The sequence below is a fragment of the Enterobacter sp. MGH 38 genome (assembly GCF_000492855.1).
GTDB classification, from domain to species: Bacteria; Pseudomonadota; Gammaproteobacteria; order Enterobacterales; family Enterobacteriaceae; genus Enterobacter; species Enterobacter hormaechei_C.
This window is the reverse complement of record NZ_KI535607.1, coordinates 1,744,355-1,801,187: the sequence shown is the minus strand read 5'-3', so window position 1 is coordinate 1,801,187 and position 56,833 is coordinate 1,744,355. Positions and strand designations below refer to the sequence as shown.

Below are 56,833 nucleotides of genomic sequence, written 5' to 3'. Positions count from 1 at the left end.
CCAGATGCTGGCGGCTGTGGCCCTGGTGCTGGGTACCGTTGTCCTGGTGAAGATGAAACGCACCAAATACATCTGGGTCACCGTGGTGCCTGCGCTGTGGCTGCTGCTCTGCACTACCTGGGCGCTGGGTCTGAAACTGTTCAGCACCAACCCGCAGCTGGAAGGCTTCTTCTTCATGGCTAACCAGTACAAAGAGAAGATTGCCGCAGGCGGCGCGGATCTGACCGCGCAGCAGATTGCCAACATGAACCATATCGTGGTGAACAACTACACCAACGCGGGTCTGAGCATTCTGTTCCTGGTGGTGGTGTACAGCATTATCTTCTACGGCATCAAAACCTGGATGAAAGTGCGTAACGTTGAGGGCCGTACGGATAAAGAAACCCCGTACGTGCCGGTGCCGGAAGGCGGCGTGAAGACCTCCTCACACCATTAATTAAGCATGATACTGTAGGCCCGGATCGCTGCGCGCCTCCGGGCTTCTTCTATCTGGAACCCTCAATGTTTGGTAACTTAGGCGAAGCAAAAAAATACCTCGGTCAGGCGGCGAAAATGCTGATTGGCATTCCGGACTATGACAACTACGTTGAGCATATGAAGACCAACCATCCGGATAAGCCGTACATGACCTACACTGAATTCTTCCGCGAGCGTCAGGAAGCGCGCTACGGCGGAAGTGGAGAAGGCGGCGTCCGCTGCTGCTAAAGGAGAAACCATGACCCCGATTGCCGTTACCCTGCTGACCGGTTTTCTCGGCGCCGGTAAAACCACCCTGCTGCGCCACATTCTGAACGAGCAGCACGGCTTCAAAATCGCCGTCATCGAAAACGAATTTGGCGAAGTCTCCGTTGACGATCAGCTGATTGGCGACCGCGCCACCCAGATCAAAACCCTGACCAACGGCTGCATCTGCTGCACCCGCTCTAACGAATTAGAAGACGCCCTGCTGGACCTGCTCGACAGCCGCGATCGCGGTGACATCGTCTTCGACCGTCTGGTGATCGAGTGCACCGGCATGGCCGACCCCGGCCCGATTATTCAGACCTTTTTCTCCCACGAGATCATCTGCCAGCGCTACCTGCTGGACGGCGTCATCGCTCTGGTGGATGCGGTCCATGCCGACGAGCAGATGAACCAGTTCACCATCGCCCAGTCTCAGGTGGGCTACGCCGACCGCATCCTGCTGACCAAAACCGACGTGGCAGGTGAAAGCGAAAAACTGCGCGAGCGCCTGACGCGCATTAACTCGCGTGCGCCCATTTATACGGTGACGCATGGCGATATCGATCTCGCTCAGCTGTTCAACACCAACGGCTTTATGCTGGAAGAGAACGTTACCGCGAAACCGCGCTTTCACTTTATGTCCGACAAGCAAAACGACGTGGCGTCGATTGTGGTGGAGCTGGACTACCCGGTAGACATCAGCGAGGTCTCCCGCGTGATGGAAAACCTGCTGCTGTCGTTTGCCGACAAGCTGCTGCGCTATAAAGGGATGCTGTGGATCGACGGCGAGCCGAACCGCCTGCTGTTCCAGGGGGTGCAGCGCCTGTACAGCGCCGACTGGGATCGCCCGTGGGGCGATGAAACGCCGCACAGCGTGATGGTGTTTATTGGAATACAGCTGCCGGAAGAAGAAATTCGGGCAGCGTTTGCGGGGCTGAAAAAGTAAATCGCACCGATCATCCCCTCTCCCCCGCGGGGAGAGGGTTAGGGTGAGGGGGAAACTTATTTCAACGCCTCCGGCAGCGTCACAATCCACAGCTCGCTGTCGGACTCCGGCTTCTTCAGCGGCTTCACGCTGAGCGTGGTTTCCACCGGTTTATCATCCAGCGTCAGCTTGCCTTCCGCGTTCACCCGGTAATCCTTAAGCTTCTTGCCCTCGACCGGGTTTTGCATCGCTACCTTCACGCCAAAATCGTTATCGTTCGCTACCGCCAGCGTTTTGCTGTCAATCAGCGCCAGCCCTTCGGCCTTTTCCTGCTGCCAGCCCAGCGCACGCAGATCGACCACCTGCGTTTTTTCCGCAAGGGTGATGCCGCGCTGCGCCAGCGTTTTCTCATCATCAAACTCCGGGTATTCGCCCGGCTTGTCGAAGGCGGCCAGCTCGCTCGCCTTGCTCAGATCCACCCTGTAGATGAGGTTACGCATTGCGTCATTTTTATCCTCACCCTGTTCAATCAGCAGGATGGTGTGGTTATCCAGCGCCACTATGTCGCCGATTTTGGCGTCGCTGTTTTTGCTGTAGGCCATGCTGTCGACAGGGTAGCCGTACATCGCGGTTTTCCCGGTCGCCGGATCGAAGCTCACCAGACGGGTAAACAGCGCCTGTTTTTTGCTCTTCCCGTCGATATCCAGTGTGCTTTGCACGGCGGCAATAATCCGTCCGTCCGGCATGCGGGTCAGGCCTTCAAAGCCCCGGTTTGCCTGACGCCATTTGATAACGTTTGGCAGACCGCCCGCGATGGACTTCTCCCCTTGCGTCGCCTGCGGACCGTGGATCGCGAGGATTTTCCCTTTACTGTCGACGTTAATCAGGAACGGGCCATACTCATCGCACAGCCAGTAGCCGCCCTTCCCGTCCGACGTGATGCCTTCCGTATCCAGCCCGCGGTTATCGCCTTTCAGTACTTTTAAGGTGTCGCTTAGCGCGACTTCATTGGTGGAACCAATCACACCGCTTTGCAGTGGCAGGCCGTTGATCTCGCCTTTATCGTCATGCAGCGGTCGCGCGTCCACGGCCTCCGCTTTACCGTTTTGCACGCGGATCGTCATCAGCAGCGGAGCGAAATCCGGGGTAACAAATATTTTGGCATCGTTTTTCCCCATTTTTGGCGAATCCGCGTTAGGACCGCGATCGGTCACGGTCGCAAACGTCAGCGCATCGCCCTGCTTGCCCGTAAACAGCAGACCAGAACCCATCCCCACCGGGAGCCCGTTCGGGAACGCATCGGCAAACGCGCCGCTGTATTTCACATGGGAGCCGTCAGGGAAGCTGACGATATAGCGCTCAGCGGTAGGCTGCGCAGCCAGGCCAGAGAAAGAGAGCGCACAACCGATAAGCACAGGAATAATTTTTCTTTTCATATTGTTAGCATCCAGTAAGTGAAGCCAACAACGTAATGAAGAAACGTGTCAGAAAAATGACATGAAAAGACAGCGGATCGGCAAAGAAATACGTATAGCAATCACCAGAAATGTAAAGCTCTGTCTTGATCTGTGACAGCCGAAATACTTTTGGAAATTATTAGAAACTTAATTAATTCACCTCAAACGGCTTTCTTCGCCTCGTTCATTAAACGTTTAGCCAAAAATATAAACTTTCCCTAAACACGAATGGATTGAGGATTGACGATCTGCCATAAAAACATCTCATCAACATTTAAGATTAAAAAAACCAACAAAAACAGCATAAAACTGCGATACCCATCACATTTGCAGTCATAAACATCCCTTGTTAAGGTGCCCTCAGATTAATTTGATGACGAGGAAACACGCATGAAAAAGCTTAACGTTCTCATCCTTTCTGCTCTCACCGCCGTATCGGGCTCCGCACTGGCAATGGGCGGCAGCATTGAGCAGGGTAAAAACTTTACCAATCTGAATGTGGAAATGGGCAAATCAACCTCCGGTCTTTACACCGAAGGTAATTGGCTGAAAAACACCGACGACGGCACCACGACCGGTGGCGTGGGCGCAGGCTACAATTTCGAAGTCGGCCCGGTAATGCTGAACGCAGGCGCTAAGGCCCTCTACGTTGGCCCGAAGAAAGGCGATAACGGCGTGGCGTTCCCGGTCGGCGGCGGTGTGAACGTTGCCCTGACCGACAGCATCAGGGTATTCGGTGAAGGCTACGTTGCGCCAGACGGACTGAACAACAGCGTGAAGAACTACGTTGAAGCTAACGGCGGCGTAAGCTGGACCCCGGTCAAACCGGTTACGCTGAAAGTGGGCTACCGCCACGTGAGCGTTGATGGCAAAGACGGTCGTCCAAACCACACGCTGGTAGACGGCGCTTACTTCGGCGGCGGCGTGAGCTTCTAAGCCACCTGATAGATAAAAAAACCTGCCCTTCGGCAGGTTTTTTATTACTACGTCACTTACGCACCACCACCAGCTTCTGGTTCACAAACTCTTTGATCCCCAGATCCGACAGCTCGCGTCCGTAACCCGAACGTTTTACGCCGCCGAACGGCAGTTCTGCCGCCGTATCGGTGAGCCAGTTGATGTACACCATCCCGGTCTCAATGCGCGACGCCATTTTCTTCGCGCGCTCGATGTTCTGGCTGAACACCGCTCCGCCCAGACCGTAGTGGGAGTCGTTCGCCAGGGCAACCGCCTCGTCGTCGTTTTTCACCACATAAATCTGCGCTACCGGACCAAAGAACTCTTCGAAATACGCCGGGTTATCGCGCGAGATATTGGTCAGGATGGTCGGCTCAAAGAAGCTCCCGTCACGCTGCACCGGCTTGCCGCCATGGTGCAGCTTCGCGCCGTTTTTCACCGCCTCGTTAACCTGCTTAGTTAGCGTCTCCAGCGCGTCTTTGGATGACAAAGGCCCCAGCGTGGTACTTTCGTCCAGCGGATCGCCAATCTTCACCTGCTTAAACGCCTCGGTGAATTTGTTCAGGAAGGCGTCTGCAATCTTTTCATGCAGGATAAAGCGCTTCGCCGCGGTACAGACCTGCCCGGCGTTATTAAGCCGCGCGTTAACGCCGATCTTCACGGCTTTCTCCAGATCCGCATCGTCCAGCACCACGAAGACGTCGTTCCCGCCCAGTTCAAGGGTCGATTTTTTGATGTGTTTCGCAGCCTGTGCCGCAACCACGCTACCCGCTTTTTCTGAACCGGTCAGCGCCGCCCCCTGTACGCGATCGTCGGCGATGATGTTCGCCACCTGTTCGGACGAGATAAACAGGTTGGTCCACGCCCCTTCCGGCGCGCCCGCTTCACGTACCAGCTGTGCAAAGGTTTCTGCACAGTGCGGCACGATACTGGCATGCTTGGCGATCACCGGGTTGCCCGCTGCCAGGTTTGGCGCCAGAACGCGCATCAGCTGATAGTATGGGAAGTTCCATGGTTCGACGGCCATCAGCACGCCGATGGGGTGATGTTCAACCCATGCTTCCCCGAGTTCAGAGTCATACTTCACCGGGGCCAGGAACTGCTTCGCGTTGTCAGCATAGTAGCGGGCGATTTGCGCGCATAGCTTCACTTCACCGCGGCTTTGTTCGATGAGCTTACCCATCTCCTGACTGGCGATTTTCGCCAGATCCTCCACGCGTTCGTCGATCAGGTCCGCCAGCTTATGCAGCACCGGCAGGCGCTGGCTTATGTCACCTTTCGCCCAGTCGGAGTGATAGAGCGCATCGGCTGCCTTCAGCGCCGCTTCAACGTCTGCGTCAGTGTGAGAGGGATATTCTTTGATGAGCTGGTTCGTGGCAGGATTTACTGTCTGGTAAGCCATATCGAATCTCCTTGTTTTACCGCTTAGGGTATTAAGGGTAGTCAATCTGTCTGACTATGAAGGTAAAGTTGGGTATATACGGAGGGTTCTTATACGTTTTCCCCCTTTCGTTTACCGACAGGAGGAACTGTGATTTTAATTATTTCACCCAATGAGGGATATTTTCTGTCGATACATTTTTTACAGTATATCCTTTCCCCTCTTGCGAGTTTTTAACACAAGTTATCTCATCGAACCCCCACTTTCCGTTACGATTGAAAAAGTAAGCTGTGTACTTATCGGTATTATAACCGAAATATCTCTCGTTAGGGCGTGATATTTTTTCATTCTCACATGTAAAATCACTCCGCCATTCACTGCCAGTAGAATATTTTAAAACATAATATGCTACTACATCCGGCCTGCTTGAGACAAATAATACGATTAAACTCGTTAGAATCAAAGCACCAAAAATAGTAAAAAGTCTATATCCTTTTGCATGATCAGCAGTCACGATGAATATTACGTAAGTAGTCAACTGCAATATAAAAAATATCAATACAAAAAATGAACTGAGCTTCCATGTAAACTCCAACCATGGACTGGATGATAAATCCATATTACTCAACTGAAGAAATAAACTTGCCGAGAACGCACTAGATAAAACATAACAGATTGATATAAATGAAAATAACATAACCCGTATATTTTTTACTTTCTCATGGCCATCTTTCTCGAGAACAAAGATTGTTAAAACGCTGCTAATAACAATAAAAATGGAGAACATCACCAACAGTACTTTTGCAAGAAAACCAAACTGTATATTTATTGCAAAAGGAAAAAGAAGAAACGCACCCCAGGCAAGGAGCGACGCCCATCCGGCCAACTTATTTACAACACCGCCACTTTCGAACCGAATAAAATGAATAATAATTTCCCGGGCACGCTGCCTTTTTAAATACAGCATGACTAAAAGGCCAATAAATAATGCATATGACAAATAAACCCGAACTGGATCTTTTATTTTCAACAAAACAAAACAACCTACAAAGAAAAGGAACAAATATAAATCCAAGGATTTATTTTTTATTCCATTTATAAAACGATACAGTAAATTCATTTTATATACCCCAGAAAATAGATTATTATTAGCTATGAGAAACGAATACTCCGAACCAGAAAGAGAATGCAACAAATCTTCTGATCTGTCAGTTAAAAGAGGAATTTTAATTCTTCACCAGATAGCACATTTTGCATTTTACCTCCATCACCCTCTATCCTTAACCCATGGAAAAGCATACCGAACTCAAACGCGCCAAGCTTCTCGCGCTGTCGCTGCTGCTGATTGCCGTCGCAGCGTTTATCACCACCCTGTTCCTGCCGCAAACCTTCTGGGTGCGCGGCGTAAAGGCCATTGCCGAGGCGGCGATGGTTGGCGCGCTGGCGGACTGGTTTGCCGTTGTCGCGCTGTTCCGCCGGGTGCCCATTCCCTTTATCTCGCGCCATACGGCGATTATCCCGCGCAATAAAGACCGCATTGGCGACAATCTCGGCCAGTTCGTGCAGGAAAAGTTTCTCGATACGCAATCCCTTGTCGATCTTATCCGTCGCTACGAGCCCGCACAGATGATTGGGACCTGGTTCAGCCAGCCCGATAACGCCCGGCGCGTGGGGCATCATCTGGTGCAGGTGATGGGCGGTTTTCTGGAACTTACCGACGATGGGCGCATCCAGCGCCTGCTCAAACGCGCGGTGCATAAGGCTATCGACAAGGTCGATTTAACCGAGACCAGCGCCGTCATGCTGGAAAGCATGACCAAAAACAACCGTCACCAGGTGCTGCTGGACGCCATCATAAACCGCCTGATTACCCTGATTCAGCGGGAAAGCACGCGGGAATTTATTGCTGACCAGATCGTTCACTGGCTTAAGACCGAGCATCCGCGCAAGGCCATGGTGCTGCCCACCGAGTGGCTGGGCGATCAAAGCGCGGAGATGGTGTCGAACGCGGTGAACACGCTGCTGGACGATATCAGCCACGACCGTACGCACCAGATCCGTCAGGCGTTTGACCGCGCCACGATCAAGTTCATCGACAATCTGAAAAACGATCCGGAGATGACGGCGAAAGCCGAGAATATCAAACACTACCTCAAGAATGATGAGGCCTTTAACCGCTATCTGGGGGAAATGTGGGCTGACCTGCGCCAGTGGCTGAAAAATGACATGCAGAGCGATGATTCCCGCGTGAAGCAGCGTATCGCCAACGCCGGGCTGTGGTTTGGCGAAACGCTGACCAACGACGCCAGCCTGCGGGCGTCGCTGAATGAGCATCTGGAGCAGGCCGCGCACCGCGTGGCGCCGGATTTCGCCGCGTTCCTGACGCGCCATATCAGCGACACGGTGAAAAGCTGGGATGCCAAAGACATGTCACGCCAGATAGAACTCAATATCGGTAAAGATCTTCAGTTCATTCGCGTTAACGGTACCCTGGTGGGCGGTACGATTGGCCTGATCCTGTTTCTGCTCTCGCAGCTACCCGCCGTGCTGGGGCATTAATCCGCTTTTGGCGGCGCGATAACGTAGCGCGTCGCCTCGAAGCGATTCAGGATCAGGTGCACCAGAAAGACCATCGTCAGCGTGACCACCAGCGCGAAGGTAACGGAGGTGATGCGGTATAGATCGCTGAACACCAGGTCGCTGTCCGGGTGCATGTTCTGCCCGAACATAATGCCGATGGTGGTGATACTGGCGAAGCCTACCCCGGCGCCGACCTTCTCCATTACGTGCAGACGCGCGCCAAACGCCAGACCAAGGCCAATCAGCGGCATCATCAGCAGCATATGGCTGCTGTGATCGTAGAGGATAAGCTGGACGACAAGGATATAGAGGCACCCCAGCACCACGCCAACCACGCGCCAGATGGAGCTGATAACCGAGCCGCGATAGTGCATCGGGAACAGGATCAAAATCCCCGCCATCAGCGCCGAAAGCGAGTCGCTTAAGTCGCTAATCTGGAACACGACGAAAATCAGCGTCGCCACGGTGCCGGATAGCAGCGACTCGTGGCGCACGCGGGCATCGTCTTTCTCAATCAGCGGCGGCGGCTTACGCGGCTCCACGTCCGGCAGCAGGTAGTTCATCAGCGCGCTCAGGCACACCGCCATCACGCTCGCTTCGATGTTAGAGAATAAAAGCGTGTGCCAGTTGGTGGTGGGGTAGCTCATAAAGTTGAGCATCACGCTCTGGCAAACCACGCCCATCGAGCCGAACAGGAACAGCGGCCCCTTACTCATAAAGCGAAAACGCATCACGTACAGGGCAAACACCACCAGCGTCATGATGACCGGCCACTGCGACAGATAGCCGATAATCAACACCATTTCGACGCAGTTCAGCGAGGCGCTGAAGATAAACTGCTTCGCCACGTGGCGATTAAACACCGGTACCAGCGAGAGAAGCATGATCGGGTAGACCACAAAAAACACGCCGTAGCTGGTGTTGTAGAAACTCGAAATACTGAGCGCAATCATCCCGGCAAAGACGATACGCAGGGTCTGGCGAAAGTCGTTTGCCGTATAGACGATGTTGCCGTGCGGGGTAAATACCCGTGCCAGGGTGCTAATAGACATAGTGAAGCAGGCTCACCAGATGGATTTGCATCCCGGAGAAGAATCGCGCAAACGGCCCTTCGCTGTTGTAGAGCTGCACGGTGGCGCGCGCGCCGGTCGGCAGCGGCTTCGGTAAGGCTTCGTCCAGCGCTACGTGAATGCGCATACGCTGGGCATCACGCACCCAGCGGTTGGAGGTTTCCGGTTCAGAAAGTTGACCGTTTACGGCCTCCTGTCCGGCGAGGATCCCCGCGTCGCTGCTGGTAACGTGGGCACGGAAAACGTGCCCCGGGAAGGCGTCAAACACCACGGCAGCGTCGGTCCCCTGATGGGTATGACGCAGGCTCTTCTCGCGGAAATCCGCCACGATATCGATCCGGGTGTTCACCAGCGCCAGCGCAGCCGAACCGGATGAGGCGTAAAAACCGGGGCTTAATTGCAGGTTACTGACCGTGCCGTCCGCCTCGGCGTAGACCTTCGTCCAGCCAAGATTCAGCTCCGCTTCATCCAGCGCGTTACGGTATTTTTGCAGCGTCACGTTACGGTGCTCATCCCGCTCGCCGCGCTGAATGCGCAGGTTATGAATATTCGCCTGGATCGAGCTGACGGACTGCTCGCTGCTCTGCCAGGTGGTACGGACCTTATCCAGATCCGCCTGCGATACGTTCTGCAAGGTGCTCAGTTTCTGGTAGCGGTCGAATGTCACTTTGTCGTTACGCGCGGTCAGCACGGCGGTTTTCAGGCTGGCCTGCGCTGCGGCAATCTGCGCATCCAGCTGATCGTTAGACAGACGCGCCTGTTCCAGCGCGATCTGCGCCGCCTCGACCTTATTGCGAAACGGCGTGGCGTCGAGCTCAAACAGCAGATCGCCTTTCTTAACCTGGCTATTGTTATGGACATGTACCGCCGCCACATACCCGGAGACGCGGGCAGACACCGGGGTCACCACGCGCATCACGGTGGAGTCCGGCGTCAGCGGGATCCAGATATCCGCGACGATAAAGTAAACAAACATCAGCAGGAAAGAGGCAATACTCACCCTTACCCAACGGGCAAACTTTTGTTCAGGAGTCATTATTTTTCGGTCTTATTATCTTCTTCGCGGATTGTCCGCAAATTGCAGGCGATTTGATTGAGAGTAGCGCTGAAAATATCGATATGTTCCGGCGCGATGTTTTGCGATACGCGCGCCTGGAACGTCTCAATCACCTGAGAGAGCCTTTCAAGAATGGCTTTTCCCTCAGGCGTCAGCGTCAGCAGCCGGATACGCTTGTCATACGGCGAGACGGTGCGCAGCAGGTAGCCCTGCTTTTCCAGCTGTGTCAGCGTGCGCATTAGGGGAGGCAGTTCAATGCCCTGCACTTCCGCCAGCTCGCTGACCGAGACGTTATCCCCGAGTTGATGAAGCTGCATCATCACCGTCCAGCTCGACTGGGTTAACCCGGTGTCGAGAATGGCGTCGTCGATGACTGCGCGCCACTGACGCACGATCATCGCCATCCGCATGCCCATCGGCCTGCGGCTAAACAGATCTTCTTCACTCATGGGGAGCCCTCTCGTAGTACGCCATCACGATAATAGTTATCAGGATAAGTATCAAGAAACGAGAAGTTAAAGCGCAGGAATTGCGAAACGATGTTCTCCCTCTCCCTGTGGGAGAGGGTCGGGGTGAGGGCATCAGCCCGCAGCGGCGTTTAGCGGCTAAAATGCTTCCTGACGGCACTTTTCCCCGAAGCCGTCACCACCACCTCCCGATAACCCGCCACCCGCTGGATCCAGCCTTTGCTTTCCATGTGGATAAGCAGCGCAGCGCCCGCCTCACCGCCAAGATGAAACCGCCGCTCGCTCCAGTCCAGGCAGGCGCAGCAGGCCTTCCGACGCGGATGAGCGCTTAACGGAATACCGAGCGCCAGGAACTGCTCCCGACCATACAGGGTCAATGCGGAACCGTCAGCCTCCAGCCAGCCTTCCGCCTGCATGAAATCATAGATCTGCACCGCCACCGCGCCTGCGAGATGGTCGTAGCAGGTCCGGGCTTCACGCATGGCTTTCGGCGCGCTGGTTTCCGGCGGGGTAATGCGGCTCCACGAAAGCCCCATCATCTGTTCCACCAGCGCCGCCACGTCGTGCCCGGCAAGACGATAATAACGATGCCGCCCTTGCGACAGGCAGGTAATTAGCTGCCCTTCAACCAGCCGGGCAAGATGCCCGCTGGCGGTCGACGGCGCAACGTCTGCCGCCGCACTCAGTTCAGTGGCCGTCCACGCACGCCCGTCCATTAGCGCACAAAGCATCTTCACGCGCGACGGATCGGCCATTGCAGCCGCCACCGCGGCAATCGCCTTTTCCAGCATCGCGCTGTTATCAGAGGGTAAGCTCGTCTTTAACATTCGTCGCCCAGGGTGTGGTGATCTCAGCGGCCAGCTTATCATCATCCGTCAGCAGAATAAGGTGATTCGCATGGTCACTGTACTGAGTCAGGATAGACACGCCGCGTGCCGCCAGCGCCGCCGCTATCTCGCCCAGCTCGCCAGGACGCTCCTGCTTAAGCTTTCTGAGCACCGGCTTTCGCAGCGCCTGCACGGTAAACCCGGCGTCGAGCAGCACACGGCGGGCTTTTTCCCCGTCCTCCACCAGGAAATGGGCATCGGTACCGAATACGCCGCCACCCTCAAGCCCCACGCCGTTGCGCCCCAACAGCTGTCCAAAGCGCGCCAGCTCGCCGGGCCCGTCGCGGAAAATCACGTGAACGTCATACATCCGCGTGCCCTCCGGTTTCGGAACTGTATTCCCGCACCAGCTGCGCCACGCGAATACGGTAGAAAGAGAAAATCGACGCCCGTCCTTCGGCCTGCGCCGCCTGATGAAAGACGTTCAGCTTCCAGCGGCGGACGGCCTCTTCATCCCGCCACCAGGAAAGGGAGAGGATTTTGCCGTCGGTCGTCAGGCTCTGGAACCGTTCGATATCGATAAAGCCGTCGATGTCGGCCAGCAAAGGCTTAAGCTCTGCGGCAAGTTGGAGGTAGCGCGCCTGATGGGCAGGCGCGGCTTTGGCTTCGAAAAGGACTGCGATCATGATGGTCTCTCCGCTGTGATGTTGAGGAGAGAATGCAGGATGGAAAAGCACAATGCTTCGGTAAAGAGCGAAGCTTTAGCCCAGAACCGACCTCGGCTCCATAAACGCGCGGATCCCCCACTCGCCCATCTCGCGCCCCACGCCGGAGTGCTTAAACCCGCCAAACGGCGCTTTCGGTTCATGAGCCAGGGTGTTCACCAGCACGCGACCGGAAACAATCTGCTGTGCCACGCGTCGCGCGCGGTCCACATCGCCGCCCAGCACCATCGCGCTCAGGCCGTACTCGGTATCGTTGGCAATGGCAATCGCCTCCGCCTCGTCCTGATAAGGGATTACGCACAGCACCGGGCCGAAAATCTCGTCGCGGGCAATGGTCATCCGATTGTTCACGCCGGCAAACAGCGTCGGACGCACAAACCAGCCGTCCCGCGTGCCTTCCGGTCGCCCTTCGCCGCCCGCCAGCAGGCGCGCCCCTTCTTCGATTCCTTTGCGGATATAGCCCTGCACCCGCAGCCACTGCTTTTCGCTGACCATCGGGCCGACGTCTGTCGTGCTGTTGCGCGGGTCGCCGGATTTCACCGCCGCCACGGCCTGCGCCAGCGCGGTTTCGATCTCCGCCTTGCGCGAGTAAGGCACCAGAATGCGCGTCCCGGCCACGCACGCCTGCCCGCTGTTCATAAACCCGGCCTGGATCACCAGCGGGATCGCCTGCTCGAGATCCACATCATCCAGCAGGATCGTCGGCGATTTACCGCCCAACTCCAGCGTTACGCGCTTAAAGCTTTCCGCCGCGTTGCGCAGGATCGCCTTGCCGGTATTCGTGGAACCGGTGAACGAGATTTTCGCGACGTCCGGATGGCGGCTGAGGGTTTCGCCCACCGTCTCGCCGCGTCCGGTGACGATGTTAAACACGCCCGGCGGTAGCGCGGCGTCGCGCAGCGCTTCGGTGACAATCTGCGTTTGCAGGGCGCTCATTTCGCTCGGCTTGATGACCGCCGTGCAGCCCGCCGCCAGCGCGGCCGCCAGTTTGCCGCAGATAAACCCCGCATCGCTGTTCCACGGCGTAATCAGCCCGGCCACGCCGAGCGGCGTCATCTGCACCGTTGCGGCACCTGCGGAGGTGACAAACTCAAATGCCTCCAGCGCCTCGATGGCCTGAGCAATCACCTCTGCCGGATAGCTTGCCATCCACGCCGAGCGCGAGGCGGGCGCGCCGTACTCTTCAATGACCGCTTCCAGCAGAGCGTCGTGACGAGCGGCCACGGCGGCGTGCATGCGCTTCAGCGCGGCGATGCGTTCCTGCTTTGTGGTCTGCGACCACGCCGGAAACGCCGCTTTCGCCGCCGCGATAGCGCGTTCAGCGTCAACCTCATCCGCCAGGCGAACCTGGCCGATGACCTGCGCCGTCGCCGGATTGTACAAATCAAACCGTTCGGTACCGTGCGGGGTAACAAACTCGCCGTTAATAAAGATCTGTTCGATGGTGTGCATATAAACCTCCTCAGGCTGTGTGAGCCCAGTCTGTCACGGCTTCTCCGTTGCGATAATCCACGCTATGCTGCAAGGGTTGTTTCGATTTTCAGGATAATCTATGCATCGTTCAGGTCTGACAGAGCTGGAAGTGGTGATGGCGGTGGTGCGGCGCGGCAGCTTTCGCGGCGCGGCGCAGGAACTGGGGATGTCCGCCACGGCGGTCAGCAACGCCATCGCCGGGCTGGAGAGCCGCCTTGAGACGCGGCTTTTCAACCGCACCACCCGCAGCGTGGCGCTCACCGACGCCGGACAGCGCTACGTGGCGCGTATCGGCCCGGCGCTACAGGAGATCCGCCTCGCCGGGGAGGAGATCCACAGCGACACCGGGGAACCCGCCGGAACGCTGCGCCTCAACGTGCCGAACCATATCGGCACCCTGTTTCTGGACCAGCTGCTGATCGACTTCATGATCCGCTACCCGAAAATGCGCGTGGAAACGGTGAGCGAAGCGAGGATGATCGACATCGTCGCCGAAGGCTATGACGCGGGGATCCGCCTCGAAGAGTCCGTTCCGCAGGACATGATCGCCGTGCCGCTGACCGGTGAGATCCGCCAGCTGGTGACCGCCACGCCGGACTATTTCGCCCGTCACGGCATACCCGAGACGCCGGACGATCTGCTTTCACATCAGGGGATCGGCATGCGCATGGCCCACGGCGGGATCTACCGCTGGGAGCTGGCGCGTCGGGGGGAAACGTACGCCCTTGCCGTACCACCGCGCTTTGCGACGTCCGATCTTTTTGCCTCGATCCGCGCCGTAAAGGCGGGATTAGGGGTAGGATTTTTGCCGGAACTGTATATTCAGGACGAGCTGAAAAGCGGGGAGCTGGTGAGCGTCTTAAACGACTGGGCGCAGCCGTTTGCCGGGCTGCGCCTGTACTACCCCGGCCATCGCCACGTCCCGCCGGGGTTGCGGGCGCTGGTGGCGATGATCCGCGAGCGCGGGATTATTCCAGGTTAGCCTTGTTCAGCCCGTACGCCGCATCCAGCGAGCCCGGCTCCATGCGGGAGGTAATGCCCAGGCGGTTCCAGGCGTTGATCGCCACGATGGCGAAGTTCAGCTCTGAAATCTCCACGTCCGAGAAGTGCTCCGCCACGCTGCGGTACAGCGCATCGCTCACGCCGTGAACGCCGATTTGGGTCAGCGCTTCGGTGAAGGCCAGCGCCGCTTTTTCACGGGCGCTGAACAGCGGGGACTCGCGCCAGGCCGCTAGATGGTACAGGCGCAGCTCGCGCTCGCCGGCGATTTTCGCCTCTTTTGAGTGCATATCGAGACAGAACGTACAGCCGTTCAGCTGCGACACGCGAATGTCGATCAGGTGCTTCAGCGCCGGATCAATAGAGGTTTTCGCCACTTCCATGCTCAGGGCGGAAAGCGCGTTGGTGAGTGCAGGTGTGGCTTTGTGGTGGTTTACGCGAGTGCTCATTGTCTTTCCTCTTTTTTGTGCGGCATGTGTCATGCGATGAAGCAAATCTACGCCGTTCATGACATAGTAAAAAGATACAAAAAGCGTGAAATGAGGTAGGACATGAAGCCGGGCTATCACGAGATTTATTCCCGCTATCGCGACAACATCATGCGCGGCGTGCTGAAGCCGGGCGACAGGGTACCTGCCATCCGCCTGCTGGCGGAAGAGCTGAAGGTGGCGCGCAAAACCGTCGAGACGGCGTATGCCATTCTGACGGGCGAAGGGTATCTGGTGAGCCAGGGCGCGCGCGGGACGCGGGTGAATCCGGATCTTCTGCTGCCCGCGCAAAACGCCCCCACAGAACAAGCGACCGGCACGCTGCCGGCGTCGTTGATTAGCCAACGCGAACGAGCCGGTTTTCTGCGCCCCGGCATTCCCGCGCTCGACAGCTTCCCCTATAAAAAATGGCTGCTGCTGGCGGGCCAGGCGACGCGCGCCATGCGTCAGGATGAAATGCTCAACCCGCCCGTTCTGGGCTGGTATCCGCTGCGCGAGGCGATAGCCCGCTATCTCAATATCTCGCGCGGGTTATCCTGCACTGCGGAACAGGTAATGATCACCAGCGGCTACAGCGGCAGCCTGCGCCTGATCCTCGACACGCTCGCCAGCCGCAGCGATAAGGTGGTATTTGAGGATCCAGGCTACTTTATGGGCCAGCAGTTGCTCAAGCGCATTGTGCCCCGCCTGCACACCGTGCCGGTCGATCGCGCAGGGATGGATACGGACTACCTGCTGCGTAATCACCACGATGCCCGCTTCGCCATCGTTACTCCGTCGCACCAGAGCCCGCTGGCGGTGACGCTCTCCCTGCCGCGCAAGCAGCAGTTGCTCGACTGGGCGTCACAAAACGAGGCGTGGATTATCGAAGATGATTATGACGGCGAATTTCACTACACCCGCAAAGTGCTGCCGTCGCTGAAAAGCCTCGACCAGCATGACAGGGTGATCTTTATGGGCACCTTCAGCAAAACCATCATGCCATCGCTGCGCATGGGGTACGTGGTGATGCCCGCCAGCACCGTCGGCGCGTTTACCGACAGCGCGGACATCCTCACCAGCGGCCAGCCGGTGCTGACGCAAAAGATCCTCACCGCGTTTCTCAACGAAGGGCATTTTTTCCGTCATCTGAAAAAGATGCGCGCGCTCTATCAGACCCGCCGCGACTGGATGATTGCCGCCCTGCGTGAGGTCTATGGCGATCTGTTTTTCACCGAGCAAAACGACGGCGGGATGCATATTGTCGCGTTCCTCGCAAAGGGAAGCGCTGACCGGGAGATCGCCCGCTGCTGGCAGGAACAGCAATTGCAGGTCAATGCGCTTTCGGCGTGGTATCACGGATCAGGAAAACGCTACGGGCTGGTGATGGGCTATAACAACGTGCGGTCGTATCAGGAGGCGCTGGATTTGCTGGAAAGGCCGAAACGGCAGACGCTAGAACTGTTGAGCTGAAAACCACCGGGTGGCGGCTGCGCCTTCCCCGGCCTACGGTCTCCTGTAGGCCCGGTAAGCGTAGCGCCACCAGGCAACCCTATGCTCACACATCATATCGCGATAACCCGACGTCCTTGAGCTGCTCGTCGCTCATCTGGCTCAGAATACGGCGGGTACGGTTGATGCGATACCAGTTACGCAGCGTTTTCGCTACCCAGACAAACGCGATAAACGGACGTTTTGAACGATTCTCGTAGAATTCCATGATGCTCTCCTCGCTGTGCCAGTGGGGTTATCATCCTGGAAATCGACCTGCGCAATACAGATGCAAAAACAACTTTTTTTTAACATACAGATCCGCTAAAACGGTATCTGCATGCCGTTTTTTGCGGCAATCTGTACTGGTTTAATAATCTGTATGGTGAAAATAAAGGATACAGCATGACGCGCTATCAACATCTGGCCAACCTCCTGGCGGAACGCATTGAACAAGGGCTGTATCGCAGCGGCGAACGTCTGCCGTCGGTACGCACGCTGAGCCAGGAGCACGGCGTGAGCATCAGCACCATACAGCAGGCCTACCAGATCCTCGAAAACCTCCAGCTGATCACGCCTCAGCCGCGCTCCGGCTATTTCGTCTCGAAACGCAAAGCCCAGCCGCCCGTACCGGCAATGACCCGCCCGGTGCAGCGCCCGGTGGACGTTACCCAGTGGGATGAGGTGATGATGCTGCTGGACGCCCGCGCCGACAAAGAGATGATCTCCTTTGGCGGCGGCTCGCCGGACATTAACCAGGCGAGCCTGAAGCCCCTGTGGCGCGAGATGAGCCGCATTGCGCAGCATAATCCGGGCGAAATGCTGAGCTATGACGTGCTCGACGGGCGCCTGGAGCTACGCGAGCAAATCGCCCGTCTGATGCTGGATGGCGGCTCCACCGTGGCGGCAAACGAGATTGTCATCACCAACGGCTGCCACGGCGCGCTGTCGATCGCCCTGCTCTCGGTGTGCAAACCGGGGGATATCGTGGCGGTGGAATCGCCGTCGTTTCACGGCACCATGCAGATGCTGCGCGGCTTTGACATCAAGGCCATTGAAATTCCCACCGATCCTGAAACCGGGATCAGCATCGAAGCGTTGGAGCTGGCGCTGGAGCAGTGGCCGATCAAGGCGGTGATCCTGGTGCCAAACTGCAATAACCCGCTCGGGTTTATCATGCCGGAGGCGCGGAAGAAGCAGGTCTTAGCCCTGGCACAGCGGCACGATATCGTGATTGTTGAGGATGATATCTACGGCGAGCTGGCGGCGGAGTATCCGCGTCCGCGCACCATTCATTCTATGGATATTGATGGTCGCGTGCTGTTATGCAGTTCGTTTACCAAGACCGTGGCGCCGGGCCTGCGCGTCGGCTGGATTGTGCCGGGGCGCTATTACGATCGAGTGATGCACATGAAGTACGCCGCGGGCGGGTTTAACGTGCCGGGCACGCAGATGGCGGTGGCGGCGTTTATCCGCGACGGCCATTACCATCGCCACGTGCGGCGTATGCGCCAGATTTATCAGCAGAATATGGAGACCTACACCTGCTGGGTGCGGCAGTATTTTCCGGCAGAGATATGCGTCACCCGCCCGCAGGGCAGCTTCCTGCTGTGGGTTGAGCTGCCGGAGACGGTCGATATGGTGTGCGTCAGCAAGCAGCTGTGCCGGCTGAAGATCCAGGCCGCGGCCGGGTCGCTGTTTTCCGCCTCCGGGAAGTACCGCAACTGCCTGCGGATCAACGTAGCGCTGCCGCCGACAGACAAAAATCGCGAGGCATTGAAAAAGATGGGTGAAGCGATTGTGATTGCGATGGAGGAGTAGTGCGGCATTTTGCCCTCACCCCGCCCCTCTCCCACAGGGAGAGGGAGAAAACCGCTCCCGCCCCCCGGCAAAATCAACAACTCAGAACTTCCACGAAACGCTGCCCACAATGCTGCGTTCTGCACCGAAGTAGCAGTAAGAGAGAGAGTTACAGGCCGCGACGTAGCTTCTGTCCGTCAGGTTATTGACGTTCAACTGCGCGCTCACGCCCGTGAGCCCCACTTTCGACAGGTCATACCCCACGGTCATATCCACCAGCGTGTACGACGGAAGCGTATGGGTATTCTGGCGATCGCTGGCGATCCCGTTGACATAGCGCACGCCGGAGCCGACGGTCAGGCCGTCCAGCGGGCCGGTTTTGACGTCGTAGCTCAGCCAGGCGCTGGCCATGTTACGCGGGGCATAAACGGCGCGCTTGCCCTCCTCTTCCGGGCTGCTCTTCTTGTAGCGAATATCCGTGTAGGTGTACGCCGCCTGCATACGCAGGCTGTCGGTCAGCTGACCAATCGCCTCCAGCTCAACGCCTTCGGATTCGATTTCACCAATGGAACGGTACGGATCGGTCGGCTCCTCTTTAGTGGCAATGTTCTTCTGGTTGATGCGGAACACCGAGGCGCTGAACTGGCTGTTCATCCCCTCTGGCTCATACTTTACGCCCGCTTCCCACTGCTTGCCCTTCATCGGATCCAGGATATTGCCCTGCTCGTCGGCAAAGCTGGTCGGCGTAAAGGCGGTAGAGTAACTGACGTACGGCGCAACGCCGTTATCAAACAGATACAGCAGCGCCGCGCGGCTGCTGAAGTTGTTTTTATCCAGATCGCTGCGGGTGTGGTTAAAGTTGTCGACGTTCGACACGCTCACCTGGTCGTAACGCCCGCCCAGCGTCAGGCGCCAGCGGTCAATGGACATCTGATCCTGTAGGTAGTAGCCGGTCTGGCGCAGCTTGTGTTTTTCCCTGCTGTACTGGGTGATGTAGTCCGGCTTCGCGCCGTAAACAGGATGGAAAGCGTCAATCGGCGGGAAGCCGCCGTAGTAGCCGGTGACGTTGTTGGTGCGGTCCTGATAGTCCATGCCGATCAGCACGCGGTGGTTCACCTCCCCGGTGTCGAAGCTGCCGTCGACCTGGTTATCCAGGGTGATGGCGTTCATCTTCTCGTCAGAGCCGGAATAGCCGCGATTCAGCTCGGTGTCATTCAGCCAGCCTGCGGCATACACCTGGTTCAGCTCGACTTTGGTGTGCAGGTAGCGCAGCTTCTGGCGCACAGACCAGCCGCTGTCAAACAGGTGCTCGATGTTATAGCCGACCATGTTTTCCCGACGATCGTACTTGTCGTAATCGTCCTCGCCCTCGAAGAAGGTGTTGGAGATTTTCTTACCGCTGTGCGGTACAACGGTGCCCTCATATGGCAGGCCGGAGTGGCTGCCGCCTTCCGGATCGCGGTGCAGGTAGGCCATCAGATCCAGACGGGTGTTGTCGGTGATACGCCAGGTCAGGCTCGGCATCAGGGCGTAACGCTCTTCTTTGAGCGGATCGAACTGGGAATCAGCATAGCGGGTCATCCCGCTGAGGCGCACCGCCACGCGGTCGTTATCATCAACCGGGCCGGTCACGTCGAACATCGCCCCACGCTGGTTATTGTTACCGGCGAAGAGCTTAATCTCCCCGCCAGGATCGAACGATGGCTTACGGGAGGTGAGCGCCACAATCCCGCCCGGCGATGAGCGGCCATAGAGCACGGAGGCCGGACCGCGCACGACTTCGATACTGTCCAGGAACCACGGGTCAACCACCAGCGAGCTGTGGGAATTGGTGTCGCCCATCATCTTCAGGCCGTCGAGGTAGACGTTGTCCAGACTGCCGTCCGAGAAGCCACGCAGCACCATGTAGTCAAAGCGGTTTGACGCCCCGATCTGGTTGCTGTAGACCCCCGGCGTGTAGCTCACGGCCTGACGCACGCTGGTTGCGCCCTGCTCTTCGAACTGCTCGCGCGTGACGATAGAGACCGACTGCGGGGTTTCAATATCCGGTGTTTCAACCTTGGTGGCCGCAGACTGCATCTGCGAGGTCACCACCACGGTGTCAGTTTTTTGGGCATCCTGCGCCAGTAAAGGAAAAGCGACGCTACCGGTAACCCATCCCACCAGCAGTGCCAGACGCGATTTAGCAAACATAACCCTCTCCAGAGATATTTCTTATTGTTAATAAGAATTATTACCTTTTTGAGAGTGCAAACGGCTATGCGTACAGCCAGGTTACGTATGCGCGATGCTAAACCGCACGGGATTCATTCGCGCGACAGGAGAAATTACGTTAGCGGAGTTTGCGCACGTCACCCGGTGAAATCCCGTAATGACGACGAAACGCGGTGGCGAAGTTGGTGGCATGCTGATACCCGCACATCCACGCCGCCTGCTGCACGCTGTGGCCTTCCAGCAGATAGCGGCGCGCCAGCGCAAGGCGACAGTTGCGGAGATAGTCGAAGAGGGTGCAGCCATAGCGCTGACGGAACTTGCTACGCAGGCTGCTTGGGCTCATTGCAGCCAGGGCTGCCAGCTGCGCGAGAGTATGATCCCGTTCAGGAGACTGTTCCAGCAGGCTCCGCACGCGTTCAAGACGCGCATGCTCAGGGCGGCTTGGGCAAGGCTGCTGGCGCTGGTTGAGGCCATGGCCGAGCAGCTGATACATCAGCCCCTCAAGCAAAAGCTTGCGTGAAAGCACGCTTACCCCCTGCCGCTGCGCATGCAGAATACCTGACATCACAAACTCGGGAACCTGCCAGACAAAGGCGGGTGCATTCAGGCTTTGCCATTCCAGAAGCAATGACTCAAGCAAGGCTTCACGTCCGGCATCGTGCGGGTACACGCCAAACGAGAGCGTTTTCAGCGTGCTGTCGGCATCGTGACGCGCGCTCATTACCTGATCTTCACTCAGACGTGAGCTGAACGCCATGCCCGGGCGGACGGGATAATTGATACCATTGAGCGTGAGCGTCACGCACCCTTCCAGCACCACCAGCATATAGAGCGGGCTGCTGTGGCGAGAGGTGGTTTCATAGGGCTGTAATACACGTACGTCGGAATGGGTCAGCGAAATGCCGGACGAGAGCATCATCTCTTCAACATTCCCCTGCAACACGGGGCTACCGCTGACCTGCGCCTCTTTTAACTGGGGGAAACGGTAGTCAATGCCATAGCGCTCGCCGAATACCTGAAAATCTTCAACAAAAAATATGCGTTTCGCTGATTTATTTTCACTCTGGAGCATCATTCGGGGCCTGCATCGGGAAAGGACAGGCAAAACAGTACCATCCATTTGCAATGGCAGCAATCACCGGGCGCAGACACTATTACGCTCCGGACGAAGCCGGAGCGAAGGCATATATTTCCTTGCGAGAGATATATTTATGCTTCCTGCCACTCAGCAAAAACCTCTTTATGGTTTTTGGTCAGGACAACTTTATTATCTTCGACTTTATCAACCCAGCCGAGAGGAATAAAATGGTGCTTGCCGCCCGATTCCGGATCGCTCTTCGCAAGCTTGATACGCTCACCATCAAGATGGTCCACAACCCCGACGTGCGTTCCGCAGCTGGCGACAACCTGAGTGTGATCCTTAATTGCGCTTTTATCTACCATAATTATTCTCCTGTTTCGGTTATTTGCCTGTTGCACGAAATTAACTGTAGCGCATAAATTAAGGCTTAAACGCCCTATTAGCATTTTGAAACATCATTGACAGAACCGAATATTCATTCTACTTAACGCCGAAATGAAAAAATAAGAATGAGATGAATTATTACCGACTGATTATTTCCCGTTCATAATTAACTTATCGCAACCAACGAGGAGGTATTTATGACGATTCGCAACAATCGGACAGAAATTTCGCTGGCTCTTGGTGAAGCGGTTTTAGACATCGTGCAAAAAGGCCATGAGTTATCGCGAGAGAATCTCGCCCAGGCGATGAAAATCAAAGCGGAGAAAGAGCGCGACGACGAGCGGCTTTTGAACTACTGGAAGGCGTGTAATATGCTGGTTTGAACGTAGCGGCGTTTAGGCTGACTAAACGCCGCCTCATGTTACTCGTCGAAGTACCAGTACCCCTGGTTAATCAGCCCGGTGAGTTCGTCCACAAACGCCGGATTATTCAGTGCGTCACCCAGCTCGGCCTGGCCGAGCTCGGTGTAGCGGCACAGCGCGTCTGCCCCGTTCACATCCGCCGTTTCCAGCTGTTCACTGTTGATAAAGAAGCTGCCGTTAACGTTCAGCACGCGCAGGCCGCTCAGGCGCGACAGCGTTTCGCCGCCCTGAAGCGCGTCCAGCACCTCTTCTGCGGAATACGGCGGCTCGGCGGCGGCAATATCCAGCTCGTGACGTGGCGTGGAGACGAAGCTGCCAAACCATTTCGTGAAATCATCCGGCTTGCTAATCATGTGGATCATCATCTCGCGAATGCGATCAAGCTCGTACTGCTCCACGCGACCCGGGTGTTCGCGGCAGGTCAGATCCGGATCGCTGTAGTGTTCGCCGCCCAGATCGTTCTCCAGCGCATAGTCGGCAAAGCTGCTGATCAGATCGCGACCGTTCGGCCCGCGAAAACCGACAGAGTAGTTGAGCGCGGTTTCATGGGTGAAGCCGTCATGCGGGAATCCAGGCGGAATGTAGAGGATATCGCCCGGCGCCAGATCTTCGTCGATGATCGGCTCAAAAGGATCGACATGTAGCAGAGCCGGATGCGGGCAGAACTGACGCATCGGCAGCTTTTCACCCACGCGCCAGCGGCGGCTGCCCATCCCCTGGATGATAAACACATCGTACTGATCGATATGCGGCCCAACGCCGCCGCCCGGGACAGAAAAGGAGATCATCAGGTCATCGAGACGCCAGTCCGGCAGGACGCGGAACGGACGCACCAGCTCTGCGGCGGGCATATGCCAGTGGTTCACCGCCTGCGCCAGCAGGGACCAGCCGGTTTCACCGAGGTTATCGAAATGCTCAAATGGGCCATTGCTCGCCTGCCACTTGCCGTTAGCGTGGCTTACCAGGCGGCTATCGACTTCCGGCTCCATCGCCAGACCCGCCAGCTCATCAGGGGTAATGGGGTCGACAAAATTCGGGAAGGCATTTTTCAGTACAACGGGTTGTTTTTGCCAGTATTTTTCAAGAAATTCCGGCCAGTTCAGGTTCAGTTGATACGCCATGGTTAGCACCAGTGAGAGGGTAAACAGGCGCGATTATAGGTAAGAAAGCAGAGGGGGAACTTGTCATGGGTCAATCGAGCGCGTGTAGGTCGGGTAAGGCGAAGCCGTCACCCGACGCACACGCGGGCTAAAACTTAATCCAGGTTCAGCTCGTCATAATGGGTGATCAGTTTGCCCACGATGCCGTAGTCCAGCGCTTCCGCCGGTGACATCCAGAAGTTACGGTCGGTGTCTTTCTTCACTTTCTCCAGCGGCTGGCCGGTGGCGTCGGCAATCAGCTTGTTCACGCGTTCCAGCATGCGGATGATCTCCCGCGCTTCGATCTCAATATCCGTTGCCTGACCGCGCACGCCGCCCAGCGGCTGGTGGATCATAAAGCGGGTATTTGGCAGCGAGTAGCGGTGCTCTTTTTTCGCCGCCAGGAAGATGGTGATCCCGGCGCTTGCCACCCAGCCGGTGCCAATAACGTGTACTTCCGGACGGATAAACTTAATGAAGTCGTGGATGGTATCGCCCGCTTCTACATGGCCGCCCTGGCTGTTGATGTACAGCTTGATCGGATCGTTACTGACGCTTTGCAGCAGGATCATCTGAGTGATGACTTTCTGGGCCAGCTCCTGGTTGATTTCACCGGAGATGACAATCGAACGGGATTCCAGCAGTTTTTGCTGTAGAGCGCCCGCGCCGTTTGTTCCTTCCGCTTTTTCTTTATCGTCACTGCTTTTCAGTGTGTAGTGCATCGTTATGTCCTCAGCTTGTCGCGCTCAAAATCAGAGTGTAGCCTGTTTTACCCGTCGGCGTCCTCACACAAAACATCGCGTGTCGTGCGCTGGCTCCGCCCCCGGAAAGGTCACTAAAAACAGCGCTCCACTCCTAACTAATTCGCCACATTTTTATTACACTTTCATATCATCTTCATATTGGTAAATGATAATAATAATTAATGTGTTAGTATGAATGAGGATAGCAAACAGTCGCTTACGTTCAAAAAGGCGCTATTTTATTGTCGATGATTTACTGATCACACACCGGGGCGGTGAATGGAACACATTGTTTATGTGGTTGATGACGATGACACAGTCAGACAGTCCGTTGTCAGGCTGCTGGAATCCGCGGATATGCACGCCCTTGGCTTTTCCTCAGCAGAAGCCTTTCTCAGCCATCCCTTTGAGGATCTGCCCTCCTGCGTGATCCTCGATATGCAGATGCCCACGATAACCGGATTTGATGTCGCAGATGCGCTGAAAGCCAGCGGGCGGGAAATACCGATCATCTTTCTCACCGGTCACGGCACCATCCCTATGTCCGTCCGGGCGATCAAAGGCGGAGCCTATGAATTTCTCACTAAGCCCGTTGAATCCAGCGCGCTCATCGGCTCCATCGAATCCGCGCTCAGACTGGCACAGCACAACGCCGCCCGCGTCAAAGAGCACTACGCCCTGAAGCAGCGCCACATGTCCCTCACGCCGCGCGAGCATGAGGTGCTTGAGCTGGCCATCAGCGGCAAGCTCAACAAGCAGATCGCCGCCGAGCTGGGCGTCAGTGAGATCACGGTGAAAGTGCACCGCCGCCGGGTAATGGAGAAAATGCAGGTCCGCTCCGTGGCCGAACTGGTCAGGGCCGTCGAGCGCCTGACCAAACATCAACCAGTGGAATAACCGTTACTCCTCCTGTCCGGCAAGCGGCAACGCGAAGGTAAATACCGTGCCGTACGGCTCTCTGCGGCGCGCGCTCAGTTTCCCCCGGTGCCGTTCAATGATGCTGGCGCTGATGGTCAGCCCCATCCCCATTCCCTGCGCTTTGGTCGAATAGAACGAGTCAAAGATCCGCTCGGTGAGCTCCGGCTCAATGCCGCTGCCGGTATCGGCGATCTCAAAGATCACCTTCCCCTCGCCGCAGTTCGCGGTGGAGATCGTGATGCTGCACGGGCGATCCGTCACTTCCGCCATCGCTTCCATCGCATTCATCACCAGGTTAAGCAGCACCTGCTGGATCTGCACGCTGTCGCCGATGATAAAGCTGTCGTCAGCGTTCAGAAGATAATCAACGCTTATGTGTCGCAGCTCAAGTTCGCTGCGTGAAAGCATAATGATGTGGTGGATCAGGAAGTGCAGATCAATACGCGTAAACGTGGGGTCCTGTTTGCGCGTCAGAGACTGAATGCTGCGAATGATCTCCCCTGCCCGCTCGCCCTCGGCGGCGATCTCCTCCAGCCCCTCGCGCACTTTGTCCAGCCGCGCCGGATCGCGGTTGAGCCAGCGCAGGCTCGCGCCGGCGTTCGAGACAATCGACATCAGCGGCTGGTTGATCTCGTGCGCGATCGAGGAGGTCAGTTGTCCGACGGTGGTGGCCCGTGAGACTCGCGCCAGATCCGCCTGCGCCACCCGCATCGCATCTTCCGCCGCCCGCTGGCTGGTGATGTCGGTAATGATGCCGTAATACTCATTCACTTCGCTGCCGACGCCGACCGGATCGCCAATCCCGAGGATGTAGCGAACGGAGCCGTCGGTGCGGATAATGCGAAACTCCGCGCGCATCGACAGCCCGTCGCGCACGCTCTGGTTAACGAGGGTGCTGATCCGGCCATAATCGTCCTCATGCACGAAGGTTAAAAACTCCGCCATTGAGATCATCTTTTGCTGCTCCGGCAGGCCAAGGATACGGGCGTACTCTTCAGACATAAACATCAGATCCTGCACCAGCTCCCAGCGCCAGCTGCCGGTATGGCTGATCTGCTCGCCCAGCATCAGTGAGGTCTGGCTGGCGCGCAGCTCTTTCTCCACCCGTCGGCGCTGGATGTTTTCCGCCAGCAGCTCGGCGTAAAGCCGCGCAGTCTCCAGCGAAACCGCCGCCTGCGCGCCCAGCAGGCTGACCACGCGCGAATGTTCGGCGGTAAACACTTCCGGCATCAGGCGGTTTTCCAGATACAGCACCCCCACCAGCCGCGCCTGTTTGAACATCGGGACACACATCACGGCGGCGCCGGACGTCACCAGATACGGATCCTGGCTGAACGGGTGGAACTCCTCCGGTTTGCCGGTGCGGATCTCCTGCCCGGTGCGGATCACTGCGGCCAGCACCGACAGCGGCATGTCCGTCGCCATCGGTGACGCCTTCAGGATGCGCACCCGCACCCCGTCGGTACTGGTCCAGGCACTGGCCTCGATCTCCGGGATGTGATTATCGCTAACGCGCAGCAGCAGGCCACGCTGCGCCCCGGCCCGTTCAAGCAGTAGCGTCATCAGGTTTTCAATTAAACGCTCGAGGTTAATTTCTTCGGACAAGGCGCGTGAGGCTTTGATGACGCTCTGTAAATCGCGGATCACCTCGTTCTGGGCGAAGGCCGCCGTGTCATACGCGCGGCTCTGCCCGGAGGCCAGCAGATGCGGGAAATCCTGCTCCAGCTGGCGCACCTTGGCCTGCGCCCCGGCGCGCCCCCAGGCGGCAATCGCGCCGCGGAAATGGGCGTCGGAGGCGGTCGGGTAGCCGCAGGCCAGCGAGAAACGCCCTGCCAGCTCGTGCGCCAGGGCATTGATCGGGTTAAAGCCGCCCTCCCGCGAGAGCCGCACCGCTTTTTCATACTGCTCCAGCGCGATGCTGTTCATGCCGTCCAGACGGACGATTTCGGCGTAAATCAGCGCTTCTTTATCGGCAAACGTGCCCGAATTGATCCGCGCCCAGAGGGCAATTTTGTCGTAATGGTGATGAATACTGCGGCGATAATCCGCCGAGAAGGTCTCCGGCGTGAGCTGACGGGAGAGCGCCAGCGCGCTGTAAAAATGGTAATCCAGCAGATGAATATGACCCGGCGCGGACCACGCATACCAGCCCGCCCTCTCTAAATCCGCCTGTGCGTCGGCGTATTCGCCGCAGGAAAAGTGCGCCATCCCGCGATAGAGCCAGTACCAGAACAGCATGGTCGAGGTCTGCTCGGGCGCCTGCTCCGGCGGCGCGGGCAGCAGATCGTCAGGCAGCGCCTGGGCGGCGCTCCATGGGCCCGTCACCGGCGTGCGTAAAAACTCCACGTAGCGGCGCTGAATGTGCAGAACGGTTTCAATGTCCTGATAATCCGTTTTGCGTACAAAGGCCAGACCGCGATCGATGCTGGTCAGCACGCCATCCAGATGATCGCCCCGGGAGAGGAAGTTAATGATCTGATGACAGGCCGCGAAACAGGCCATCGTCATGTCGCCGTGGGTCACCGCCGAGGTAAAGCAGGCCTTTGCGCACTCGATAGTGTACGACAGCGGCTGGGTCCAGACGCTGAGCTGGTCGAGCGGCAGCAGAGTTTTGGCTTCATAGGCATCATAGCCGTGGCGGTTCACCAGCTCACGAGCCAGCGTGCCGTACTCAAACCCGAGACGGTATTCGGCGTAGCGGTGGCCAATCAGCACGCCAAACCAGGCCATCGCCGTGGTGGAAGCACCGGTTATGCCGTGATCGAGCGTGAGGTGCATCATCCGGCACAGGAGTAAAAAGTGCAGGCGCGGGCAGGTAAAGCTGGCGAAAATACTGGCGCTGTAAAGCAGGTTCATCACCGCTTCGGTCTCTGCGTTCTCCATCAGCTTAAGCTGAGAAAACGGATTCTGCGGCGCGTCGGCGGTGCGTTGACAGAACTGCTGCCAGGCCTCGTCACATTCGGCATTTTCCGGGTAGCGGCTGATCTGGATCCCGAACACGCCCAGCCAGCATAACGACGCCTCCAGCGCCAGGCGGATCTCCGACTGGCGCATATAAACTTCCGCCAGCAGGTTGGCGGCCAGCGCTTTCTCCGTCAGCCCGCCCGGTGAACCGAGGATCGCATCGCACAGCGCACGCGTGCGCTCCAGGTGTCCGAGCGCAAACTCACAGCCCGCCTCTTCGATATCCAGCATAAAGTCCGAGACCGGGCCCGCATTCCCCAGCGCTCTGGCGGTCTGGATATAGCTTAAGGCGGAAAGGTAATCGCCGGTACGCTTCGCACGCCGCGCGGCCTGAAGGCTCAGCTCCCGGAATCGCTGCCGCTGGGGTGCAGGCTGGATGCAGTCCAGCGCGGCGCTGACGTGGTGAACCGCGCGGAACAGCAGTTCGTTGCCCGCCGTCTGCCGTGCGGCATCCGCCAGCAGGCTGGCGGTGGTCAGGTGCAGATGGCTTTTCTCGCCCTCATCCAGCAGGGCAAAGGCGGCTTCCTGCACCCGATCGTGAGTAAAAGTGTACTCTTTCTCCGTCAGCACAATCAGCTGAGCAGTAACCGCCGGGTGAAGCGCGTAGCGGATTTCCGCCGCCGACCGCCCCACCACGCGGCACAGCATCTCCAGCTCGCCCGTGCAGCCGAGGCAGGCGATGCTGCCCAGCAGGCGGCGCGTCTCGTCGGGCATCTCCTTGAGCTGTTCAAGTACCAGCGTCACCACGTTTTCGGTGTAGTGCCGGGCGCGGATGGCCTGGAGATCGTAATGCCATTTCCCCTGATATTTGTTGTGCACCACCAGTCCGTCATCGACGATGCGGCGGAAAAATTCCTGCACAAACAGCGGGTTGCCACCGGTTTTTTCATGGATCAGCGTGGCAAGATCGGCGGTGCCGCTACTGCGGGCATGAAAAATTCCCCCGAGCCAGCGCGCCACGGCCTTCACCGACAGCGGCTGCGGCACAATCGTCGTGGCGTATTGCGCCGCCTCCGGCAGGCTCGCCAGCGCGGTCTGCAAGGTGGGATCAGAAAGCGAACTGAGATCGCGGTGCGCCACCACCACCAGCAGCGGGATGGCGCCGCAGGCGCGCAGCAGGTGATCGAGCGTTCGCAGGCTGGCGGCGTCGATCCACTGCACATCATCCAGCAGCAGCACCAGCGGCGCGCCCTGGGTGGCGAAAGTTTTCACCAGCGCCAGCACCATATGGCCGAAGCGCGCCCGCGCGTCGATGGAAAAGGTATCCGCGGAGAAACGCGGTTTGTTCTCAAGGAGTAAATTCAGCTCCGGCACCAGGCTGACGGCCAACTCCTCGAAGCCTTCCAGCGCGCGCGACAGACGGATTTTCCACGTCGCCACCTCCCCGGCTGGCAGCCCGAGCAGGTGCAGCGTGAGCGTCCGAAACGCCGAACTCAGCACGCCGTAGGGCAGCGTGGGAGAATATTGATCGACCTTGCCCACCGCCAGCAGCACCTTGCGCTGTTGCAGCGATTTCAGCGTGGTGGCGATCACGGAAGATTTGCCGATCCCCGAAGGTCCCCCAATCGTCACCAGTTCCGGCGCACCGCTCTGGCTGACCCGCTCAAACGCGGCGATGACGTCGCTGGCCTGCGGATGCGCAGAGAAAAGCGAATCGGCCAGATGGATCGCCGGAGAGCGATCCTGCTGGCCGGGAATAAAGTCGACAATTTCGCCTTCAACGGTCAGCGTCGCCTGGCAGCGCCTGAGGTCGGCAATCAGCCCGTCGACGGTCTGATAGCGATTCTCCGGATTCTTCTCCAGCAGCTTAAGGATAATGGTCGACAACATGCCGGGTACGTCCGGGCGCACCCGACCCGGCGCAAGCGGTTCAGAGGCAATGTGATAATGCGCCCAGTTGGTCTGGTCATCAGCGCTCAGTTCAAACGGCAATCGCCCGGTCAGAAGTTCATAAAGCACGATCCCCAGACTGTAGAGATCGCTCCGGCTGTCAACGGCGCGCCGGGTACGCGTGGTGTGTTCCGGTGACATGTAGGCGGGCGTGCAGCCAGACGCGGCAAGCCGGGACTGGGAGAAGGCGTCGGAGGTGCCGCAGGAAAGACCGAAGCTGCACAGACGGCAGGTGGCGTCGTGATGAACGAAGATCGCCCCGGGTTTGATATCGCCGTGGATCAGGTTGTGCTGATGCATCTGGCGCAGGGGACCGCAGATGCGGATCGCCATCTCGATAAAGCGGGCGATCCCGGAAATCGCCTTACCTGCCCGGCACGCCAGCAGTTCAAAGCAGAACGGCGCGTAGACCAGCGCAAAACGTCCGCGGTACTGGGTTGAAGCGACGGGCCGGATAGCCCAGCCGTCATGAAGCCGATCGCGCAGGGCAAACTCGTTTTTCAGCAGCCGCGTTGCCCGCTCCTCTTCTTCATCGCTGACCGCGGTGGCAATAATAAACGAACCGCCGGACTGGGGATGCCGCCCGTTCATCCAGGAGATGCCGCCCTCCTGCGCCAGCACGGTAAAAATGACATCCTCTTTCAGAACAAAAGCCCGCCCTTCATGGAGACTACCCCGGGCGGGCCAAAATGCAGGCGACGTATGTTCGTTCATCCGCGATCCTTATTGTCGGCGGGTCAGCTCCCGCTGAATATGATCCAGCAGAATATCGATGTTAATCGGCTTACGCAAAAATGCAGCGGCGCCCAGACTGAGTGCATACCGCTGCATATTTTCATCAGCATGGCCGGAGATAAAGAGTATTGGCGGTGGCGGCATGGCCAGCAACCGCAGCTTCTCAAACAGCTCGATGCCGTTCATGCCGCGCAGCTTGATGTCGGTGATCACCAGCGACGCGCCTGACAGGGCGAGAGGGTGGCTCAAGAACACCTCTGCCGAATCGAAGGTATCGGTAGCATACCCTTCCGATTGCAGCAGGTTACTGAGCCCGCTGCGAACAGAGCGTTCGTCATCAATGATGGCAATGCGCCACGGCAGCGTCATGCTGTCTTTCCTCAAACAAATCGTTACGCGTCGCGGCTTTCCTTCGCGGGCGCGGGGGGCGCAGTACCGCTGATTTTCGGTACGCATTCATGACGAAACCAGGCCAGGGTCAGCGGTTCGCGGCTCACCAGACGACGCCCGATGGGGATCAGCTGTTCACCCACCAGCATGCCGAACAGGCCTAGCAGCGCGACGACCGGCGGCGCCGGGGAATGTACGTCGAGCAGGGCGTAAAGTACCCCAGCCGCGGCCCCGCACACCAGCGAAATAATCCAGGCCTTCATGATGACGCTCCGGTCGGGTGTTGAACGTGGGGAACCGTCACCTGCACGGCAGCCGGATTATCGCGGGATAAAAGATGACGCATCGCCTGTTCACCCGCCAGCATCCCCAGCAGGCCAATCAGCGCCAGCGCTGGCGGCGCGGGGGAGCGCACCTTCAGCACGGCATACATCAGGCCAATCAACACGCCTGCCGCAAGGGATATCAGCCCAGTACTCATTGTGAACTCCAGAGAAAGAGGCAGCGGCGAGCCGGATGAGGGACCAGCCCGCCGACGGGACTTAGCGAGCCGGAACCGGCGCTAAGGTGCGGTGCTCGCTCTTCTGGCGAGACGGCGCTTTGTGCACCATGGTGTAGGCGTAATCCACGCCCATGCCGTAGGCGCCGGAGTGCTCGCGCACGATATCCATCACCGCGGTGTAGGTCTCTTTGCGCGCCCAGTCACGCTGCCACTCCAGCATCACCTGCTGCCAGGTCACCGGGATCACGCCCGCCTGGATCATGCGCTGCATCGCGAAGTCGTGGGCTTCTTTGGAGGTGCCGCCGGAGGCGTCCGCCACCATATAAATTTCGTAGTCGCCTTCCAGCATCGCGCACAGGGCAAAGCTGTTGTTGCACACTTCGGTCCACAGACCGGCGACAACCACTTTCTTCTTGCCGTTGGCCTTCAGCGCGTCACGCACTTTCTGGTCGTCCCAGGAGTTCATGGAGGTACGCTCCAGAATGTCCTGGCCCGGGAACACGTCCAGCAGCTCCGGATAGGTGTTGCCGGAGAAGCTTTCGGTCTCAACGGTGGTGATGATGGTCGGGATGTTGAACACCTTAGCCGCTTTCGCCAGCGCCACGGTGTTGTTTTTCAGCACCTGGCGGTCAATAGACTGCACGCCGAACGCCATCTGCGGCTGGTGGTCGATGAAAATGATCTGACAGTTGGCAGGGGTTAAGACTTCGAGCTTAGAAGTGGTCATAAGATTATCCAGTGAGGTTAAAGGTTAAAATCGCCGCGAACAGCACGCCGATAAAATCGCGTTCATCCTATGACCCACAGCGCTGTGGTGTAATTATCTCTTCGTATAGTTAACCTTAGGTATAGTTATACTTTGGTATACCTATCCTATTGTATAACTGGATCTTTGCCGAAACCGGTTCCCATAATCCTGACCATTCCCCTCTTAGTCTGGAGCTCTTATGGTTACCCTCGGTAAAGCCGATCTCATTCTGGTTAACGGCCAGTTTCACACCGTCGATCGCGAGAATCCTCTCGCAGAAGCCGTTGCCGTGCGCGACGGAAAATTTCTGGAAGTGGGTACCGTCGCCGAGGTGATGCAGCACCACGGCGACGGCACCAAAGTGGTCGATCTGAAAGGCCATACCGCCATCCCCGGCCTGAACGACTCGCACCTGCACCTGATCCGCGGCGGGCTGAACTACAACCTTGAGCTGCGCTGGGAAGGCGTGCCGTCGCTCGCCGACGCCCTGCGGATGCTGAAAGAGCAGGCGCTGCGCACGCCGTCGCCCCAGTGGGTGCGCGTGGTGGGCGGCTGGAGCGAGTTCCAGTTTGCCGAGCGCCGCATGCCAACCCTGGACGAAATTAACGACGCCGCGCCGGACACCCCGGTCTTCATCCTGCACCTGTACGACCGCGCCCTGCTCAACCGCGCCGCGCTGAAGGTGGTCGGCTACACCAAAGAGACGCCAAACCCGCCGGGCGGGGAGATCCAGCGCGACGCCAACGGCAACCCGACCGGGATGCTGATTGCCCGTCCGAACGCCATGATCCTCTACGCCACGCTGGCCAAAGGGCCGAAGCTGCCGCTGGAGCAGCAGGTGAACTCCACCCGCCAGTTCATGCGCGAGCTGAACCGTCTGGGGCTGACCAGCGCCATCGACGCGGGCGGCGGCTTCCAGAACTACCCGGAAGATTACGAGGTGATCGCCGAGCTGCACGAGAAAAAGCAGATGACCATCCGCATCGCCTACAACCTCTTTACCCAGCGTCCGGGCCACGAGCTGGAAGACTTTGAAAAATGGACCGACATGCTCACGCCGGGCCAGGGCAGCGATTTCTTCCGCCACAACGGCGCGGGCGAGATGCTGGTCTTCTCCGCCGCCGATTTTGAAGATTTCCTCGAGCCGCGCCCGGATCTCGCGCCGGGCATGGAGGACGAGCTGGAGCGCGTGGTGCGCCATCTGGTGGAGCATCGCTGGCCGTTCCGCCTGCACGCCACCTACAACGAATCCATCAGCCGCATGCTGGACGTGTTCGAGAAGGTGAACCGCGACATTCCGTTCAACGGCCTTCACTGGTTCTTCGACCATGCGGAAACCGTCACCCAGGCCAACATCGACCGCATCAAAGCGCTCGGCGGCGGCATTGCCGTCCAGCACCGCATGGCCTTCCAGGGCGAGTATTTTGCCGAGCGTTACGGCATCGAAGCCACCCGCCACACGCCGCCGGTGGCAAAAATGCTCGAGACCGGCGTGCCGGTGGGCTTAGGCACCGATGCCACCCGCGTGGCGAGTTACAATCCGTGGACCGCGCTCTACTGGCTGGTCTCCGGCCGCACCGTCGGCGGGATGCAGATGTACGACCACAGCGCCCGCCTGGATCGCGATACCGCCCTGATGCTCTGGACCCAGGGCAGCGCGTGGTTCTCCAGCGAGCAGAATCAGAAGGGGCAGATCAAGGTCGGCCAGCTCGCGGATCTGGCGGTGCTCAGCAAAGATTACTTCCGCGTGCCGGAGGAGGAGATCAAGGGCATCGAGTCCGTCCTCACCGTGGTGAGCGGCGATATCGTCTACGCCGCTGGCAGCTTTGGCCCGCTCGCGCCGCCGGCCATCCCGGTTCTGCCCGAGTGGTCCCCGGTGGTGAAGGTGCCGGGCCACTACCGCAGCGCGCCGCCGCAGGCCGCACGCGTGGGTATGAGTGTGGTTCACCACTGTAGCGGCCCGTGCGGGGTTCACAGCCACCAGCATGACTTTGCCCGCACGTCAGCGATGCCGGTATCCGACGATAACGCTTTCTGGGGGGCGCTGGGTTGCAGCTGCTTTGCATTCTGATGAAACAAAATGACGCTTCGTCCCGGATCGATCCGGGGCTGTTCTTTCTGCGCCTGACCGGCAGCCTGCTGCTGCTTTACGTGCACGGCCTGCCGAAGGTGCTGCACTTCAGCGAAGAGCTGACGCGCATCGAAGATCCGTTTGGTTTCGGGCCGTATGCCAGTCTGATCCCGGCGATCGTCGCCGAGGTGATCTGCCCGCTGTTTATCATTGCGGGGGTTTACACCCGCCTGGCGTGCCTGCCGATTATCGCCGTGCTGCTGGTGGCGATGCTGGCGGTTCATCCGAACTGGTCGATTGCCGAAGGGCAGTTTGGCTGGCTGCTGCTGATTATCTTCACCACCCTTGCCCTCACCGGGCCGGGCCAGTGGCGAGTGCAGCGTAAAACAACGGAGAGGTTCGCATGACCCAGGTAAACGACGTTCGCGACGCACACGTCGAGACGACGCCCGCCCCGGCGGTTTCACCCTGGCAGCCGCTGAGCCAGCCGGTGTTCCGCATGCTGTGGATCGCCACGGTGGTCTCTAACGTCGGCTCATGGATGAGCGACGTCGGCATCAACTGGAGCATGCTGACGCTCAGCGCCGATCCGCTGGATATCGCGCTGGTGCAGGCGGCGAGCAGCCTGCCGATGTTCCTTTTCGCCCTGCCGTCCGGGGTGATGGCGGACATCGTTGACCGACGTAAATACCTGCTCTTCTCCCAGCTGTGGGTGTTCATCGCCGCCGCCGGGCTGACGCTGCTCTCCTTCACCGGACACGTCACCCCTACCGTTCTGCTGGTGGCGACGTTTCTGCTGAGCGTGGGCGCGGCGATGAGCTCGCCGCCGTTCCAGGCCGTGGTGCCCGATCTGGTGAGCAAGCCGGAACTGGGCGCCGCCGTGGCGCTGAACTCGCTCGGGGTGAACATCAGCCGGGCGATTGGCCCTGCGCTGGGCGGTTTTCTGCTCTCGCTCGCCGGGCCGTGGATGGTGTTTGCCCTGAACGCGCTCTCCGTGGTCGGCGTGGCGTGGGTGCTGTGGCGCTGGCGTCCGGCGCCGTCCGTGCAGCGTTTGCCACCAGAGCACTTCTTCTCCGCGGTGCGCTCCGGCATTCGCTACGTGCACGCCGCGCCGGTGCTGCGCAACGTGCTGGTGCGCACCGTGGCGTTCTTCGTTTTCGGCAGCGCGGGCTGGGCATTACTGCCGCTGGTGGCGCGCCGCGAGCTGGGCTTAGGCCCGGCGGGCTATGGCGTGATGCTGGCGTGCATTGGCCTGGGCGCTATTGCCGGGGCCATCCTGCTGCCGCGCCTGCGCCAGCGGCTGAATGCCGACCGTCTGATGGTAGCCGCGAGCCTGGTCTTTGCCCTCACCATGCTGGCGCTGGCGTTCGTGCGCCACGTCTGGCTGCTCAACCTGTTTGAGTTTTTTACCGGCTTCGCGTGGATTGCGGTGCTCTCGACGCTGAACCTCGGCGCGCAGCGCAGCGCCGCCCGCTGGGTTAAGGCCCGCGCACTGGCGGTCTACCTGACGGTGTTCTTCGGCTCGATGACCGCAGGCAGCGCCATCTGGGGGCAGATTGCCTCTCAGTTCGGCACCCCGACCTCGCTGGTGGTCGCCACGCTGGGGATGGTGCTGGCAAGCGCCACCGTGTTCCGCTGGAAGCTGGAGAAAGATCCTGATTTAAACCTCGACCTGAGCGGCCAGCCGCTGGACGGCGAGGAGATCGACCTGCCGAACGAGCGCGGCCCGGTGCTGGTCTCGCACGAGTACATCATTGACCCGCACAACGCGAAAGCGTTTTTGCAGGCGGTCCACGAGCTGCGCCGGGTGCGACGCCGCGCCGGGGCGATGAGCTGGGCGGTGTACGAGGATATCGAGCGCCCCGGCCTGTTTATCGAGACCTTCCTGATGGGCTCGTGGATTGAGCATCTGCGCCAGCAGGAGCGCCACACCATGAATGACCTCCTGCTGCAGAGCCGCGTTCTGGCTTTTCATCAGGGCATAACATCACCGGCTATTCGCTACCTGGTCGCGCCGGTATAACCCTAACCATCACCTGTACAGGAACACACTATGGCAACGTTTAAGGCAAAAGACGGCACGCAGATTTACTACAAAGAAGGCGGCGCGGGCAAACCGGTTCTCTTCAGCCACGGCTGGCCGCTGGACGGCGACATGTGGGACAGCCAGCTGAACTACCTGGCCGAGCGCGGCTTCCGCGCCATCGCCTTTGACCGTCGCGGCTTTGGCCGCTCGGATCAGCCGTGGAACGGCTACGACTACGACACCTTTGCGTCCGACATTAACGACCTGATCACCACCCTGGACCTCCAGGACGTGACGCTGGTGGGCTTCTCCATGGGGGGCGGCGACGTGACCCGCTACATCAACAACTACGGCAGCGCGCGCGTGGCCGGTCTGGCGCTGCTGGGCGCGGTCACGCCGATCTTCGGTAAATCCGACTCCTTCCCGCAGGGCGTGGATCAGAGCGTGTTCGACGGCATTCGCGACGGGCTGCGTAAGGATCGCGCCCAGTTCATCAGCGACTTCGCGACGCCGTTCTACGGCATCAACGCCGGGCAGACCGTCTCCGCCGGTGCCCTGACCCAGACGCTGAACATCGCCCTGCTGGCGTCCCTGAAGGGCACCATCGACTGCGTGACCGCGTTCGGCGAAACCGACTTCCGCCCGGATATGGCGAAAATCGACGTGCCGACGCTGGTCATTCACGGCAGCAACGACCAGATCGTGCCGTTTGAAAGCACCGGCAAGCTGGCGGCAGAGATGATCAAAAACGCCACGCTGAAGGTGTACGACAACGCGCCGCACGGCTTCGCGCTGACCCACCAGGACCAGCTCAACGAAGATCTGCTGGCGTTTGTGAAGGCGCTGTAAGTCTTTAAAAGCGAAGCCTGATGGCGCTTCGCTTATCAGGCCTACAAGGGCTGGTCCTGTAGGCCGGGTAAGGCGCAGCCGCCACCCGGCGCTTTCGCAGACGCGTTCCGCTCCGCCAGCAGCCGACAAATCTCCGCATGCTTCTCCTCGGTAAAGGTAAAGCGCGACATAAAGCCCATGCGGATCAGCGACCCTATCGCTGGCAGCAGGCAAATCCCGAAGAACAGCCCCGACAGCACGCCTGCACTCTGGATTTGCGCCTGCGGCACGTAGCCGATCATCGTCAGAAACACGCCGATTAACCCGCCGCCCACCGCTACCGACATCTTGCCGGTAAAGGTCTGCCCCGAGAAGGTGATCGCCGCGCAGCGCTTGTGGGTGTGGTACTCCGCGTACTCGATGGTGTCGGCAATCATCGACGAGGTGAGGATGTTGGTCATCATCACGAACAGCGTGCTCAGGCCGAGCAGAATAAACAGCATCGTCACCTGCTGATAGCCGACAAACCACATCACCACGCGCACCGCCACGTCCAGCCCGCAGAGGATCATAAACAGCTTCCGCTTCTGCATCCGGCGCGTCAGCATCGGGGCGACCAGGCACAGCACCGCCGCGACAATCCCCATCACGCCAATCGCCATCTGCAGGCTGCCGTCACCCAGGTTGTTGATAAAGAAGTATATATAGAGACCGCCCGCCACGTTGTGGAACACGCAGAAAAAGAACGACAGCAGGACGATAAACAGCGGCTTGTTCTGGCGCAGGTTGTGGAAGGTGTCGCGGATGGTCACCTTCTCCGGGCTCGGCGGCAGGCGCTCTTTGATCTGCATAAAGCCGTTGAGCATCAGCGGCAGGCCCACCAGCATCATCACCAGCGCCGCCATAAAGTAGCCTTTATCGTTGCTGTACTGGGCGAAGAACGCCGCCAGCTTCGGGAAGAAGATGTTGGCGCAGGCAATCCCGGCGTTCACCCCGAGCATCGCCGCCGTCACCGCGCGGGTGCGCTGGCCGGAGTCGTTGGTCATCATCGACGACATCGACCAGAACGGGATATCGGAGATGGCGTACAGCGTCCCCCACAGGATATACGTCACCCCGGCGTAGAGGATTTTGGTGGTCATGTCCGCTTCGATTTTATAGAACGACAGCAGCGTGACGCCGGTGATCAGCAGCGGCGCGATCAGCAAAAAGTGGCGAAACTTGCCGAACCGGCTGTTAATGGTGTCCATAATGCTGGCAAACAGCGGATCGTGAACCGCGTCCCACGCGCGGGCAATCAGGAAGATGGTACTGGCCGCCAGCGCCGAGATCCCCAGCACGTCGGTGTAAAAATAGTTAATAAACGAACCCACTAAACCAAAGCTAAAACACTGACCTAAACCATAGCCAAAATAAGACCACAGCTCGCGAGACGGTATTTTCATTGTCATTGCCATTGTTATATGCCTGCCTGGTTGCCCGGCGGTCGGCCGCCGGGTCGATATTATTGGTCCTGCGCCTGCGGGGCGATCTTGCGCAACTGCTGCATCAGGGCGATTTCACGGCGCGAGAACGGAATGCCGTTCTCCTCGAACACGTCGTGGAACCAGAGGCGGCAGTAGTCCGTGGACTCCTTCATCACCACCGGCCACGGCAGCCACGTCTGGGTTTTGCCGCGCACCAGCCCCCACTGATACGGTGCGACCTTCGCCGCGTACATCAGCGGAAGCTGCTCCTCGATGGTGCTGCCCACGTGGCGCGCCAGCCATTCGGTACAGAACAGCGGTCGACCGAGCTGTTGCAGTTGCTGAATAATCGCCGTCATGCGGCCAGTGTGGGTGTAGGCGTGGAAGCTCACCACGTCCGAGAGCGCCAGCGCGGTCTGGTCCAGCGGGTGCTGGAAGAACGTCTCGCCCTCCTCTTCCGGCGGCAGGCGCCACGCGCAGACGGTGAGCGGCTGGGTCGGGTCTTCTTCACGCACCCACTGGAATGCGAGCTTCATAAGCTTATGGGCGCAGGTCTCCAGCTTCGCGTCGTACTGCACCTCCTGCGTGCCCGTCGCGAAAATGCCGCGGTTGCCCGGCTCGTTATACAGATCCCACAGCAGGACGCGCCTGTCGTCGCGGAACTGGCGGACAACGTCGCGGATATAACGCTCAATCTGGGGCCAGCAGTCGGGATCGCACACCTTGTCGCGCCCCGGGCTCGCCGCCGCCTGGCTGTTGTGCTTGCCCGGTACCGGCGGCTTTTGCGGGCCGAGGTACGGCTCGTCGCCGGAGAAGCCGCAGTCGTCCATCAGGGTCAGCATGGTGCTGAAGCCGCGGCCGTCGGCAATCGTCAAAAAGCGGTCGATGCGCGCCATCAGCCCGTCGCGGTCGTGCTCCCAGACGATAAACGGCAGGTTGATGCGCAGGGTGTTGTAGCCCGCCTCCGCCGCCCAGCCCAGCTCGCGGTCGATGGTTGCGGCATCGAAGGTCTCTTCCTGCCAGATATCGGTCCAGTTCACCGCCGTCGACGGCAGATAGTTAAACCCGCACAGCCAGCCTTTTTGCTGATACCACGCCTGTGCCTGCTCCCTGCTCCACTGCTCTTTCATTACGCGTCCTCTTACTGATAATATTTAGCTAATAAATATTAGTTGCAGGATAAATGCGCAAATCACGGCGATAAGAAAAGCGACGCCCCTCACAAAGTTCACGCTTCGATGAATGAGAAACGTGATCGACGGCGCGTAAGCGTGCGGTTAGGGTATGATGCGAAGTCGCGAAAGGGAGAGGACGGATGAAGCGAAAAACGAAAGTGACGATGAACGATATTGCGCGGGCGGCAGGGGTGTCGCAGGCGACGGTATCGCTGGTGCTTAACCAGTCCCGCAACATCAAGCTCAGCGACGACACCCGCCAGCGGGTGATTAATGTGGCTACCGAGCTCGGCTACGACCGCCTCCCCGCCGTTCACGCCCCGCGCAACCAGGAAGAGATCGCCCTGCTGGTGAGCTCCATGCAGAGCTTCGACCCGTTTATCGACGCCATCAGCCAGGCGCGGGAAGCGGCGTGGCGCAACGAGACCCTGCTCACCGTCTACGACTACGGCGACGACATCGAGCTGGCGCTGAACATCATCCGCCAGCTGGAGAAGCGCAACTGCATCGGGATTGTCCTCGCCTCACCGGTCACCACGCTGGTGGACATGACGGCGTTTCAGGACTGCACCCGCATCCCGCTGGTGCTGCTCAACCAGCGCGACCCCGGCTCGCCGCTGCTGCCGTCGTTTATCCCGGATGACTACGCCAACGCCTTCCAGGTGACTAAACACCTTATCGCCTGCGGGGCCACGCGCATCGCCCACATCACCGGCGAGAGCTGGATGGAGGCCTCGCGCCAGCGTCTGGCGGGCTACCAGGCCGCGCTGCAGCAGGCTGGACTCGCGTGCGACGACGGCCTGGTGCGCCAGACCAACTGGCAGTTCAGCGAGTCCTTTACCGCCACCACCTCTCTGCTGGAACTGGCCGAGCGTCCGAACGCCATCTTCTGCGCCAGCGACTGGCTGGCCATCGGCTGCTATCAGGCGCTGGCGGTGAACGGCGTGCGCATCCCGCAGGACATGCTGCTGGCGGGCTACGACGACCAGAAGATCTCCGAGCAGCTCACCCCGCCGCTAACCAGTATCCAGCTGCCCTACAGCGAGCTGGGACGGCTGGCGGTGGAGTACCTGTGCAATCAGGAAGATGCCGCCACGCACGTGACGCTGGCGGGCAGGCTGAAGGTACGCGCCTCAAGCCCCGTCTGAGGTAAACACCATGCCCGCATAGGGCTTCTCGCGACACGCCGCCAGACGCGCGGCGAGGCTGCCCACGTGCAGCTCCAGCTTGTGCCCGTCCGGGTCGAGAAAATAGAACGACGCCCCCTCGCTTTTGTTCTGCTTCCAGACGGTGACGCCCGCCTGCTCCAGCCTGTGCGAGAACGGTTCAAAATCCGCCTCCGCCACGGTAAAGGCGTAGTGGGTGTAGTCGCTCTCCTGCGGCGGCACATACCGGCGCGCCTCGTCGTACGACAGGCAGACCCACAGATCGCCGCAGGTGAGATAGGCCCCGGTATTCCAGCGGGCGTGCAGGGTCAGCCCCAGCAGCGCGTGCCAGAAGCTGACGCTTTTTTGCAGGTCGCTGACCGCGAGGGTCAGATGGTTGAGTGATTGCAGCATGACGTGCCCTTTTGTTTTTCGCGCCGGACGTGATACGGTAAAGAGATGAACATAAACCACGCCGTGCTCACCGTAAACCGCTGGTGGCTGCCTTCTTAAAGGCGGCACGGAGTAGTTTTCCCCATTTTCAGATAGCCGCCGAAAGGCGGCTTTCACATTTCTAAGACCCCTTTCGGCAACTGCACATTAAGGAGTCTTTATGAACGCACCCACCATCCTCACCGGCGACCGCCCAACCGGCCCGCTGCACCTCGGCCACTTCGTCGGATCGCTGCGCCAGCGCGTGGCGCTGCAGCACACGCACAACCAGTTTGTGCTGATTGCCGACCTGCAGGGGCTGACCGACAACGGCAGCAACCCGCAGAAGATCCGCGACAACATCCCCGAAGTACTGGCCGACTACCTCGCCGCCGGCATCGACCCGAACCTGACCACAATCTGCCTGCAGTCCGCCCTGCCCGCCCTCGCTGAGCTGACGATGCTGTATATGAACATCGTCACCGTCGCCCGCGTGGAGCGTAACCCAACGGTGAAAAACGAGATTGCGCAGAAGGGGTTCGCCCGCTCGCTGCCGGTCGGGTTTATGGCCTACCCCATCAGCCAGGCGGCGGACATCACCGCATTTAAGGCCGAGTGCGTGCCCGTCGGCGACGACCAGCTGCCGATGATTGAGCAGACCAACGAGATTGTGCACAAGATGAACAGCCTGCTGCCCGCTCCGGTGCTGCGCCACTGCAAGGCGATGCTGAGCGACACCAGCCGCCTGCCCGGCATCGACGGCAGCGCCAAGATGTCGAAATCGCTGGGCAACACGCTGCATCTTTCGGCCAGCGAAGAGACGATTCACCGTGCGGTGAGCGCCATGTACACCGATCCGAACCACCTGAAGGTGAGCGACCCGGGGCAGATTGAGGGGAACGTGGTGTTTACGTATCTCGACGCGTTTCATCCGGACAAGGAGAAAGTGGCGGCGATGAAGGCGCACTATCAGGCGGGCGGGCTGGGTGACCGGGTATGTAAGAACGAGCTGGAGGGGTGTTTGCAGGAGCTGATTGCGCCGATGCGGGAGCGGAGGGCGATGTATATGCGAGATAAGGGTGAGCTGATGGCGATGCTGAAACGCGGGACCGAACGGGCGCAGGGGGTGACGCAGGAGACGTTGAGGGAGGTAAAGGTTGGGCTGGGGGTGCCGGTGTTCAGTTAAAGTCGATTTAGCGGTGGAGTGCGGGGGATTGGCATGAAGCCGCTAACTTGATTATTGCGGAAATAAGCGAGGAGCAAAAATTCTTAAATGCATTATTAGTCAATGTCGTTTGTCATTCTGTTAAGAGCGCTATATTTATAGACTCTTAATATTTTAAACGCCACGGCAACTGCTATGAGTAAGTTTATTATTTACATGCTGAATATATTATTCTGTGGTTATGTACTGGCTACCTGCCTCATTTCTTTGGTTAGTTTTGATAACTGGGAGGACCGTACAATCGCAATAACAATCATATTAGGAAGTGCACAACTTATTGCGACATTACTTAATCGGGTACTGCCTCATAAGTTACATATTTTAGGGGGGATAGCTGAACTGATAGAAGGTCCGCTAATAGTTATTGGCGCAATTGTGTGTCTGGATGTGTTTGAATCCTGGCCTATGAAGATTATTGGAATGTTCGCGTGGGTTATTTTTATGATGTTTCGGCCATCATTTACGAAAAGGAATAAAGAATGATATTCCCTGCCCGCACAAACGAAACGCTGGCGGGCAAGTTCAACATAGAATCAAGCAGCGGAACCCGATGTTGGACGTTCGTTCCACGCGTCGTGCGCTAACAAGTTACCGTCCTTGTACAAATGGGTAATCTTCTCATAATTAAACGCCACTTCCTCCATATGCCCCGTCCCCGGACAGCCTCGGGTGTCGTACATTACTGGACTCACAGAAATGACCTTAACGTTCTCGAGCGTGATTCGGTAATACTCCTCCTCTTGCCCGGAATAGTTAATATGGTAAAACCTGAATTCTGCCGTTTTAAGGGTCTGACCCGTTGCTGCCGCTTTGAACAGATAGGGCGAAGAGCTATCCAATTCCTTGGTAAACTGAAACGGCGAATGTTGGCGAGTGCCAGTGACCTTTCCCGTTGCCGAGTCGGTTGGCAGGCTAAGGTTATGTTGTAATCCTCTTAGCTCAATACTTCCTTCCCTTTGTGCAACGTCACAAGAACCACAAATCATTGTGCCGCCGTCATTGGTTAAAAAGAGATGTACAGGTACGGCCATTCTATTGCTCCTTGCGTTTTAGTCGTATAACCATTTGCCCGCATTTGCGGATTCGATAAGCATTCCAATAGTGAAATCTGGAACCATCACCACCGGGAATTTTTTGAATGGATTCCATGAAAAAGGCTCATCAGGGTAGTAGGTGTTTATGTTAAAATTCCCTCTATCAACATCAAATTCTTTAAAAAATTCTTCCATTAAATCTTCTGCTTCAGTGACATCAAGCTGCATGTCAGTATCCAAATCAGTTTTTGCATTCAGTAATTTCTGCTTCGCTTCGTTATTCATCAGATAAACGCCGTTATAGCGTCTGGCTAAGGCGTAGATGCGCTGCTCAATATCCTCTACCATAGTTTGTCGCTGCCCCGTGCGATTCGATTATAATCACGTATTGCAGCATAGGTGATTAGCGATACATCAGCGACTAATATCACCATACCAACTAATGGAATCGTTCTTCCGATAAAAGTACTGATTTGTGAAACCATCCTACAGCGTACAGTCCATGGCGTATAGCCGCCAATCCATGTCGGGAGCCTAATGCCATACGGGAACTTAGCTTGTTTGAAATAGCGCCTCATGGCTTTCGAGGCTCGGGACGTTCCTTCCTTCGCTCCCGCGGGTTTCTTTCTGGTCTTCTGATTATTAGCCCCGCTGTATAGCGCAGCAATTCCAGCGACATCGTCAATACCAAAATGATCGGCAATTGACTCACAGTAAATCATAAAGAAAAGGCCGCCAGCGGTAAGATTTGTTCTGCCAGCATAAAAATACGTTCCATTTAGTTCTTCGGTGGTGTCCATAGTTCATTCCATTGAGTTGCTCCAGGATGAATCATAAATGTTGGACAATAATTAAATTGAGATCTCTAACATACTTCTGAAAAACCTCCTTATATAACCACAATGATAATAATACAGCCATATCATTCAGTTCAATAATATTATTGAAAAAACAGATTACCCCTTCCACTAATTTAAACACCCTCGATTCAGGATCAAGGATGTTCCAATACGTTATTATTTTGCTTGGCCTATATTGCGCTTAACTAACGGGATATCTCCCGTATCATTCAGCGCCCCCGGAAACGTCTTCAACCACTGCGCGACTTTTTGCTTATTTATATTCACCACACTCATACCTTCCAGGCATCCCCATAATTCTCTTGTATGTTGTGGCGTAATCACAATGCAGTCTTTCATGGCGCGGATTTTTACAGGCATACCGTTGATAAAGCCCGCACGGGTTAACCAGTCGCCACCCAGGAGAAGGTATTTCATGTCTATGCGTGCATACAGTTCGCAGCAGGCGGCGCTGTCCTGCGGCGTTTCCGCTCGGGGATGGACGGGCGCCGCGTTAGGCGGGTTGCCGTGAAGACGGCGGGCGCTGTTTTTGCGTACCAGCTCGCGGTTTTCAATCATGCCGGTGAAAGCGTCTGATTCTGTTTTGCAAACAGTAAACTCTGGCTTAAAATTCGTCGCAGCCATTTTCAACTCCTCAGTAGTTGTTGGTGGTTAGCGGTATGGGGGTGTTGCAGCACCTTCATATCGCGAATTCTTCTTTAAATATTCTTCGATACTTCCTTCGCCGTTCGGCGTAATTTCTGGTGCTCATTATACAGGACTGAATATAAATACAGCGGTTTTGAGTGGGGGAAATTTGTAATTTGCGAGGGGGATTCAGAAAATAAGGTTGGGTGCGGTAAGGTCATGTTTTTGTTGATGGTGGGTTGATTGGTCTGGGTTTTGCGAGCATTATCGCAATTATTTACCTTCTTCCGTAACGCGATGGCTTCCAGCAAAACTCTCGAACTGGCAATTGCCGACATCACCATCTGGCGCAAAGGCGAACAGCGTGCGCCGCATAAGCCTTTATTGCTTCTGTACGTGTTGGCGAACTATCAGCAGGGGCATGCGAGACTGTTTGATTATGGAACCGAGGTCCATGAGCAGCTGCTTAGCCTGTTAGAACGCTTTGGCCCTCAGAGGAAGGCGCATTACCCGAATATGCCCTTCTGGCGACTCAAAGGGGACGGATTTTGGGATCTTCAGAACACTGAGTTCTGTTCTACCACTGGCAGTAAGCAACTGCCTGTTAAAGAACTTGTGGAACATAACGTCGCAGGCGGGTTTGATGAAGAACACTTTGCGTTGCTGAGTAAGAACAAAAACCTGATCGGCTCGCTGGCGCAGCAGATTCTTGAAGCGCACTTTCCTGAAAGCATTCAGGAAGAGATCGCGGATGAGATGGGTTTTGATATTCAACAGATCCGTAAGGTTCGCGATCCGCTGTTCCGCCAGCAGGTGCTGCGAGCTTATAACTATGAGTGTGCAATCTGCGGGTTTAACATGCGGCATGATAACGCCTCTGTTGGACTCGAAGCCGCGCATATCAAGTGGAAACAGTTTGGTGGACCGTGTGAAATCCCGAATGGACTGGCGCTGTGTGCAATTCATCATAAGGCGTTTGATAAAGGATCGATTGGGCTGGATGAGAGTATGCGGGTGCTCGTGTCTGAGGCGGTGAATGGGGGCGGGATTGTTGGGCGGTTATTCTGGGATTTTGCCGGGAAGCAGATTGCGTTGCCGGTGGTGAAAGGGAATTATCCAGGTGAGGGGTTTGTGGAGTGGCATCGGAGAGAGGTGTTTAGAGGATGAGTGCGAAGGCCAGACTCGAATTTTACAACTAATCAACACCATTGGAATTAGTTCAGTTTTAAGAGATTGTTAAGCTCTGCTCATAAATACCTCAATAATGAGATGAACTCTACCGTCAGCATAATAATTGAGTACACTTGCACCCTAAAAAACGCTTAAAATCCAATCAATATCTTTACAATCAAACAACATACGCTATAATGTAATTCTTCAACTTATTATTAAATATTTATTTTACAATGATTGACATAATAAAAACTGACCGCTTTAAATTATTTAAATTAGACGACTGTATTATTATATTTAGTTACAAAGACTACTTACAGGGTATCAATTTTAATTTAAATGAAATCGCAAACCATACTGCGAACACTTGGGAAGCAAACAGAAATACAGCAGAAACGAATAAAAACACATTACAGGGGAAAATTGTTGAGGAATTATTTATAGATTTAATAAACCATGAAAATAAAAAAACAAACTCAAACCTATCTTTTATGAGCTACGATAATATCCGACTGGATTTATTTAAGAAGAATGCGCCCTTTGATGGGGTGATTTTTGAAATTGATAATCCGAACATTGATGTGGCTATCAAAAAAATAAATGATTCCATAGCGAAAAATAAATACGGAAATTTAGATGATGCAACATTAGAATTTTGCAGAGCAAATAGAATATATACTGTTGAGATAAAGTCTTCAAAGATACCAGCTAAAATTTATGAGTCCTCAGGCGAAGATCCACATAAAATAAATTTTCAAAAAAATATAATCAAAGAATTAAAAAAATTAGACCTATTCAAATACCCTAAATTTAATAGGAAGGATGGTGGTGAAATTCACAATGCAGAAAATTATTTAAGCTGGGTTGCAAAAAACTCATACTCAATGATAGGTAAACCCCACAGAGATATCATAAGCTCAGAAATAAATTCATCGCTTGATATATATACAAGGGTATTTATTGATGATAAGTTAATTAACAAAAAAGGAAAAGAAGTTTTTATTGGTTATTTTTTTGGCTATGTCTTGGGTCATGAATTCTATGACAAGTTAAATATAATGAATTTCCCTTCACAAAAATCTCAAAAAGCTATTTATGTGACATTCCCTATTTCTAAATCAAAATGCTTTAATCATCTATTTGAAGATTCTAGATTATGGGGTCATCAGAAAAAATCACTCTTACTAAGTTAGCCTCATGCATTGAACACTCTATATGTAAATTGACATAAACTGAGATCAATACTCCATCAAAATCAGCCTATTTAGCTCCCATTTGGTAGAGTATTTGGTATGCTTAACACCTAACTTTTAGCTCTTCAGTGCTTCTTATACAACAATTGGGTTTTCACTAATCCAAAGAAGTCTCTCGTCGTCTTGTAAGTATTCCTGCAAAACAAACCATTCACTTTCATACATCTTCCGACATACTGATTATATCTTCTGAAGATTCCAGCATGCGCAAAGCCCGGTTCTCTGAGAACTATAAATTGTATTTATACTAACTAAATTGCGCTGATTTAACCGGTAGTTAACAAGTAATTTATGTCTTATCTCGGTAACTGCATTCTAATTCCTTCAGGAGAGCATCCATTGTCATCATCATGCCACCACCGTCTAGGTTACTTTGTCGAACACTGAAGACTAGGCGTCCACTTACTTTTACAGGGGACACCTCCACATGCACAATGCGATTTTTTATGCTTGTGGCTAGCTAGATTATTCGCTGAATTATGAATGTGGTATTGCAGCAGATGTGTGCCAAGTGATTTTAAATATAAGTTTTTCATTTTTACTTGCGCACTTGTAATATTTGTAACCTCGAAAGTAAATGGTAATAAGATAAGAGTAAAAGCGGAGCTTTGTGCTCCGCCTTTCTTATTCAGAAAGATTACAGCAGTAGCGATGAGGTTTCGAGTGGCTCGCCATCATTAATTTTATCTTGTATATCGCTGATAAACTCATCCATCTGGCTGTTGGCAAAGAATTTAATGCCTATAAGCTTCACGTCCTCATTTTCATCAATGATAATGCGATCTTCCTCATTCAGTGTTTCAAGCATTCGCTCTTTCCACCTCTCATCCAGTAGCCTGTCATCACCCTTCGGCTCAAGAAACACCTGCCAATAAGTATTATCAGCATGGCGGGTTAATATCATGATGAAGTCAGGCATAAAACCCCGTACGCCACCAAATTCGGTTAACTTAAAACGCGTTGACTGCTCATCGTTACGTAACACGAAAATATCGTCATAACGGGCTTTCAGCTTCGGCATAAACGCTGTCAGCACTTTGATCAGTTTATGCTCAAGTTGGTTAAGTATCGCGTTGTCATACACATACCATTTTTTACCGATAGTCTTCTCTGCCGTGATTTTCTGGTTCACCGTTACGGATGGATCTATATACAGGCTATAATCTTTGATGACTTCCCTAACTGGCAGGCTGATAAAGCGGTATGTCCCCTTCACCTTCTGATCATTGCGCCGCACATTCTCTGAAATTCGCAGCAGCACAGTTTCAAGTAAGCCGAGTTTTTCTTTTGACGATATGGCGGAGAAATCGAGATTTTGCGGGACGGTCACGGTAATTTTAAGCTTACCCAGATAGTAATCACTACAGATGAACTCGCGAATACTGATCAGTTTCGGGAAGTAGCGTTGTAGGTTATCCAACTCATAGAAACGGATTTTCTGCATCGCTTTACGGTAAAAGCGTTCATCCAGTACTAAAGACTCCGTTTTTGTGCCGCCGTCTACTATTACTCCGGACAGGTTATCCAGAGATTCCTCTCCGGCTGTCTGATAAGGTATTTCAAAACGCGTTTCCAACGAGTAGGTTTCCCAGCATCTGCTGCTGCTTTCAATTTCTTCCACTTCATTTAAATACAGTTTACCAGTCTGATACACGGCAGACTTTTTGAATTCATCCTTCAGTTTTGCGTGTTCTACTCGACCACTGCCATCCTGCTGCGCATCGATATCTGCCTGCTCAAGTGAGGCGTGCAGCGTTCTGATATACGCCGGTTCATTGATGGTGTGGTAATGCAGCTGCTCAAGTACGCTTAAATCTATTGCACTAGTATCAAAACGGCGGGTAAAGCTACGCTGCCCGTCATAACTGAATGGGTAATATCGCGCACCACGACCGATAAGCTGCGCCTCGCTGTCTGTGCCGGACTTACTACTGCTAGCCTGTTCGCTAATGCGGACAATATCGTAAAGATTGAGTACGTCCCAGCCTTCGTTGACTTTGGCAACAGCAAATACTGCCCTCACTGGATTGTCGGCCTCTTCCAGAGTGTTCAGCAAAACGGGGTTTTCTTCCATCAGGTCTGACTTGTTGACGTTCAACAGATTGAAGTCGTTAAAGTCTTCCTGAATCTGTCCGATAACTGTCACCAAATCGCTTTCAGCGTAACGCTGTATTACTTTATTCCAGATACTGGTGTCGGAGCTAAGTTGAACTTTTTTATTCGCCAGATGGCGTTTAACACTTTCAGGCGTAAGGGCAGAAATCATCAGCGAAAATTCATCTTGCTTCGCTTTTGAGATGGCGATTTTATTCGACTTAAACAGTATGACAGGCTTGAATCCGTTGATACCGTTATCGGCTGCCGTCAGTTTGCGGTACTGACTTAATAACACAGCATCCAGCATCTTATCGCTGTCATTCTGGTTGGCTTCCAGCAACATGACTTTTTTAGAGTAGCCGTCTGACATGAACTGTTTCAGGTCATACTGATACACCACCTTGTCGCGGTACTTCTGTCCGATTTCTTTTTGCCCCAGGTCAATGGTGGCGGTGAACTCAAGAAGACGGTTTTCAGGGCGCAGCGCCAGAACGCTTTCAATTGTGCGCTCCCAAGTCAGCTCCTCATACTCTGTAGAGGTCCTTGCTTTGCCCTTCGCTTTGGTGCCTGCATTGAAATGGTGCGCCTCGTCGCCAAGCATCACGAGTGGGGTTTCTTTCAAATCCTCACGAGTGATGCTGTTCTCCCGATGGCTGTTCAGCTCATCATGCATCTTATGAATAGTCGTAAGCTTCAGATAAATTGTGTTGTGCTCCGGTACGGACGGGAATGTCTCTACCGGTGCTACAATAATTTTTTCCCCGTCGATTTCCATCGTCTGGCTGAACAGGTACTTCGGCGACTGCGGGTTGAGAAGGTTTTCACGAGTTTTCTGAATAATTGCATCCGTATGCACGAAGAAGATGAAATTCTGATATCCGTACTCTTTAAACAAATAGAGTATCACGCTCGCCATTACCATGGTTTTCCCTGAGCCGGTCGCCATATGGAAAAGGAGATGACGATAATGTAACTGCGCCTCTTCCCGTTTACGCTGAGTGTAATGAAGGTAACGAAGCGCACCATGCTGATACGGTCTCAGCATGTCTTTCAGGTTTGCTTGAATGTAGTCTGGCGTCTCGTAGTTATCCTGGAACAGTCCGGGTTCATCAAACTGTTTCAGCCGGTTAAAAAGTAGCGTCTGACCGCCTATGGACGTGGATTTCTTCGGCATGGGATCAGTCCTTATTGTAGAAGCTACGGGTAAACGCTTTGTCGCTCTCTGATATGTTTAGGTCGCTGTCATCCATATCCGATGCGGCAACATATAGCTGGTTTTTATCGAGAGTTCCGATCAGCAATCGCTTCTGTTCATCAAGGTCCAGATCACTGAAAGCGACTGTTTGGTATATGCCATCCACTTCATATTCAGTAGAAAGGACATTTTCTAGTGCAACCTGATAATTAAGGTGCGCCTCTGTTCTCATCTCAGAAAATAGTTTTTCAAGATCCTCGTAAGACTGTGCCGCCTGTATTTTGTGCACAAAGTACGCATTCAGCTCCATCAGTTCAGCATAGACAAAGCTGCCCCCCCCCTGCCAGTTAACGTCTTTGGAAATACCGCCTTGTTCACCTTCGATTACTTTTTGCAGACGCGGTACAGTGATGTCATTGATATAATCCATCTGTTCGATACCGATGTATCGACGTCCCATTTTATGGGCAGCAGCGGCAGTTGTTCCACTACCTAGATGAAAATCCAAAATTAAGTCACCTCTCATTGATGTTATTTCTATTAACATCGCGAGTAAGCTTTCTGGTTTTGTATAATCAAAAACATTTTTATCTAACAAAGTAGATATATGCTTTGTTGCATTATCATTAGAATATTTATTGTCTGTAAACTCAAGTGTCGACAACGCCTTTGTCCTATCGTGATTTACTACTTTATAGACTCCTCCGTCTTTAATTATTTTTGCATTTTGATATGTCTTAGTGTAAATCCTAGGCCTAACCCCTCCATTTCTTATTTCAATAAAGCCATTTTCCAGACCAAACTCAAATAATTCCCTACTCCATCGCCATGCCCAGTCAGCTCTATTATGGTGGCCTAGCGCTCTTTCTTTAAATAAAAGAGCATCCCCACCCGGGTAATAGACCTCTCCATTAAGCTCAATCTTATAATCAAGAGATTTACTGTACTGAAGACTATCGTAATCAAGTGTTTGATTTAATTTGTAACGTCCTCTTTCCTCGAAGAATTCATCCTTGAATTTAAAATTATCGTCATCATGAGAAACTGCATACATACATTTATTATTTATATTATTTACATACAGTAATATATAGTCATGATTCTTTGCGAAAATGCTCGTTGATTTTCCACCTTTTTTTGTGACTCTAGGGAATATAGCGATTCTGTTGCGCCTTCCGAAAATATCGTCAGCCAGTGCACCTAAATAATTTACCTCGTTATCATCAACATTTATCGCAATTAACCCATCGTCACGTAACAAATCTTTTGCTACTTCAAGTCTATTTTTCATGAAAACCAGCCATGTCGAATGACTGAATTTATCATTATATTTAAAACTGTCTTTTTCTGTATTATATGGAGGATCTATATAAATGAATTTAACACTACTAGAATATCTAGCCTTGAGAGAGTGCAATGCTATTAAATTATTACCTTTTATTATAAGGTTATCATTTTCACTAAACTTACTTAGTTTTTTATCAATAACTCCATTCTCATATCTCTGTGCATTTTTGAATATTTTAGGAGAGAAGAGTCGATCTATTTCATCACGAGCAATAATTTCATTGTAATATACTTCTTCTTTACCCTGATCCTCTTTAGTCATACCACCCTCAAGTACACAATCCTTGAAGGGGAAGTCTAATACCACATCAGAGCTGTAATCGAGATATTTACCATCACTGGTTAGTCCAATTTTATTACGATATTTGGTAAAGCTATTAGCCCAATATTCTTTATATTTAAGAAGACCGCATAGTCTATCAAAGTCAAAAATTAAAACACCGTCAATCTGCGTGCCATAAACTGATTTTATTTTTTCATTAGAAATTAATGCTTTGATTACAGCAGGTTTTTTATGGGTGATGGCATCACTTACTTTCGAGCGATGTAACTCCTCACCATCCCAGAACTCCGGAAACGATTTTAATACCTTATTTAATTCTTTGATTAATTCAGTTTGCATGTCATTACCCTATGACCGATTGAGAAAATAACGATAATCAACTTAATAACAAGATAAATTCCTGCCCTCAATACTACTTATCACGCTTTATATGCTTATATAATACTTCACCATTTGTAATTCGTGATAGTGTTTGAGCGAAAGGTATATCGTTACCGAGGATACGCTTCACATCCCTTGCTGCTAAGGGTTTATCTAACAGAGAAAAATCAGATAAGATCTGGTATCGCATTGAACTATGGCTAATTTTTTCAGGATGAGACTCATCTATATTCTTACCACTACCAATACCATAAGCTACAATTCCTGAACCTGATTCGTATAAGAAAACCACATCTCCTTTTTTTATTCGATTCATTTTCCCTATGTAATCATCTTCAAAAGTGGCAGCAATTCCTTGCTCCAATATTATATTATGGTCAACAATACTATTAGTTTTATTGGTGTTTAGCAGAAAATAAGAAACCCCATTACTTTCTTCAACAGAATCAATTAGTTCGTTCTCATCGCCCATTTTCATATTACGCCACTCAGGGAGTGCATAATCTGAGATCAACTGATAGATAACATCTTGTCTTGTACAGCCAACAACATCAGCAATTTCTTGGAGTACCGCATTTTCCTCATTGGTGACGCGAACACTTAAGGTCACAGTGTTCTTAATATCGGAATTGAATTTCTTATTGAGATTATTGAGTAGGCTCATATCTAAGTCCAATGATTAACTTCTCCTCATCATACATGAATCTACAACGCCGTCAACAAGTGAATCAAATTATGATTCAGAATTTGATTCAGAATTTGATTCAGAATTTGATTCTTTACTTCGTAATTAAATTACGCTTTTAATGAGCGTCTGAATCATCACTAAGATGATAGATAAAAACATCATAACCTTATGATTTAAATAAAGTATAAAGCACTTACCACTTAAAAATCACACAAGAGTCTTAACGAAGACCGTCTGGTTAGGCTTACTTTTAGACATTCAATGGATTCCTATGATGTGACCCTGACACCATGTGTACAAAAAGCACACTTAAAAAGTGTTCGGCTTCAGACTCCTACAGAGAGTCAGTTAAGGTGGTGTAATCTTTGTAACGAGCAATTCAACAACCCGATTAATACCCGCTTACTAACTACCTTGTGTGGACCTTGCCGATGAAAATCAATAGGTGTATTCCTCATGGCAACAATCCCACTAGGAAAAATAACCAGCCAGCCTCGCCAGAAAGATTGATCGATTAGTTCTATGAAAAAACATTCACTCAACATTTCCACGATTGATTTTTGCATAGTCGAATGGAGTGACCCCCTTCTCCTGATTCGCATCAAGAAAATCCGCCCACCATTGCAGCATCAGTCTGCGCTCCCCCAAATGTTCAGCCTTATGAATATAAGCCGCTCGCACAGAGTTACGCTCTTGGTGACTCATCTGACGCTCTACTGCATCCTTCGACCACAACCCCGACTCAATCAACGAACTACACGCCATCGTCCTGAAACCATGCCCACAAAATTCCGTTTTTGTGTCATAGCCCGTAACTCGCAGAGCCTTGTTCACCGTATTCTCACTCATCGGCTTACGTGGATCGTGATCGCCGACGAAAATCAGCTCACGGTTTCCGCTCATGCTTTTGATCTTTTCCAAAATGGCTAAAGCCTGCTGCGACAAAGGCACAAGATGTGGTGTCCGCATCTTTGAGCCACGTTGAGAGTGTTTAACGCCTTCCAGTGGCTCATGCTCACCTGGAATCGTCCACATAGCTGTTTGAAAATCCACTTCTGACCAGCGCGCAAAGCGCAGTTCGCTTGAACGAATGAAAACTAACAGCGTGAGTTCCACAGCCAGTCGAGTTAATGGTCTCCCAGTATATGTATCAATACGATGAAGCAATTCAGGTATACGGCTGAGGTCTAGCGCAGCGCGATGCTGCCGTTTAGCAGTAGCTATCGCTCCAGCAATTTCTTGCGCGGGGTTGTAATCGATTAAACCGTTCTGTACCGCAAAGCGCATTATTGCCGTTGTTCGCTGTTGAAGACGCGCAGCTACTTCAAGGCGTCCTGACTTTTCCACAGCTTTAATTGGAACCAGTAAATCGCGAGTACCGATAACCACTATATTTCGCTTCCCTACTGCGGCAAATAAATTGTCTTCCAGACTTTTCAACACTCTAGCACTGTGCGATGGAGACCACTTTTGATTGCTGGCGTGCCAGTCTCTGGCGACCACTTCAAACGTTATTGCCTCTTGCTCCTGCTCTACCTTAACGGCTTTCTTGTTCTCACTGGGATCGACACTGTTTGCTAACAGCTTACGGGCCTCATCCCGGCGTGCCCTGGCATCCGCCAGCGAAACCTCAGGGTATTTCCCAAGCGCCAGCATTTTTTCTTTACCACCAAAGCGATAACGAAGCCGCCAGTATTTGGAACCGTTAGGGTGAACCAGCAAAACCATGCCTTCACCGTCAGTTAGTTTATAGGCCTTTGCTTCAGGCTTAGCCGAACGAACCTTCACATCACTCAGAGCCATGATGAGTATCCTTTCAAGGGTTCTGTGTGGGTACAAACATTATCGAACCGGAATATACCCGCAGTTGTACCCGCATCAGTAAGTTGATGTAGATTGAATCAGGTTGACTTAGGTTGAATGAAAATGCGAGGAAAGCCTTGCGGATACTGGATTTCAGGCACAAAAAAAGACGTCCGTTGACGTCTATTGATGTTCCGATGGTGCCGAAGGCCGGACTCGAACCGGCACGTATTTCTACGGTTGATTTTGAATCAACTGCGTCTACCGATTTCGCCACTTCGGCACTGAAGGGGATGCGGAAACGTTGTGGATTATACCTGTCGCGCGCCGCCATGCAAGCGACGACGCGCTAAACCCGCGCTAAGTGCCCAAAAAACCAGCGTCCTTCGTCACTCCAGCTCAGACACCGCCAGCCGAATCACCCTCGCCGCCTTCTGCTCCGGCAGCGCCAGCACCTTCGCCCACATCTCCTGCACCATATCGCAGGAGAGCTTCTCTTTGCCCGCCGCCTTCTCCGGCATCTGCAGCAGCTGGATGTCCTCGCCGTACTTATCGGCAAGTGCCTTCATAATCGGTCGCACATCCTCGACAGCCGCCTCGCGCTCGGCCGGGGTCACGGTGTGGCGGTTTTTGCCGTAGGCCGCGCGCATCATGTCGGCGTCGGCCTGCATGCGCCGCGTCATCAGGTCTTTATCCAGCATGCGCATCGGGTTCACGCCGCCCTTCACCGTCGGGTAGAGGAAGCGGAAGCAGGCGTCGTCGCTCACCTTCTGGATGGCGGCGGTCTGCTCCATGTTGATGGTCATGTAGTTCACCACGTTGGCGTTTGGGGCGTTTTGCAGGCGCGTCATCTGCAAATGCAGGATCTGCGGCTGGATGGTGTCGATAATCTGCTGCTCCGGCTCGCCCGCTTTTTGCAGGGCGGCCATCTGGTCGAGGATGCGCTGATGCAGAACAGGCTCCTGCTCCTTAATCACCTGCCAGGCGGGCATCGCGTTAAGAGCGTTATCCATCTGCCGTTCCGGGGCGCGCTGCCTGTCGAAAAACACCCAGAACGCCACGGCGGCAGCCGCAATGACGACAATCACAATACGGGTCCACGTTTTATTCATCTCGCATCCTTATCCTTGAGTTATGCCGGTTTACACCGGCACGCCGCTGTGGAAGCGAAACTCGTTGTCCGGTGTCGAGATAA

At 55.0% G+C, this 56,833-nt stretch carries 54 protein-coding genes and 1 tRNA gene (2 of these 55 cut by a window edge); 19 read left to right on the top strand and 36 right to left on the bottom strand.

The window, feature by feature from the left end:
* From L384_RS12430 to yjiA, 3 genes are all read left to right on the top strand, one after another.
* On the top strand, positions 1-436 hold the final stretch of the coding sequence (locus L384_RS12430) for a carbon starvation CstA family protein (protein ID WP_023324111.1). Its footprint begins 1,718 nt before the window's first position; the window shows 436 of its 2,154 coding nt (coding positions 1,719-2,154); its start codon lies beyond the left edge, outside the window; it ends in the stop codon at positions 434-436.
* Between the two features lie 65 nt (positions 437-501).
* On the top strand, positions 502-705 hold the full coding sequence (locus L384_RS12435) for a YbdD/YjiX family protein (RefSeq protein ID WP_003856610.1): 204 nt from the start codon (positions 502-504) through the stop codon (positions 703-705).
* Between the two features lie 10 nt (positions 706-715).
* Positions 716-1,669, top strand: coding sequence for a GTPase (gene yjiA, locus L384_RS12440; RefSeq protein WP_003856612.1), 954 nt, complete (start codon positions 716-718; stop codon positions 1,667-1,669).
* Positions 1,670-1,725: 56 nt separating this feature from the next.
* On the opposite strand, the gene L384_RS12445 is transcribed toward yjiA, so the two are convergent.
* Positions 1,726-3,084: an esterase-like activity of phytase family protein gene (locus L384_RS12445; protein ID WP_023324110.1), complete on the bottom strand. Its 1,359-nt coding sequence runs from the start codon at positions 3,082-3,084 to the stop codon at positions 1,726-1,728.
* Between the two features lie 411 nt (positions 3,085-3,495).
* Here L384_RS12445 and L384_RS12450 point away from each other — a divergent pair, with 411 nt between their 5' ends.
* Positions 3,496-4,041 carry a YfaZ family outer membrane protein gene (locus L384_RS12450; RefSeq protein ID WP_003856615.1) on the top strand — a complete coding sequence of 182 codons (546 nt, stop codon included), beginning with the start codon at positions 3,496-3,498 and terminating at the stop codon, positions 4,039-4,041.
* A gap of 52 nt (positions 4,042-4,093) precedes the next feature.
* On the opposite strand, the gene L384_RS12455 is transcribed toward L384_RS12450, so the two are convergent.
* The gene (locus tag L384_RS12455) at positions 4,094-5,464 is read right to left on the bottom strand and encodes an NAD-dependent succinate-semialdehyde dehydrogenase (RefSeq protein ID WP_023324109.1); all 1,371 of its coding nucleotides are present in this window, start codon (positions 5,462-5,464) and stop codon (positions 4,094-4,096) included.
* A gap of 139 nt (positions 5,465-5,603) precedes the next feature.
* Complete coding sequence (locus L384_RS22315) at positions 5,604-6,563, bottom strand: hypothetical protein (RefSeq protein ID WP_022650343.1); 960 nt, start codon at positions 6,561-6,563, stop codon at positions 5,604-5,606.
* A 167-nt stretch (positions 6,564-6,730) separates the two neighbouring features.
* Here L384_RS22315 and L384_RS12460 point away from each other — a divergent pair, with 167 nt between their 5' ends.
* Positions 6,731-8,002, top strand: a complete 1,272-nt coding sequence (locus L384_RS12460; RefSeq protein ID WP_023324108.1) for a DUF445 domain-containing protein — start codon at positions 6,731-6,733, stop codon at positions 8,000-8,002.
* On the opposite strand, the gene L384_RS12465 is transcribed toward L384_RS12460, so the two are convergent.
* The 7 genes from L384_RS12465 to L384_RS12495 all read right to left on the bottom strand — a co-directional run bounded on the left by L384_RS12465 (position 7,999) and on the right by L384_RS12495 (position 13,621).
* The gene (locus L384_RS12465; RefSeq protein ID WP_003863094.1) at positions 7,999-9,075 is read right to left on the bottom strand and encodes a DUF2955 domain-containing protein; all 1,077 of its coding nucleotides are present in this window, start codon (positions 9,073-9,075) and stop codon (positions 7,999-8,001) included. The two genes, L384_RS12460 and L384_RS12465, sit on opposite strands and share 4 nt — an antisense overlap.
* Positions 9,065-10,132: an HlyD family secretion protein gene (locus L384_RS12470; protein WP_086527941.1), complete on the bottom strand. Its 1,068-nt coding sequence runs from the start codon at positions 10,130-10,132 to the stop codon at positions 9,065-9,067. Before L384_RS12470 ends, L384_RS12465 begins: the two co-directional genes overlap by 11 nt.
* Entirely contained in the window at positions 10,129-10,599 is a 471-nt protein-coding gene (locus L384_RS12475) for a MarR family winged helix-turn-helix transcriptional regulator (RefSeq protein WP_003863089.1), read from the bottom strand. The genes L384_RS12470 and L384_RS12475 overlap by 4 nt, the downstream gene beginning before the upstream one ends.
* A gap of 149 nt (positions 10,600-10,748) precedes the next feature.
* Entirely contained in the window at positions 10,749-11,444 is a 696-nt protein-coding gene (locus L384_RS12480) for an ArsR/SmtB family transcription factor (protein WP_032608444.1), read from the bottom strand.
* On the bottom strand, positions 11,419-11,814 hold the full coding sequence (locus L384_RS12485) for an amino acid-binding ACT protein (RefSeq protein WP_023324107.1): 396 nt from the start codon (positions 11,812-11,814) through the stop codon (positions 11,419-11,421). Before L384_RS12485 ends, L384_RS12480 begins: the two co-directional genes overlap by 26 nt.
* Positions 11,807-12,130, bottom strand: coding sequence for an antibiotic biosynthesis monooxygenase family protein (locus L384_RS12490; RefSeq protein ID WP_023324106.1), 324 nt, complete (start codon positions 12,128-12,130; stop codon positions 11,807-11,809). The genes L384_RS12485 and L384_RS12490 overlap by 8 nt, the downstream gene beginning before the upstream one ends.
* Positions 12,131-12,205: 75 nt before the next feature.
* Complete coding sequence (locus L384_RS12495; protein WP_023324105.1) at positions 12,206-13,621, bottom strand: aldehyde dehydrogenase family protein; 1,416 nt, start codon at positions 13,619-13,621, stop codon at positions 12,206-12,208.
* A gap of 100 nt (positions 13,622-13,721) precedes the next feature.
* Between L384_RS12495 and L384_RS12500 the strand changes: the two genes are divergently transcribed.
* Complete coding sequence (locus tag L384_RS12500) at positions 13,722-14,624, top strand: LysR family transcriptional regulator (RefSeq protein ID WP_023324104.1); 903 nt, start codon at positions 13,722-13,724, stop codon at positions 14,622-14,624.
* On the opposite strand, the gene L384_RS12505 is transcribed toward L384_RS12500, so the two are convergent.
* Complete coding sequence (locus L384_RS12505; RefSeq protein WP_003863077.1) at positions 14,611-15,090, bottom strand: carboxymuconolactone decarboxylase family protein; 480 nt, start codon at positions 15,088-15,090, stop codon at positions 14,611-14,613. The genes L384_RS12500 and L384_RS12505 overlap by 14 nt on opposite strands.
* A 102-nt stretch (positions 15,091-15,192) precedes the next feature.
* On the opposite strand from L384_RS12505, the gene L384_RS12510 reads away from it, so the two are divergent.
* Complete coding sequence (locus L384_RS12510) at positions 15,193-16,581, top strand: MocR-like pyridoxine biosynthesis transcription factor PdxR (RefSeq protein WP_023324103.1); 1,389 nt, start codon at positions 15,193-15,195, stop codon at positions 16,579-16,581.
* Between the two features lie 85 nt (positions 16,582-16,666).
* Here the strand turns inward: L384_RS12510 and L384_RS12515 are convergent, their stop codons facing one another.
* Positions 16,667-16,828, bottom strand: coding sequence for a DUF1127 domain-containing protein (locus L384_RS12515; RefSeq protein WP_003863073.1), 162 nt, complete (start codon positions 16,826-16,828; stop codon positions 16,667-16,669).
* A gap of 176 nt (positions 16,829-17,004) precedes the next feature.
* Here L384_RS12515 and L384_RS12520 point away from each other — a divergent pair, with 176 nt between their 5' ends.
* A complete protein-coding gene (locus L384_RS12520; RefSeq protein ID WP_023324102.1) occupies positions 17,005-18,420 on the top strand; it encodes an aminotransferase-like domain-containing protein in 1,416 nt (471 codons plus the stop codon).
* An 81-nt stretch (positions 18,421-18,501) separates the two neighbouring features.
* Here the strand turns inward: L384_RS12520 and foxA are convergent, their stop codons facing one another.
* The 3 genes from foxA to L384_RS12535 form a co-directional block, all read right to left on the bottom strand.
* Positions 18,502-20,610 (bottom strand): ferrioxamine B receptor FoxA, encoded by a 2,109-nt coding sequence (gene foxA / locus L384_RS12525; RefSeq protein ID WP_114078588.1) that lies wholly within the window; start codon positions 20,608-20,610, stop codon positions 18,502-18,504.
* Positions 20,611-20,731: 121 nt separating this feature from the next.
* A complete protein-coding gene (locus L384_RS12530) occupies positions 20,732-21,688 on the bottom strand; it encodes a helix-turn-helix domain-containing protein (protein WP_022650335.1) in 957 nt (318 codons plus the stop codon).
* A gap of 134 nt (positions 21,689-21,822) precedes the next feature.
* Positions 21,823-22,056, bottom strand: a complete 234-nt coding sequence (locus L384_RS12535) for a DUF2171 domain-containing protein (protein WP_003863067.1) — start codon at positions 22,054-22,056, stop codon at positions 21,823-21,825.
* A 219-nt stretch (positions 22,057-22,275) separates the two neighbouring features.
* Between L384_RS12535 and L384_RS12540 the strand changes: the two genes are divergently transcribed.
* Positions 22,276-22,461: a hypothetical protein gene (locus tag L384_RS12540; RefSeq protein ID WP_003863066.1), complete on the top strand. Its 186-nt coding sequence runs from the start codon at positions 22,276-22,278 to the stop codon at positions 22,459-22,461.
* Between the two features lie 38 nt (positions 22,462-22,499).
* On the opposite strand, the gene L384_RS12545 is transcribed toward L384_RS12540, so the two are convergent.
* Positions 22,500-23,621, bottom strand: coding sequence for a ribosomal protein uL16 3-hydroxylase (locus L384_RS12545; RefSeq protein ID WP_023324100.1), 1,122 nt, complete (start codon positions 23,619-23,621; stop codon positions 22,500-22,502).
* Positions 23,622-23,755: 134 nt separating this feature from the next.
* The gene (locus L384_RS12550; RefSeq protein WP_003863062.1) at positions 23,756-24,361 is read right to left on the bottom strand and encodes an ATP-dependent Clp protease proteolytic subunit; all 606 of its coding nucleotides are present in this window, start codon (positions 24,359-24,361) and stop codon (positions 23,756-23,758) included.
* Between the two features lie 300 nt (positions 24,362-24,661).
* Here L384_RS12550 and L384_RS12555 point away from each other — a divergent pair, with 300 nt between their 5' ends.
* Positions 24,662-25,279 carry a response regulator transcription factor gene (locus L384_RS12555; RefSeq protein WP_003863061.1) on the top strand — a complete coding sequence of 206 codons (618 nt, stop codon included), beginning with the start codon at positions 24,662-24,664 and terminating at the stop codon, positions 25,277-25,279.
* 3 nt (positions 25,280-25,282) lie between these two features.
* Here the strand turns inward: L384_RS12555 and L384_RS12560 are convergent, their stop codons facing one another.
* The 5 genes from L384_RS12560 to L384_RS12580 form a co-directional block, all read right to left on the bottom strand.
* On the bottom strand, positions 25,283-30,868 hold the full coding sequence (locus L384_RS12560; RefSeq protein WP_023324099.1) for a trifunctional serine/threonine-protein kinase/ATP-binding protein/sensor histidine kinase: 5,586 nt from the start codon (positions 30,866-30,868) through the stop codon (positions 25,283-25,285).
* Between the two features lie 9 nt (positions 30,869-30,877).
* Complete coding sequence (locus tag L384_RS12565; RefSeq protein ID WP_023295862.1) at positions 30,878-31,258, bottom strand: response regulator transcription factor; 381 nt, start codon at positions 31,256-31,258, stop codon at positions 30,878-30,880.
* Between the two features lie 23 nt (positions 31,259-31,281).
* Positions 31,282-31,542 carry a XapX domain-containing protein gene (locus L384_RS12570; RefSeq protein ID WP_023324098.1) on the bottom strand — a complete coding sequence of 87 codons (261 nt, stop codon included), beginning with the start codon at positions 31,540-31,542 and terminating at the stop codon, positions 31,282-31,284.
* Positions 31,539-31,760 carry a DUF1427 family protein gene (locus L384_RS12575; protein ID WP_003863054.1) on the bottom strand — a complete coding sequence of 74 codons (222 nt, stop codon included), beginning with the start codon at positions 31,758-31,760 and terminating at the stop codon, positions 31,539-31,541. The genes L384_RS12570 and L384_RS12575 overlap by 4 nt, the downstream gene beginning before the upstream one ends.
* Before the next feature lie 61 nt (positions 31,761-31,821).
* Entirely contained in the window at positions 31,822-32,508 is a 687-nt protein-coding gene (locus L384_RS12580) for a hydrolase (protein WP_003863053.1), read from the bottom strand.
* 220 nt (positions 32,509-32,728) lie between these two features.
* On the opposite strand from L384_RS12580, the gene L384_RS12585 reads away from it, so the two are divergent.
* From L384_RS12585 to L384_RS12600, 4 genes are read left to right on the top strand one after another with little or no spacing between them, the layout of a single operon-like run.
* Entirely contained in the window at positions 32,729-34,600 is a 1,872-nt protein-coding gene (locus tag L384_RS12585) for an amidohydrolase (protein ID WP_023324097.1), read from the top strand.
* Positions 34,600-35,007 carry a DoxX family protein gene (locus L384_RS12590; protein WP_023324096.1) on the top strand — a complete coding sequence of 136 codons (408 nt, stop codon included), beginning with the start codon at positions 34,600-34,602 and terminating at the stop codon, positions 35,005-35,007. The genes L384_RS12585 and L384_RS12590 overlap by 1 nt, the downstream gene beginning before the upstream one ends.
* Positions 35,004-36,623: an MFS transporter gene (locus tag L384_RS12595; RefSeq protein ID WP_023324095.1), complete on the top strand. Its 1,620-nt coding sequence runs from the start codon at positions 35,004-35,006 to the stop codon at positions 36,621-36,623. Before L384_RS12590 ends, L384_RS12595 begins: the two co-directional genes overlap by 4 nt.
* 30 nt (positions 36,624-36,653) lie before the next feature.
* On the top strand, positions 36,654-37,475 hold the full coding sequence (locus L384_RS12600) for an alpha/beta fold hydrolase (protein ID WP_023324094.1): 822 nt from the start codon (positions 36,654-36,656) through the stop codon (positions 37,473-37,475).
* Positions 37,476-37,516: 41 nt separating this feature from the next.
* Here L384_RS12600 and L384_RS12605 read toward each other — a convergent pair whose 3' ends face one another.
* Positions 37,517-38,911, bottom strand: coding sequence for an MFS transporter (locus L384_RS12605; RefSeq protein WP_023324093.1), 1,395 nt, complete (start codon positions 38,909-38,911; stop codon positions 37,517-37,519).
* A 47-nt stretch (positions 38,912-38,958) separates the two neighbouring features.
* Positions 38,959-40,050 carry a cellulase family glycosylhydrolase gene (locus L384_RS12610; protein WP_023324092.1) on the bottom strand — a complete coding sequence of 364 codons (1,092 nt, stop codon included), beginning with the start codon at positions 40,048-40,050 and terminating at the stop codon, positions 38,959-38,961.
* Between the two features lie 185 nt (positions 40,051-40,235).
* Between L384_RS12610 and L384_RS12615 the strand changes: the two genes are divergently transcribed.
* A complete protein-coding gene (locus L384_RS12615; protein WP_023324091.1) occupies positions 40,236-41,243 on the top strand; it encodes a LacI family DNA-binding transcriptional regulator in 1,008 nt (335 codons plus the stop codon).
* On the opposite strand, the gene fosA is transcribed toward L384_RS12615, so the two are convergent.
* The gene (gene fosA, locus L384_RS12620) at positions 41,229-41,654 is read right to left on the bottom strand and encodes a FosA/FosA2 family fosfomycin resistance glutathione transferase (RefSeq protein ID WP_023324090.1); all 426 of its coding nucleotides are present in this window, start codon (positions 41,652-41,654) and stop codon (positions 41,229-41,231) included. The two genes, L384_RS12615 and fosA, sit on opposite strands and share 15 nt — an antisense overlap.
* 199 nt (positions 41,655-41,853) lie before the next feature.
* Here fosA and trpS point away from each other — a divergent pair, with 199 nt between their 5' ends.
* Complete coding sequence (gene trpS / locus L384_RS12625; RefSeq protein ID WP_023324089.1) at positions 41,854-42,858, top strand: tryptophan--tRNA ligase; 1,005 nt, start codon at positions 41,854-41,856, stop codon at positions 42,856-42,858.
* 174 nt (positions 42,859-43,032) lie between these two features.
* Entirely contained in the window at positions 43,033-43,380 is a 348-nt protein-coding gene (locus L384_RS12630; RefSeq protein WP_023324088.1) for a hypothetical protein, read from the top strand.
* Positions 43,381-43,430: 50 nt separating this feature from the next.
* Here the strand turns inward: L384_RS12630 and L384_RS12635 are convergent, their stop codons facing one another.
* The 4 genes from L384_RS12635 to L384_RS22310 form a co-directional block, all read right to left on the bottom strand.
* On the bottom strand, positions 43,431-43,928 hold the full coding sequence (locus L384_RS12635) for an Hcp family type VI secretion system effector (protein ID WP_023315311.1): 498 nt from the start codon (positions 43,926-43,928) through the stop codon (positions 43,431-43,433).
* A gap of 18 nt (positions 43,929-43,946) precedes the next feature.
* The gene (locus L384_RS12640) at positions 43,947-44,279 is read right to left on the bottom strand and encodes a DUF1493 family protein (protein ID WP_023324087.1); all 333 of its coding nucleotides are present in this window, start codon (positions 44,277-44,279) and stop codon (positions 43,947-43,949) included.
* Positions 44,273-44,731 (bottom strand): STM2901 family protein, encoded by a 459-nt coding sequence (locus L384_RS0121045; protein ID WP_025912045.1) that lies wholly within the window; start codon positions 44,729-44,731, stop codon positions 44,273-44,275. Before L384_RS0121045 ends, L384_RS12640 begins: the two co-directional genes overlap by 7 nt.
* A gap of 216 nt (positions 44,732-44,947) precedes the next feature.
* A complete protein-coding gene (locus L384_RS22310; RefSeq protein ID WP_023324086.1) occupies positions 44,948-45,415 on the bottom strand; it encodes a SymE family type I addiction module toxin in 468 nt (155 codons plus the stop codon).
* Between the two features lie 300 nt (positions 45,416-45,715).
* Between L384_RS22310 and L384_RS12645 the strand changes: the two genes are divergently transcribed.
* Positions 45,716-46,585 (top strand): phosphorothioated DNA-binding restriction endonuclease, encoded by an 870-nt coding sequence (locus L384_RS12645; protein WP_023324085.1) that lies wholly within the window; start codon positions 45,716-45,718, stop codon positions 46,583-46,585.
* 239 nt (positions 46,586-46,824) lie between these two features.
* Positions 46,825-47,784, top strand: a complete 960-nt coding sequence (locus tag L384_RS12650) for a hypothetical protein (protein ID WP_023324084.1) — start codon at positions 46,825-46,827, stop codon at positions 47,782-47,784.
* A gap of 697 nt (positions 47,785-48,481) precedes the next feature.
* On the opposite strand, the gene L384_RS12655 is transcribed toward L384_RS12650, so the two are convergent.
* The 7 genes from L384_RS12655 to miaE all read right to left on the bottom strand — a co-directional run.
* Positions 48,482-51,115 carry a DEAD/DEAH box helicase family protein gene (locus L384_RS12655; protein WP_023324083.1) on the bottom strand — a complete coding sequence of 878 codons (2,634 nt, stop codon included), beginning with the start codon at positions 51,113-51,115 and terminating at the stop codon, positions 48,482-48,484.
* A 4-nt stretch (positions 51,116-51,119) separates the two neighbouring features.
* Positions 51,120-53,105 carry a site-specific DNA-methyltransferase gene (locus L384_RS12660; RefSeq protein WP_023324082.1) on the bottom strand — a complete coding sequence of 662 codons (1,986 nt, stop codon included), beginning with the start codon at positions 53,103-53,105 and terminating at the stop codon, positions 51,120-51,122.
* Positions 53,106-53,178: 73 nt separating this feature from the next.
* Complete coding sequence (locus L384_RS12665; protein ID WP_023324081.1) at positions 53,179-53,811, bottom strand: hypothetical protein; 633 nt, start codon at positions 53,809-53,811, stop codon at positions 53,179-53,181.
* A 558-nt stretch (positions 53,812-54,369) separates the two neighbouring features.
* Positions 54,370-55,638: a tyrosine-type recombinase/integrase gene (locus L384_RS12670; protein WP_023324080.1), complete on the bottom strand. Its 1,269-nt coding sequence runs from the start codon at positions 55,636-55,638 to the stop codon at positions 54,370-54,372.
* A gap of 198 nt (positions 55,639-55,836) precedes the next feature.
* Positions 55,837-55,921 (bottom strand) — tRNA-Leu (locus L384_RS12675).
* 106 nt (positions 55,922-56,027) lie between these two features.
* Positions 56,028-56,750, bottom strand: coding sequence for a hypothetical protein (locus L384_RS12680; RefSeq protein ID WP_023324079.1), 723 nt, complete (start codon positions 56,748-56,750; stop codon positions 56,028-56,030).
* 30 nt (positions 56,751-56,780) lie between these two features.
* Positions 56,781-56,833: the final stretch of a tRNA isopentenyl-2-thiomethyl-A-37 hydroxylase MiaE gene (gene miaE / locus L384_RS12685; RefSeq protein ID WP_023324078.1), read on the bottom strand. 706 nt of this gene lie beyond the right edge of the window; only the last 53 of its 759 coding nucleotides appear in the window; its start codon lies off the right edge, out of view — the gene reads right to left on this strand; its stop codon occupies positions 56,781-56,783.

Excerpts from the sequence above, each read along its gene's own strand:
- L384_RS12435 (WP_003856610.1), top strand. The coding sequence starts at position 502 with ATGTTTGGTAACTTAGGCGAAGCAAAAAAATACCTCGGTCAGGCGGCG.
- yjiA (WP_003856612.1), top strand. The coding sequence starts at position 716 with ATGACCCCGATTGCCGTTACCCTGCTGACCGGTTTTCTCGGCGCCGGT.
- L384_RS12445 (WP_023324110.1), bottom strand. The coding sequence starts at position 3,084 with ATGAAAAGAAAAATTATTCCTGTGCTTATCGGTTGTGCGCTCTCTTTC.
- L384_RS12450 (WP_003856615.1), top strand. The coding sequence starts at position 3,496 with ATGAAAAAGCTTAACGTTCTCATCCTTTCTGCTCTCACCGCCGTATCG.
- L384_RS12455 (WP_023324109.1), bottom strand. The coding sequence starts at position 5,464 with ATGGCTTACCAGACAGTAAATCCTGCCACGAACCAGCTCATCAAAGAA.
- L384_RS22315 (WP_022650343.1), bottom strand. The coding sequence starts at position 6,563 with ATGAATTTACTGTATCGTTTTATAAATGGAATAAAAAATAAATCCTTG.
- L384_RS12460 (WP_023324108.1), top strand. The coding sequence starts at position 6,731 with ATGGAAAAGCATACCGAACTCAAACGCGCCAAGCTTCTCGCGCTGTCG.
- L384_RS12465 (WP_003863094.1), bottom strand. The coding sequence starts at position 9,075 with ATGTCTATTAGCACCCTGGCACGGGTATTTACCCCGCACGGCAACATC.
- L384_RS12475 (WP_003863089.1), bottom strand. The coding sequence starts at position 10,599 with ATGAGTGAAGAAGATCTGTTTAGCCGCAGGCCGATGGGCATGCGGATG.
- L384_RS12480 (WP_032608444.1), bottom strand. The coding sequence starts at position 11,444 with ATGTTAAAGACGAGCTTACCCTCTGATAACAGCGCGATGCTGGAAAAG.
- L384_RS12485 (WP_023324107.1), bottom strand. The coding sequence starts at position 11,814 with ATGTATGACGTTCACGTGATTTTCCGCGACGGGCCCGGCGAGCTGGCG.
- L384_RS12490 (WP_023324106.1), bottom strand. The coding sequence starts at position 12,130 with ATGATCGCAGTCCTTTTCGAAGCCAAAGCCGCGCCTGCCCATCAGGCG.
- L384_RS12495 (WP_023324105.1), bottom strand. The coding sequence starts at position 13,621 with ATGCACACCATCGAACAGATCTTTATTAACGGCGAGTTTGTTACCCCG.
- L384_RS12500 (WP_023324104.1), top strand. The coding sequence starts at position 13,722 with ATGCATCGTTCAGGTCTGACAGAGCTGGAAGTGGTGATGGCGGTGGTG.
- L384_RS12505 (WP_003863077.1), bottom strand. The coding sequence starts at position 15,090 with ATGAGCACTCGCGTAAACCACCACAAAGCCACACCTGCACTCACCAAC.
- L384_RS12510 (WP_023324103.1), top strand. The coding sequence starts at position 15,193 with ATGAAGCCGGGCTATCACGAGATTTATTCCCGCTATCGCGACAACATC.
- L384_RS12515 (WP_003863073.1), bottom strand. The coding sequence starts at position 16,828 with ATGGAATTCTACGAGAATCGTTCAAAACGTCCGTTTATCGCGTTTGTC.
- L384_RS12520 (WP_023324102.1), top strand. The coding sequence starts at position 17,005 with ATGACGCGCTATCAACATCTGGCCAACCTCCTGGCGGAACGCATTGAA.
- L384_RS12530 (WP_022650335.1), bottom strand. The coding sequence starts at position 21,688 with ATGATGCTCCAGAGTGAAAATAAATCAGCGAAACGCATATTTTTTGTT.
- L384_RS12535 (WP_003863067.1), bottom strand. The coding sequence starts at position 22,056 with ATGGTAGATAAAAGCGCAATTAAGGATCACACTCAGGTTGTCGCCAGC.
- L384_RS12540 (WP_003863066.1), top strand. The coding sequence starts at position 22,276 with ATGACGATTCGCAACAATCGGACAGAAATTTCGCTGGCTCTTGGTGAA.
- L384_RS12545 (WP_023324100.1), bottom strand. The coding sequence starts at position 23,621 with ATGGCGTATCAACTGAACCTGAACTGGCCGGAATTTCTTGAAAAATAC.
- L384_RS12550 (WP_003863062.1), bottom strand. The coding sequence starts at position 24,361 with ATGCACTACACACTGAAAAGCAGTGACGATAAAGAAAAAGCGGAAGGA.
- L384_RS12555 (WP_003863061.1), top strand. The coding sequence starts at position 24,662 with ATGGAACACATTGTTTATGTGGTTGATGACGATGACACAGTCAGACAG.
- L384_RS12560 (WP_023324099.1), bottom strand. The coding sequence starts at position 30,868 with ATGAACGAACATACGTCGCCTGCATTTTGGCCCGCCCGGGGTAGTCTC.
- L384_RS12565 (WP_023295862.1), bottom strand. The coding sequence starts at position 31,258 with ATGACGCTGCCGTGGCGCATTGCCATCATTGATGACGAACGCTCTGTT.
- L384_RS12570 (WP_023324098.1), bottom strand. The coding sequence starts at position 31,542 with ATGAAGGCCTGGATTATTTCGCTGGTGTGCGGGGCCGCGGCTGGGGTA.
- L384_RS12575 (WP_003863054.1), bottom strand. The coding sequence starts at position 31,760 with ATGAGTACTGGGCTGATATCCCTTGCGGCAGGCGTGTTGATTGGCCTG.
- L384_RS12580 (WP_003863053.1), bottom strand. The coding sequence starts at position 32,508 with ATGACCACTTCTAAGCTCGAAGTCTTAACCCCTGCCAACTGTCAGATC.
- L384_RS12585 (WP_023324097.1), top strand. The coding sequence starts at position 32,729 with ATGGTTACCCTCGGTAAAGCCGATCTCATTCTGGTTAACGGCCAGTTT.
- L384_RS12590 (WP_023324096.1), top strand. The coding sequence starts at position 34,600 with ATGAAACAAAATGACGCTTCGTCCCGGATCGATCCGGGGCTGTTCTTT.
- L384_RS12595 (WP_023324095.1), top strand. The coding sequence starts at position 35,004 with ATGACCCAGGTAAACGACGTTCGCGACGCACACGTCGAGACGACGCCC.
- L384_RS12600 (WP_023324094.1), top strand. The coding sequence starts at position 36,654 with ATGGCAACGTTTAAGGCAAAAGACGGCACGCAGATTTACTACAAAGAA.
- L384_RS12605 (WP_023324093.1), bottom strand. The coding sequence starts at position 38,911 with ATGGCAATGACAATGAAAATACCGTCTCGCGAGCTGTGGTCTTATTTT.
- L384_RS12610 (WP_023324092.1), bottom strand. The coding sequence starts at position 40,050 with ATGAAAGAGCAGTGGAGCAGGGAGCAGGCACAGGCGTGGTATCAGCAA.
- L384_RS12615 (WP_023324091.1), top strand. The coding sequence starts at position 40,236 with ATGAAGCGAAAAACGAAAGTGACGATGAACGATATTGCGCGGGCGGCA.
- fosA (WP_023324090.1), bottom strand. The coding sequence starts at position 41,654 with ATGCTGCAATCACTCAACCATCTGACCCTCGCGGTCAGCGACCTGCAA.
- trpS (WP_023324089.1), top strand. The coding sequence starts at position 41,854 with ATGAACGCACCCACCATCCTCACCGGCGACCGCCCAACCGGCCCGCTG.
- L384_RS12630 (WP_023324088.1), top strand. The coding sequence starts at position 43,033 with ATGAGTAAGTTTATTATTTACATGCTGAATATATTATTCTGTGGTTAT.
- L384_RS12635 (WP_023315311.1), bottom strand. The coding sequence starts at position 43,928 with ATGGCCGTACCTGTACATCTCTTTTTAACCAATGACGGCGGCACAATG.
- L384_RS12640 (WP_023324087.1), bottom strand. The coding sequence starts at position 44,279 with ATGGTAGAGGATATTGAGCAGCGCATCTACGCCTTAGCCAGACGCTAT.
- L384_RS0121045 (WP_025912045.1), bottom strand. The coding sequence starts at position 44,731 with ATGGACACCACCGAAGAACTAAATGGAACGTATTTTTATGCTGGCAGA.
- L384_RS22310 (WP_023324086.1), bottom strand. The coding sequence starts at position 45,415 with ATGGCTGCGACGAATTTTAAGCCAGAGTTTACTGTTTGCAAAACAGAA.
- L384_RS12645 (WP_023324085.1), top strand. The coding sequence starts at position 45,716 with ATGGCTTCCAGCAAAACTCTCGAACTGGCAATTGCCGACATCACCATC.
- L384_RS12650 (WP_023324084.1), top strand. The coding sequence starts at position 46,825 with ATGATTGACATAATAAAAACTGACCGCTTTAAATTATTTAAATTAGAC.
- L384_RS12655 (WP_023324083.1), bottom strand. The coding sequence starts at position 51,115 with ATGCCGAAGAAATCCACGTCCATAGGCGGTCAGACGCTACTTTTTAAC.
- L384_RS12660 (WP_023324082.1), bottom strand. The coding sequence starts at position 53,105 with ATGCAAACTGAATTAATCAAAGAATTAAATAAGGTATTAAAATCGTTT.
- L384_RS12665 (WP_023324081.1), bottom strand. The coding sequence starts at position 53,811 with ATGAGCCTACTCAATAATCTCAATAAGAAATTCAATTCCGATATTAAG.
- L384_RS12670 (WP_023324080.1), bottom strand. The coding sequence starts at position 55,638 with ATGGCTCTGAGTGATGTGAAGGTTCGTTCGGCTAAGCCTGAAGCAAAG.
- L384_RS12680 (WP_023324079.1), bottom strand. The coding sequence starts at position 56,750 with ATGAATAAAACGTGGACCCGTATTGTGATTGTCGTCATTGCGGCTGCC.